The following is a 56081-nucleotide window of genomic DNA, read 5'->3' on the forward strand; positions in this document are numbered from 1 at the left end:
GACGACCACCACGGCCGTGAAGAAGCTCCACTGAAGGACGGGGCCGTCCTCCCGCTCGGGGGAGGGGAGGACGGCCCCGACAGTCATCAGCCGCATCAGCCATCAGCCGCATCAGCCGCATCAGCCATCAGCCATCACTGCAGAAAACGGGGAATCAGACATGAGCACCAAGACCCGCACCGTCCTCACCACCGGCGTGCTCGCCGTGGCCCTCGGGCTCGGCTTCACCGCCCAGGCCTCGGCCGGCGCGCCGCGCAGCGTCAGCGGCGACCCGTCGGTCAACCTCACCCGGGTCGCCGACTTCTACGGCGCCTACATCGACGCCGAGAGCGACCTGGACGGAAGCGGCGGCCTGCCCACCGCGCTGCGTGCCTACTACATCGACCCGACCTACCTGAAGAAGGTGAAGGCGTGGGAGAACCGGGAGCACGCCGACGGGGTGCTGCAGGCCCAGAACACCCCGCTCAAGTGGAAGGTCACCGACAACGGCACGGCGAAGAACCACACCGAGGCCGTCGTCACCCTGACCTGGAGCCGCAACACGACCACGAAGCTGTTCGTCGACGTGAGCCGCGGCTCCCACAAGATCATTCACATCGGCACCAAGGGCCTCGGGGTTAAGTAGGCGGAAGGGTAGGTTTCGGCCAGGTTCGCCGGTGCCGTGGACCGCGTGAAACAGCTCCGGGGGTTGTACGAGGGGCTGTTTCACGCCGGGTCCCCGGCACCGTTGGCGCGTACGGGACGATCCGGGAGGCGACGTACGGGCCGGGGCCGGTTCAGGACATGGCCGAACACCCGGCCGTCATCGGCGTGACATGACTGGCCCGTGCCCGAGCGGGCATGGATCCCCGTGAACGTGTTCGATCAGGAGGGGAACCGGCAACAGCGTGCGGGCGGGGGTCATGAACAGTCAGGCACGAGGGGGCGGTCCCGTGGCCATCGGGGCCTCCTCGGCGCAGGCGGCGGGGGAAGAGACCGACACGACGGAACGGGGACACCCGGCACAGCTCAGGTGCCGGCTGGGGCGGTCGGATCTGCGGGCGGTGCCCGAGGCGCGCCGGGAGCTGCGGCAACTGCTGCGCCACTGGGGGAAACCGGGCCGTTCGGAGATCGCGGAACTGCTCACCAGCGAACTCGTCACCAACGCTCTCGTCCACACCGACCACGAGGCCGTGCTGACGGCCGTCGTGGGGCCCAGCCAACTACGGGTGGAGGTCCGGGACTTCGTGGGCCGCCGGCCCCGCGTGTGCGCCCCGGACACCGGGGACGGCACCCACGGCCGGGGCATGGTGCTGGTCGACTCCCTCGCGGACGCCTGGGGCGTCCAGCCGCACGAGGTGGGCAAGTCGGTGTGGTTCGAACTGGACGCGGAGGCCGCCTGAGGCCGCCTTCCCACAACGGGACGGGGGCGTGACCCTGAAGGTCACGCCCCCGTCCCGAGGTGCCGTCCGGCAGCAGACGATCAACCGAACTGCTGCTCAAGGTCCTTGAGCTTGCGCTCGAGGGAGTCGAGGCGCGGCAACGCCATTGTGTCGTCCTCCGCGGTCAGGTCGACCGTGATCGGGTCAGACCCTTTGCGGACTGGCTGGAGGGAGGGCCGCTGGCGTACGGGCAGCTGCTCCGGCGCCGATATGGCAGGCTCCGCGGTGGGCTGGGAGGGACCGCGCTCGACCTGGTGCACCTCGTCCTGCCGGCCGCGTCCGACGAAGCCCCGGTGGCCCCGGCTGATGGCCTTGAGCTGGGCCCGCTCCAGACGGTCCTGCTCGCGGCGGCGCATGCGGTTCGTCTCCTTCTGCCGCTTGTCCTCGCGCACCTCGTCGACCGCCTCGTCCAGGCTGCGCACGCCCTCCAGGAGCATCAGCGACCAGGCCTTGTAGGTCTCACGGGGAGCCCGCAGCCAGCGCACGATCCGGATCTGCGGCAGCGGACGCGGCACCAGGCCCTGCTCCCGCAGGGCGGCCTTGCGGGTCTGCTTCAGCGCGCGGTCGAAGAGGACGGCCGCGGACAGCGACATGCCGGCGAAGAACTGGGGAGCGCCCGCGTGGTCGACGCCCCGGGGCGCGTGTACCCAGTTGAACCAGGCCGCGGCGCCCGCGAACGTCCACACGAGTATCCGGGAACCGAGGGCCGCGTCACCGTGGCTCGCCTCGCGCACCGCGAGGACGGAGGAGAACATCGCCGCGCCGTCCAGACCGAACGGCACCAGGTACTCCCAGCCGTCGGAGAGGCCGAGGTTCTGCTGGCCGAAGCCGACCAGACCGCGGAACGAGAGCGCCGCGGCGACCGCCGCGGAGCAGAACAGGAGCGCGTAGGAGACGGTGCCGTATATGGCCTCCTTGCGCCTGCGGCGCTCCTCGCTACGCTCCCACGAGTCGTCCTTCGCGTGCTCCCCGCCGGACCGCTTGGAGCGCGCGAGCACCGCCACCGCGACCAGCATGCCCAGGAGCAGTACGGCGCCGGGAAGCAGCCAGTTCAGCGATATGTCGGTCAGTCTCATCTAGGGGTCCCTTGCATTGGGATAGGGCGTATCGCCCGCCATAGTGGCCCAATCCCGCCGGCCCTCAGGGGGTTTCGGGGCAAGAGGCCGCCAAGGAAGTGCAAGGGGTTGCCCCAGGGCGGCATTCTGCTCGAACTGCCGCGTGAGGGGCGGGAGTTGAGTTCGAGTAAGAGTACCCATACGGGTGGTTCCTCGGAAAGTTCCTGCGGCAAGTGAGGAAGTTGTGAATTCCCTGTCGGCGCAAGGGTGATCCCGCCCTGGGTGATCTTAGTGGATCCCGTGGGGTGCTCCGTCCCCCGGCAGGTCTGAGGGCGCCTCAGGCCGCCGCGGCCGCCGCGAGTTTGGCGATCCGCTCGTCGTCGCAGGTGCGCGGGCAGGTGGCGCAGGTGTCCTCGGGGCGCAGCGTGTAGTACATGCAGCAGCTCGCCCGGTCCCGGGTCGGCAGCGGCTCGCCCGCCGGCCCGGCCAGTACCCGGAAGGCGGCCGAGCCGACGTACGGCTTGGTGGCGCCCGGCAGCAGCCGTTCGAGTTCGGGTACGGCCCGTTCCGCGTCGCCGAGCAGTCCGGCGACGTACCAGAGCCCCTCGACGATCTCGTCGGTGGCCATGCCCCACAGCGCGCGCCCGCGCCGCCGCATCCGCGGCCCGAAGGCGCCGAGGACCGGTTCCAGGTGCTCGGCGACGGCCGCCCGCACCTCGGCCCGCAGCGCCTCCTCGTCCGCGACGACCACCGCGCCTGGCAGTGCCGCCGCCGGGTCGCCCGGCAGGCAGGCGAAGGAGGCGACGCGCACCGCCATGCGGCCGGCCACCCGGTCGTACGAGACATGCGTCACGGGCAGCCGCGGGACCCGGCGGTCCAGGAACCAGGGGAGGGTGATCAGGAGGCAGGCGGCCCAGCCGTAGCGGTGCAGGCCGAAGGTGGCCACCACGTCCGGGCGGCCCGGCTGTCCGTAGTCCCGCAGAATCTGGTCCTCGTCCCAGGCCAGGAAGGCGTCCAGACCGGCCTCGCCCGCCGCGAGCTCGGCGGCGCCGACCCAGTCGCCGCCCCGGGGTGCCGGCTCGCCCGAGCCCAGCTCCGTGACCACCAGGTCCGGGCAGACCCCGGCCAGGCGGGCGTAGGCGGCGGAGACGGGGGAGGGCATGGGCTACCACCGATCGGGTGCGGGCCGAATGCTGGATAAGTAAGCCTTACCTTACCCATTCATTCGGAAATTTGAACTATCGCCCGGGGCGCCTAAGGTGCTTGACGGACAAGTGACAACCCACCGTTAATGGCCCAAGTCCCGACGAGTCGGAGGAGGACCCGTGAACCATCGCGCGCACCCGGCTCCGGCCGAGACGGCCAGGGTGCCGGCGCAGACGCGGTCCGGGGAGTCGGCCCGGGAGACGGGCGGACACCCGGCCGGCGCGCCGGCCGCGCGCGGCGAGCACACGCACTGCGAACCGCCGATCCCGCAGCCCAGGCCCGCCGTGCAGCGGGCGTCCGTGCGCGGGCAGATCCTGGACGCGTTGCGCACCGCGCTGGCGAGCGGGGAGCTGGCGCCCGGTGAGGTGTACTCGGCGCCGGCGCTGGGGGAGCGGTTCGGGGTCTCCGCGACGCCCGTGCGCGAGGCGATGCAGCAGCTGGCCCTGGAAGGCGCGGTCGAGGTCGTGCCCAACCGCGGGTTCCGGGTCGTGCAGCGGGGCGCCCGGGAACTCGCCGAACTGGCCGAGGTGCGGGCGCTGATCGAGGTGCCGGTGATGATGCGGCTGGCGCGCAGCGTGCCGGCCGAGCGGTGGGCCGCGTTGCGGCCGCTGGCCGAGGAGTCGGTGCGGGCGGCGGCGAAGGGGTGCAGGGCGACCTACGCGGAGGCCGACCGGGCGTTCCACCGGGCGGTGCTGGCCCTTGCGGGCAACCAGCAGCTGGTGCAGATCGCGGAGGACCTGCACCGGCGGGCGGTTCCGCTCAGCGGGGGCCGGGCCGACCTGATGGCGGACGCGGGTGAGCACGCGGCGTTGCTGGAGGCGTTGATCGCGGGGGAGCTGAATGCGGTGCGCCGGTTGGTGACCGGGCATTTCGCCACCGCGGGCTGAGCGGCGGAGGGTGTTCGCGCGGCGGCCCGCCGCAGGGGTGGCGGCCGTCGCCCGGGTGCGGGTACGTCGTGGCCGGTCGCGCCCGCGCGGCGGTAGCCGCATATCGATACAGCCCCGCGCCCCTGAAAGACAGCCCCGCGCCCCTGAAAGACGCTGCGGTCAGCGGCCCTTCAGGGGCGCCGCAGCTGAGGGTGACACCGGTGGATGAAACCCCCAGCACTCGGCGTAGGCGGCTCAGTTGCCCTGTGCCGTCTTGTCGTACGCGTCGTGCCACGCGGCCTTCGCGCCGGAGTCGCCTATGCGGTAGACGTCGACGACCGCGCCGGCCGCCACGACCACCGACAGCACGCCCACCGCGACCCGCACCGGAAGGGCCGACAGGCGTGCGTCCCCGCTGCGGTCCGACTCCTGCCCGCCGCGCCGGGTCGCCCACCACACGACCGTGGCCAGGACGAACAGCCCCAGCGCCCACGGCAGCAGTCCGTCGCCCAGCTCGGTGTGCCGGCGGACCAGGGCATCGTCGGTCACATGCCGCTCCAGCCACTCGCCGGCCTGCGTCGCCAGCGGCACGCTGACCAGGGCGACCAGGGCGAGCGCGGGCAGCAGCACGCCCAGCCGCCGCGCGGCACGGGGCCACAGGGCGGCCGCCACCAGGGCCAGGGCGGTCAGCGGAACCAGTATGACGACGATGTGGACCAGCAGGACATGGGCCGGCAGGCCGTTGACGGTGCTCATGGCAAAGCGCTCCTGAGGGGGTCGGGGCGCGCCAGCCTGGCACAGCAAACTCTCAGTTTTCTCTGAGGCGCGTCTCAGGCGGTCGCCGCTCCCGGGGTCGGCGGGGTCAGCTGGGCCGCCAGCCAGGTCGGGACGCCGCCCAGGAGGCGGAACAGGCGGCCCGCCTCCTCGCGCAGCCGCGACGCCTCCGGCTCCGGCTCCGTGTCGGCCAGGGACGCGAGCGCCGGTGCCGTGCCCACCAGGTAGCCCAGCTCCTCCCTGATCCGCAGCGACTCCGCGAAACCGTGCCGGGCCTCCGCCAACTCCCCTTCACGCAGGGCAAGTCCGGCCAGATGGCGCCAGGTTGAGGACAGCAGCAGCGGGTCGGCGTGGGCCGTGGCGGCCGCGTGGGCCCGGCGGTAGGCCGCCCGCGCCGCCTGCGGGGAGCGGGTCAGGTTCTCCGCCAGCAGGCCCCGGCGGAAGTCGAGAAGGGCCCGCCCCGGCGCCCCCGGAGGGATCAGTGCCGCCGCCCTGCCGAGCGCGGCCCGTGCCTCGTCGGCCCGGTCCCGCACCCCGTGCAGCGTGGCCGCGTAGGCGAGTTGGCCGCGCTCGCAGGCGGCGGCGCCCCGTTCCTCGTCGGTGCGGGCCACCGCCTCCGCCGTCCGCAGCGCGTCCTCCGCCTCTCCCCAGCCGCCCTCGGTGTAGAGACACCGTTCGACCATCAGTCCCGCCCGCTGCAGGGAGGCCGGCGGCGTGTCCGTCGGCAGCAGTGCCGCCGCGTCGGCCCAGCAGGCCCGCGAGCGCAACCGCCATACCGCGGTCTGGAGCGGATCGTCACCGGCGTTCGTTCCGTTCCCAGACATGGCGGGATACGCCACGTTGCCCTCCCCAGGGTCCTGCCCTTCGGCTCAGCCCGGGGTCGCGGGGCGTGGCACGTGCAGCTGCGGCGTCGTCGTCGGTCACCGACGCTCCGCGTCGGTTCCCTCCTCCGCCTTGCAGCTGCACGCACCACGCCCCGCTCATCGGTGTCGCGAGGCGGGGTGCCTCGACACCGACCTGATCCGAAGGGCAGGCCCAGCGCGCCGTCGAGCTGTGAAGTGGTGGCCGCATTCCAGCACCGATCGCCACGCGGGGCCAAGAGGGTGGGTGAATAATTTCACAAAGTCGTGGGACAGCGAGGGCACTTGGCGCGAGCCGGTCGCACGCCCGCGTGACCTCAGCTCATCCGCAATGCCAAGAAGAAATCGAGCTTGTCCTCCAGCCGGGAGAGGTCCCGGCCCGTCAACTGCTCGATCCTGCCCACGCGATAGCGCAGCGTGTTGACGTGCAGGTGGAGCCGGGTGGCGCAGCGGGTCCAGGAGCCGTCGCAGTCGAGGAACGCCTCGAGGGTCGGGATCAGCTCGGCACGGTGCCGGCGGTCGTAGTCGGTGAGCGGGTCCAGCAGGCGGGCGGTGAAGGCGCGACGGACGTCGTCGGGGACGAAGGGCAGCAGCAGGACGTGCGAGGCCAGCTCCTGGTGGCCGGCCGCGCAGACCCGGCCGGGGCGGGCCGCGGCCACCCGGCGGGCGTGCCGGGCCTCCTCCAGGGCCCCGCGCAGCCCCTCCGCCGAGTGCACGGCCGCACTGACGCCGAGGGTGACCCGGCCGTCGTCGTCCAGGCCCGCGGACAGGGGGCCGCGCACCGTCTTCAGGAGGGCGTCGGCGTGCACACCGGACTCCGAGCCGTCGTGCTCGGTGGAGACCGCGGGGAGCGGGACCAGGGCGACCGCCTCGTCGCCGGTGTGGGCGACCGCTATCCGGTCGGACGGCTCCGGGCCGGTGGCCAGTGGGTCGACCAGGATCTCCTCCAGGAGCGACTGCGCGACCGGACCGCCCTCGACCTCCCCGCCGTCCCATTCGGCGCGGGCCACGACCACCTGCCAGTGGGGGGCCGCGCCGAGGCCCGGCAGCAGGACGGGCGCGGCCACCCGCAGACGCGCGGCGATCTCGGCCGGGGCCGCGCCCGTCTGGACCAGCTCCAGCACCTCCTGGGCGAGCCGGCGCCGTACCGTACGGGCCGCGTCGCGGCGGTCGCGCTCGACGGCGATCAGCTGGGTGACGCCCTGGAGCAGGTCGAGGCGCTCGTCCTGCCAGTCGCTCGCGTCCGCCTCGACGGCCAGCAGCCAGTCCGAGAGCACGGTCTCGCGCACGTCCCGGGAGCCCTGCGGGGAGCGCCCTCCCCCGGCCACCGCCGGGCGGTGGCCCCAGGAGCGGATCGGGAAGAGCGAGTACGTGGCGCCGTCCAGGAGGACCCGGTGCGGGCCCCGGCGGCCGGTGCGGGTCGCGGCCAGGTGCTCGGCGGCCAGCCGGGCGCAGGCGTCGGCCGGCAGCGCGGGCCCGGACACCTTGGAGCCCGCGATCAGACGGCCGGTCGGGGAGAGCACCCAGGCCCGCAGGTCGAGGTCCGAGCCGAGCAGGTCCAGGACCACGTCCGGGCCGCCGCCCGCCGGGCCCGAGGTCATCATCCGGCGGTGCCGGTCCACGACGGCCGCCAGGTCCCCGGCCCGCTCGCCGCTGACCTGCCGTACGACATGCTCGGTGATCGTCGCGAACGCCACCGACTCGTGCACCGCGAAGAGCGGGAGGCGGTGCTGGGCGCAGGCCACCACCAGGTCGTCCGGGATGTCCCCGAGCTCGGCCTCACCGGCGGCCAGGGCGGCCACTCCGGCCTGCGCCAGGAGTCGTACGAACGGCTCGGAGTCCGCGGCGTTCCGGCGCCAGGCCAGGCCCGTCAGCACCAGCTCACCGCCCGAGAGGTAGCGGCTGGGGTCCCGCAGGTCCGTGGTCATCACCCCGCGCACGGTGCGGTCCAGCTCGTCCTCGCCGCCGAGCAGCCGCAGGCCCAGCGCATCGGTGTCCAGCAGTGCGCGCAGCCGCATCTCGTCGCCGCCGTTCTGTGTCTCGAAATCTACGATGGATCTTGCAGTGTCATGGATGGGGCGCCCGGCGTGCGAGGTCACGGGCCGCGATCACGAGGTGCCTGGGCGTTTCCCGCGTTTCCTCAGGAAAACCAGGAGGTTACTGATGACCTCCGTTCATACGAATCTACAAGATGCCCGTGCTGGCCAGCCAACTCCTTCATGGTTTCGGTGACTGACCCCACTGGAGTACGGGGCGGTGTACTGACCTCATTCCGCGTTAACAGGACATGAACGAGCCGGGCCCGCCGCACACGGATTGGCTCAATCCGCACGACTCACGAGACTCACGAGACGGAGAAGAGAGCCGGTCATGGACTTCCTTCGCCCCGCCAGCTGGGAGGAGGCGCTCGCCGCGAAGGCCGAGCACCCCACCGCAGTGCCGATCGCGGGTGGCACCGATGTGATGGTCGAGATCAACTTCGACCACCGCCGGCCCGAACACCTCCTCGATCTCAACCGCATCGGCGATCTCTACGAATGGGAGGTCGGCGAGGAGAGCGTACGGCTCGGCGCCTCCGTGCCGTACACCCGGATCATGGAGAACCTGCGCGCCGAGCTGCCGGGCCTGGCCCTCGCCTCGCACACCGTCGCCTCCCCGCAGATCCGCAACCGCGGCGGCGTCGGCGGCAACCTCGGCACCGCCTCCCCGGCCGGTGACGCCCACCCCGCGCTGCTCGCGGCCGGCGCCGAGGTCGAGGCCGAGTCGGTGCGCGGCACCCGGCTCATCCCCATCGACGACTTCTACACCGGAGTCAAGCGCAACGCCCTGGCGCCGGACGAGCTGATCCGCGCGGTGCACGTGAAGAAGGCCGACGGACCCCAGCAGTACTCCAAGGTCGGCACCCGCAACGCCATGGTCATCGCCGTGTGCGCCTTCGGGCTCGCCCTGCACCCGCGGACGCGGACCGTGCGCACCGGGATCGGTTCGGCCGCTCCCACGCCGGTGCGCGCGAAGACCGCCGAGGACTTCCTGAACGCGGCGCTCGACGAGGGCGGCTTCTGGGACAACGGAAAGATCATCACACCGTCGGTCGCCAAGCAGTTCGCGGACCTGTGCGCCGCCGCCTGCAACCCGATCGACGACGTCCGGGGCACCGCGAGCTACCGCCGTCACGCGGTCGGTGTGATGGCCCGCCGGACCCTCACCTGGACCTGGGAGTCGTACCGCGGCACCACCTATCAGAAGGGGAGTGTCGCCTGATGCGCGTCAACTTCACCGTCAACGGACGTCCCCAGGAAGCCGACGACGTCTGGGAGGGCGAGAGCCTGCTCTACGTGCTGCGCGAGCGGCTCGGTCTCCCCGGTTCCAAGAACGCCTGCGAGCAGGGCGAGTGCGGATCCTGCACCGTCCGGCTGGACGGCGTGCCCGTGTGTTCCTGCCTGGTCGCGGCCGGTCAGGCCGAGGGCCGCGAGGTCGTCACCGTCGAGGGGCTCGCGGACCACGCCCGGCAGCGCTCCTGCGGCGACGCCCACGGGACCTCGCTGGACGCGGCCCGGGGCTGGCAGGCCAAGGGCACCGACTCCCACACCGGCGAAGGCACCCCGCTCTCCCCGATCCAGCAGGCGTTCATCGACGCCGGCGCGGTGCAGTGCGGCTTCTGCACCCCGGGTCTGCTGGTCGCCGCCGACGAGATGCTGGAGCACAACCCGAACCCGACCGACGCGGACATCCGCGAGGCGCTCTCGGGCAACCTGTGCCGCTGCACCGGCTACGAGAAGATCATGGACGCGGTCCGCCTGGCGGCCGCCCGGCAGGGAGAGGCGGTCTGAGCGACATGCCCACCATCGGCACTCCCACCAAGATCACCCAGGGCTCCCAGACCAAGGGCGGCATCGGCGAGTCCACGCTCCGCCCGGACGGCACCCTCAAGGTCACCGGAGAGTTCGCGTACTCGTCCGACCTGTGGCACGAGGACATGCTCTGGGGCCAGATCCTGCGCTCCACGGTCGCGCACGCCGAGATCGTGTCGATCGACACCAGCGAGGCCCTCGCCCAGCCCGGCGTCTACGCGGTCATGACCTACGACGACCTGCCGACCGAGGTGAAGAACTACGGCCTGGAGATCCAGGACACCCCGGTCCTCGCGCACGGCAAGGTACGCCACCACGGCGAGCCGGTCGCGATCGTCGCCGCCGACCACCCGGAGACCGCCCGCCGCGCCGCCGCCAAGATCAAGGTCGAGTACCGCGAGCTGCCCGTCATCACCGACGAGGCCTCCGCGACCGCCCCGGGCGCCGTCCACATCCACGAGAACCGCGACGACCACCACAGCGGCCACGTCCCGCACCCGAACATCGTGCACCGCCAGCCGATCGTCCGCGGCGACGCCGACGAGGCCGCCCGGCGGGCCGATGTCATCGTCAAGGGCGAGTACTACTTCGGCATGCAGGACCAGGCCTTCCTCGGCCCCGAGTCCGGTCTCGCGGTGCCCGAGGAGGACGGCGGCGTCCACCTCTACATCGCCACCCAGTGGCTCCACTCCGACCTGCGCCAGATCGCCCCGGTCCTCGGCCTGCCCGAGGACAAGGTGCGGATGACACTGGCCGGCGTCGGCGGCGCGTTCGGCGGCCGCGAGGACCTGTCGATGCAGATCCACGCCTGTCTGCTGGCCCTGCGCACCGGCAAGCCGGTCAAGATCGTCTACAACCGCTTCGAGTCCTTCTTCGGCCATGTCCACCGCCACCCGGCCCGCCTCTACTACGAGCACGGCGCCACCCGTGAGGGCAGGCTGACGCACGTCAAGTGCCGGATCGTGCTCGACGGCGGCGCCTACGCCTCCGCCTCCCCGGCCGTCGTCGGCAACGCCTCCTCGCTCGGCATCGGCCCCTACGTCGTCGACGACGTCGAGGTCGAGGCCATCGCCCTCTACACCAACAACCCGCCCTGCGGTGCGATGCGCGGCTTCGGCGCGGTCCAGGCGTGCTTCGCCTACGAGGCGCAGATGGACAAGGTCGCGGCGCAACTCGGCATGGACCCGGTGGAGTTCAGGAAGCTGAACGCCATGGAGCAGGGCTCCCTGCTGCCCACCGGCCAGCCGGTCGACTCCCCGGCCCCGGTCGCCGAACTCCTGCGCCGGGTCAAGGCGATGCCCATGCCGCCCGAGCAGCAGTGGCTCTCGGCCGGCGAGCAGGCCGACGTACGGCAGCTGCCCGGCGGCCTGTCCAACACCACGCACGGCGAAGGCGTCGTCCGCGGTGTCGGCTACGCGGTCGGCATCAAGAACGTCGGCTTCTCCGAGGGCTTCGACGACTACTCGACCGCCAAGGTCCGTATGGAGGTGGTCGGCGGGCAGCCGGTCGCCACCGTGCACACCGCGATGGCGGAGGTCGGCCAGGGCGGGGTCACCGTCCACGCGCAGATCGCCCGTACCGAACTCGGCGTCACCCAGGTCACCATCCATCCCGCCAACACCCAGGTGGGCAGCGCCGGTTCGACCTCGGCCTCGCGCCAGACGTACGTCACCGGCGGCGCCGTCAAGAACGCCTGCGAGCTCGTCCGCGAGAAGGTGCTGGAGCTCGGGCGCCGCAGGTTCGGTACGTACCACCCGGCCTGGGCCACGGCCGAACTGCTCCTCGAGGGCGGCAAGGTCGTCACCGACGGCGGCGAGGTGCTCAGCGACCTGGCCGACGTGCTCGGGGACGACGCGGTCGAGATCGAGGCGGAGTGGCGGCACCGGCCGACCGAGCCCTTCGACCTGCACAGCGGCCAGGGCAACGGCCATGTCCAGTACAGCTTCGCCGCCCACCGCGCGGTCGTCGAGGTCGACACCGAACTGGGCCTGGTCAAGGTGATCGAACTGGCCTGCGCCCAGGACGTCGGCAAGGCGCTCAACCCGCTCTCCGTCGTCGGCCAGATCCAGGGCGGTACGACCCAGGGCCTGGGCGTCGCGGTGATGGAGGAGATCATCGTCGACCCGAAGACCGCGAAGGTCAGGAACCCGTCCTTCACCGACTACCTGATCCCGACCATCCTCGACACGCCGACCATCCCGGTCGACGTCCTCGAACTCGCCGACGACCACGCCCCGTACGGGCTCCGTGGCATCGGCGAAGCCCCGACCCTGTCGTCGACCCCGGCCGTCCTCGCGGCGATCCGGAACGCGACGGGCCTGGAGCTGAACCGCACGCCGGTCCGCCCGGAACACCTCACCGGCACCGGACCCTCCGGGGTCTGATCCGGTGAGTTCTCCTGGGGGACTCCGTCCCCCAGGACCCCTGAATGTTCGCCTCGGGCCGTCCCCCGGGTCGGGCACCTCCCCAAATCCCGCAATCGCCGAAGGCACGTCGCGGGTGCCCCTTTGAACCTTGGGAGTAGGCCCATATGACCCAGCAGTCACTTGAGCCGGAGACCGTCGCCGACGACGCGGGTGAGGGAACCCGCGTCCCGGCCGGACGATCCTGGCTCGACCGGTACTTTCACATCTCCCGGAGAGGCTCCACCGTCGCGCGTGAGGTCCGCGGCGGCGTCACCACCTTCATGGCGATGGCGTACATCCTCCTGCTCAACCCCCTGATCCTGTCCGGCAAGGACGTGGCCGGGGACGCCCTCGGCCAGAAGGCCCTGATCACCGCGACCGCGTTCGCCGCGGCCTTCACCACGCTGCTGATGGGCTCCGTCGGCAAGGTGCCGCTCGCGCTCGCCGCCGGCCTGTCCGTCTCGGGCGTGCTGTCGTCGCAGGTCGCCCCACAGATGACCTGGCCGCAGGCGATGGGCATGTGCGTGCTGTACGGCGTGGTCATCATGCTCCTGGTCGTCACCGGCCTCCGCGAGATGATCATGAACGCGATCCCGCTCGCGCTCAAGCACGGCATCACCATGGGCATCGGCCTGTTCATCGCCCTCATCGGTCTCTACAAGTCCGGCTTCGTGCACCAGGGCAAGGCCACCCCGCTCAGCCTCGGCCCGGCGGGCGAACTCACCGGCTGGCCGGTGCTGCTCTTCGCCGGCACCCTGCTGCTGATCTTCATGCTCCAGGCCCGGAACGTCCCCGGTGCCATCCTGATCGGCATCGTCAGCGGCACCGTCGTGGCCGCGGTACTCAACGGCCTGGGTGTCATCGACCCCAGGCAGTGGGCCAACGGCGCGCCCGAACTGCACGGCTCCGCCGTCTCCATGCCGGACTTCTCGCTCTTCGGGCACGTCGAGTTCGGCGGCTGGGGCAAGGTCGGCGCGATGACGGTCGCGATGATCGTCTTCACGCTGGTGCTCGCCGGTTTCTTCGACGCGATGGCCACCATCATCGGCGTCGGCACCGAGGCCGGGCTCGCCGACGACAAGGGCCGGATGCCGGGCCTGTCCAAGGCGCTGTTCATCGACGGAGCGGGCGGCGCGATCGGAGGGGTGGCCGGCGGCTCCGGGCAGACCGTGTTCATCGAGTCGGCGACCGGCGTCGGCGAGGGCGCCCGCACCGGACTCGCCTCGGTGGTCACCGGCCTGTTCTTCGCGGCCTGTCTCTTCTTCACCCCGCTCACCGCGATCGTCCCGCAGGAGGTCGCCTCGGCCGCCCTGGTGGTCATCGGCGCGATGATGCTGATGAACGCCCGGCACGTGGACTGGGCCGACCGGGCCACCGCGATCCCGGTGTTCCTGACGGTCGTGCTGATGCCCTTCACCTACACCATCACCACCGGTGTGGCCGCCGGCGTCATCTCCTACACCGCCATCAAGGCAGCTCAGGGGAAGGCCCGCGAAATCGGAGCATTCATGTGGGGCCTGACAGTGATCTTCCTGGTCTATTTCGCCCTCCATCCCATAGAGAGCTGGCTCGGCGTCCATTAGCCCGGCTGCTCACCCAGACCCTCTGCACCATCGCCGTCGTGTAAGGAGACCGAGAGATGCTGGACATCGCCGAGGAGCTGAACCGGTGGGTCGCGGACGGCCGTGACTTCGCCGTGGCCACGGTGGTGGCGGTCGGCGGCAGCGCCCCGCGCCAGCCCGGCGCCGCCCTCGCGGTGGACGCCGACGGCACCGCCGTGGGCTCGGTCTCCGGCGGGTGTGTGGAGGGTGCCGTGTACGAGCTGTGCCGGCAGGCGCTGGAGGACGGCGACACCGTCCTGGAGCGCTTCGGCTACAGCGACGAGGACGCCTTCGCCGTCGGCCTGACCTGTGGCGGCGTCATCGACATCCTCGTCACCCCGGTACGGGCGGACGACCCCGCCCGGCCGGTGGTCGAGGCCGCGCTGGCCGCCGCCGTGCGGGGGGAGGCGGCGGCCGTCGCCCGGATCGTCACCGGGCCGGCCGAACTCCTCGGCCGCGCCCTGCTCGTGGACGCCGACGGCGGCTGCCGGGGCGGCTTCGGCGCCCACCCCGAACTGGACCGCACGGTGGCCGCCGAGGCCGGAGCCTTCCTGGACGCGGGCCGCACCGGCACCCTGGAGATCGGAGAGCAGGGCTCCCGCTGCGGAGCGCCGCTCACCGTGCTGGTCGAGTCCTCGGTCCCGGCTCCCCGGATGATCGTCTTCGGGGCGATCGACTTCGCGTCGGCGCTGGTCCGCGTCGGCAAGTTCCTCGGCTACCACGTGACGGTGTGCGACGCGCGGCCCGTCTTCGCCACCAAGGCCCGCTTCCCGGAGGCCGACGAGATCGTCGTCGAGTGGCCGCACACGTACCTGGAGCGCACGCGGGTGGACGGCCGTACCGTTCTGTGCGTCCTCACCCACGACGCCAAGTTCGACATCCCGCTGCTCCGGCTCGCCCTGCGCCTGCCGGTGGCGTACGTCGGCGCGATGGGCTCGCGCCGCACCCACCTGGACCGCAACCAGCGGCTGCGCGAGGTCGGCGTCACCGAGCTGGAGCTGGCCCGCCTCAGGTCCCCGATCGGCCTGGACCTCGGCGCCCGTACGCCCGAGGAGACCGCCCTGTCGATCGCGGCCGAGATCGTCGCCAACCGCCGCGGCGGCAGCGGCATCTCCCTGACCGGCGCCCACACCCCGATCCACCACGACACGGCGTCGACACCGACGCGGCGGATCGGGTCGGTGGCCTGACTCCCCCCGGGCCAGGCCACCCCGCAGGGAGCGGAGCGCCCGGTCCGTTCCCCCGATCGCCGTACCGGTCCGGGCGCCAGGGGTCGATGGAAGCGCCTTCGGGGGCGTCGGACAGCGTCAAATGACGCGTTCGGCGGGGGGAGTTCCGTTCCGATGCGTTCGCGGTGCACGTCTTCCGGCTTCGTGGCGCGAGCCGAGCGGGTCATTCCTCGGCCCAGCGCCGGAACCCCGCCAGATCGAGTACGACGGTGCGGGCCCGCCGGGTGGCCACCAGGCCCTCCTGCTGCATGGCCCGCAGACAGCGCACCACCGACTCCCTGGACGCCCCGGTGGCGGCGGCCAGTTCACGCTGGGTGACCTGGACGGAGACGGCACCCGGCAGGGTCTCCGGCGCGGCCGAGCCGTACTGCACGGCGAGCTTCACCAGCAGCCCGGCGACCCGGGCCCGGGTGGTGCGGGCGCCCTGTTCGGCGCGCAGCCCGTCGGAGTCCCGTAACCGGCCCACGCCACTGCGCAGGACGGACAGACACAGTCCCGGGTCCCGTTCCAGAAGCCGCACGAAGGCGTCCGCGGCGATCACCACGCCGTCACGGTGACCGTTCGGCACCGGAGAGCCGCTGTCCATCGTGCGGCCGGGAACTGCCAAGGGGCGGCGCCTACGCCTTCCTGAGCAGCGCGTTGACCGCCCGCCCGAACACCGCCCGGGAGGCCCCGCGCACCAGTGGGTCGAAGGCCGACGGCAGCCCCCGCACCCGTAGCTCCTCGTGCCAGACCACCCGGGTACGGCCGCCCGGCCCCGGGTGCACTTCCAGTTCGGCCCAGCCGCGCACCACCCGGCCGTGCTTGACCAGGCGGCAGCGGCCGGAGCCGCCGTCCTCGGGGGGCTCCCAGACGGTCACCTCCATGGGGTCCTCGAAGGACAGCGGTCCGAGCCCGGACCGCGCCACGAAGACCGTGCCCTCGTGCGTCGGCGGATCGGTGAGCACGGTGATGCGGGTCAGAGGGACCGCATCGGCGTGCGCGGACCACTCCGTGAGCCGGCGCCACGCCTCGTCGATCGGCAGCGGAGCCGTGCGGTGGAGAAGGAAGGTGACCACGGAACGATCGTAGGGAATCGGCCAGGCTCCGCGGGGTGCACACCGTCTGTTCACAGGACCGACAGAAACAGGATGCGCGTCCTGCCGGCCGACCGCTGCGGTCGCGACGAAGGCCTCCAGGGCCGGTACACCTCTCCGGGTGAGGCCTCGCCGGGTGCCGGCGGCTGGGGGGGGGACGGTCGCGAAGGCGTGCCCGCGCTCCTCGAGGGCGGGACTGTACGCACGGTGAATAGAGGGCCTGTGCGCATTCTCCGGGCGGACTCGGTCTTCGGCGCCTTCGGGTGTGACCATGGAAGGAGGGGGCCGAGCCCGACCGGAGAGGACGAGCCGTGCGCTACCGGGACCGCGCCCAGGCCGGTCGTGAACTCGCCGCCGTGCTGCGGAAGTTGAGCGACGAGGGCGATCTGCCGGACCCGATCGTGCTGGCGCTGCCGCGGGGCGGCGCGGCTGTCGCCGCGGAGGTCGCGCGCGAGCTGTCGGCCCCGCTCGACGTGCTCGTCGTACGCAAGATCGGAGCCCCGCACCACGAGGAGTTCGGCGTCGGCGCGATCACCGGGTACGACCCGCCGCTCCTCGACCGGGCGACCCTGGCACACCTGGGCATGAGCGAGGACACCCTGGCCCCCGTGGTGGAACGGGAGCGGCGGGAACTGCGCCGCCGCGAGCGCCGCTACCGGCAGGGTCGGCCGGCGCCCGAGCTGCGCGGCCGCACCGTGATCGTCGTCGACGACGGCCTGGCCACCGGCTCGACCGCCCGTGCCGCGCTGCGCCACGTACGGGGCCGGGGTCCCGCCCGGACCGTGCTCGCCGTCCCGGTCGGCGCGCCCGACTCCCTGGACGCGCTCGCCGCCGAGGCCGACCTCGTCGTCTGCCCGTACCGGCCGGAGCTGTTCAACGCGGTCGGCCAGTGGTACGACGACTTCGCGCAACTGACCGACGCCGACGTGCTGGACGCGCTGAGCGGTGCCTGACGGGGAGGGACGCCGTGCCGGAACTGGCCGAGGGCGAGGCGCGGCGGCGGTTCGCCGGGGCGCGCGTGGCACGGCTCGCCACCGTCGACGAGAGCGGCCGCCCGCATCTGGTGCCGGTCGTCTTCGCGCGGTACGGGGCCGAGGGGATCGTCACCGCCGTGGACCACAAACCCAAGACCACGCCCCGCCTCAAGCGGCTGCGCAACATCGCCGCACGGCCGGCCGTGAGCCTGCTCGTGGACGAGTACGACGAGAACTGGGACCACCTGTGGTGGGTCAGGGCAGACGGTACGGCGCGGGTGATTCCCGCCGGCGCGGGGGTCATCGAGCCGCTTCGGGAGAAATACCCGCAGTACCGGGAACGCCCGCCGGGCGGTCCGGTCGTTCTCGTGACCGTGTCGCACTGGACCGGCTGGCAGGCGGCCGCTCCCTAGGGACCGGAGGGACCGGGGTCTCCCCACGTCAAGTCCCGAACCGTCGGAACGTGCCCCTGCCGCGCACCACGGCTCCACTGGAAGTGGCGGGCGGAGGTCTTCTCGGTCATCGCCCACCGTCCCTGTGTGCGAGCACCGCCGCCCAGGCGGGACGCCGCACCGCTGGTTTACGATGTGGACAGGTTTGACACGCTACGGGGTGGACATGCCATGGCGACGCGCATCGCGGGATACGAGGTCGAGGGCGAGATCGGGCGGGGCGGGATGGCCGTCGTCTACCGTGCCACGGACCTGCGCCTGGACCGCACCGTCGCCCTGAAGCTGCTCGCCCCGGAGATGGCCCGCAACGACACCTTCCGCCGCCGCTTCACCTACGAGTCGCGGGTGGCGGCCGCCCTGGACCACCCCCACATCGTGCCGATCTTCGAGGCCGGCGAGACGGACGGCGTGCTGTACATCGCGATGCGCTACGTGTCGGGCCCGGATCTGCGCGCGCTGCTGGACAGGGAGGGCGTGCTGCCGGTGGCCGCGGCCCTGCGGATCGCCGCGCAGGTCGCCTCGGCGCTCGACGCGGCCCACGAGCACGATCTGGTGCACCGGGATGTGAAGCCCGGCAACGTGCTGGTGGCGCGGGGCACCGACAGCGACCACCCGGAGCACGTCTACCTCACGGATTTCGGGCTCACCAAGAAGTCGCTTTCGCTGACGGGGTTCACGACGGTCGGCGAGTTCGTCGGGACGCTGGACTACGTGGCGCCGGAGCAGATCTCGGGCCGCCCGGTGGACGGCCGGTGCGATCTCTACAGCCTGGCCTGCGTGGTCTTCGAGATGCTCGCCGGCGGTCCGCCGTTCGTCCGGGACGAGGACATCGCCCTGCTCTGGGCGCACCAGTACGACCGGCCGCCCGCGCTGAGCGAGGTGCGGACCGGGCTGCCGCCGGGGCTGGACGAGGTGTTCGCCAAGGCGCTGGCCAAGGTCCCCGAGGACCGTTACGGCTCCTGCCTGGAGTTCGTGGGCGCGCTGCGGCTCGCCGCGTACGGCGTCGTACCGGCGGAGCCGGCCTCGCCGGAGCGCCCCGTCGACCGGACCCCCACGGTCCGCCGGGGCACCGCCCCCACCCCCCGCCCGCCCGCCTGGGCCCGCCCGGTGTTCGGCCCCTGGCCCCGCCCCTCCGAGTCCGCCGGAACGTTCAGTCCTCCGTGAGGAACTGTTCCGCCCAGACGGTCTTGCCGGTGGTGGCGTGGCGGGTGCCCCAGCGCTGGGTGAGCTGGCCGACGAGGAGCAGGCCGCGGCCACCCTCGTCGTAGGTGTGGGCCCGCCGCATGTGCGGGGCCGTGTTGCTGGAGTCGAAGACCTCGCAGGTGAGGGTGTGGTCGTCGTGGATGAGCCGGAGCCGGACGGGCGGCCGGCCGTACCGGAACGCGTTGGTGACCATCTCGCTGACGATCAGCTCGGTGATGAACGCGGCCTCCTCCAGGTGCCAGGTGACCAGCTGGTCGGTGGCGTGTTTGCGGGCGTCGGCGACGGCGGCCAGGTCGAAGGGCAGCTCCCAGGTGGCGACCCGGTCGGCGTGCAGGGCCCGGGTGCGGGCGACCAGCAGGGCGATGTCGTCGTCGGGGCGGTGGGTGAGCATGGTCGTCAGGACCCGGTCGCAGACGGTGTCCAGGTTCTGCGCGGGGCGGCCGAGCGCGCCGAACATCTTGTCGAGGGCCTCGTCGATGTCGTGGTCGCGGGGTTCCAGCAGGCCGTTGGTGTAGAGGGCGATCAGGCTGCCCTCGGGCAGTTCCGTCTCGAAGGACTCGAAGGGCAGCCCGCCCAGGCCCAGCGGGGGTCCGGCCGGCACGTCGAGGAAGTGGACCGCGCCCGAGGTGACCACGGCGGGCGGCGGGTGTCCGGCCCGGGCCACGGTGAACCGGCGGGTGACCGGGTCGTACACGCCGTACAGGCAGGTGGTGCCGACGCCGCCGGCGGTCTCCTCGGCGTTGTCGGCGCCGGCCTCCTCGGCGGAGAGGTGGACGACCAGGTCGTCGAGGTGACTGAGGAGTTCGTCGGGCGGCAGGTCCACGTCGGCCAGGGTGCGGACGGCGGTGCGGACCCGGCCCATGGTGGCGGCGGCCCGCATGCCGTGGCCGACCACGTCGCCCACGACGAGCGCGACCCGGGTCCCGGACAGCGGGATCACGTCGAACCAGTCGCCGCCCACCCCGGCCTGGCTGACCGAGGGCAGATAGCGGGTGGCGATGTCCAGCGCCGCCTGTTCGGGGAGCGTCTGCGGGAGCAGGCTGCGCTGCAGGGTCATCGTGGTGGTGTGCTGGCGCTGGGCGCGTTCGGCGCCGTGGATGCTGGTGGCGGTGCGGACCGCCAGCTGCTCGGCCACCCACAGATCCTCCGGGTCGAACGGCTCGCTGCGCAGGCTCCGCCCGAACAGGGCCACCCCGAACGTGGTGCCGGACGCCCGGAGCGGCACCGCCATCAGCGAGTGCGCCCCGCTCTCCCGTATCCACGCGGCCGCCAGCGGATCCTCCCGCGCCCAGCGGGTCACGATCTCGTCGTCGCTCGCGTACACCGTGCCCCGTCCCTCCGCCAGGCACCGGCCCGACGGCGACCAGGGCGGGCAGCGCAGCACCTCGCCGGAGGGATGCGGGAGCGGTGGGCTCTGGGGCGCCGCCCGTACGGCCGCCCGTCGCAGCGCACGGCCGTCGGCGCCCGGCGCACCGGGCCTGGCCGCGTCCAGCAGGTCCACGGCGCAGGCGTCGGCGAAGGTGGGGACGACCACGTCGGCCAGCTCCCGTGCGGTGCGCTGCACGTCGGAGCTGGTGCCGATCCGCACCCCGGCGTCGCTGAGCAGCAGCATCCGCCGCCACACCAGCTGCTCGGACGGGTCGGCGTGGGCCGTCAGGGTCACCGCCCGCACCTGCCCCTCCGTGTCCGTCAGCGGGGCGAGCCGTCCGTGCCAGTCGTGGTCGGGGTCGGCCGGGTCCGGACGCAGGTGCACGTCCTCGGGGCCGCCGCCGGCCAGGATCCGCCGCATACCGGACTCGGCCTCGGCGCCGCCCTCGTACGGGGCGATGTCGGTCAGCCGCAGCCCGCGCATCGTGCCCTCGGCGAGGGACAGGCCGCGCTGCATCCCGACACTGGCCAGCACCAGACGCAGGCCCTCGTCGAAGACGGCGGCGACGCACGGGGACTGGCCGAAGGCCCATTCGCCGAGCGTCTGGTCGGCGGCGGCCACCGGCGGTCCGGTGACGGCGGACACCACCCGCCACTCCGTGCCGCCCGGCCGGTCGCCGGAGGGCCGGCGGTGCACGAGTACGTCCCGGTCCAGCCGGTGCCCGTCCCGGTGGCGCAGGGCCGCGGTCCCGCTCCACCGCGCGCCGGCGGCCGCCTCGCGCCAGGTGGCCCCGTCCGGCTCGGCCAGCAGCCGGGCGGCCTCCTGTCCCAGGATCTCGGCGGGCGGGTAGCCCAGCAGCAGCCTGGCCCCGTCGCTCCAGCCGGTCACGGCACCCCGTTCGTCGACCGTGACCGCGGCGGTGTAGGTCCCCTGCGGTACGGCGTGGGTCTGCGCCCGGTTGCTGGGAGGGGTGGGACGTCGTTCCATCGCCGCTCATCCTTCGCGGAACCTGCACGGCCGGCTCTTCTCCCAGGATGATCCCGGCCGACACGGAGCACCAGTCCGCGCCCCTACCACCCGGCCGCCGCCGGCATGCGCACCGGAGGTTCCTGTGACACGCCTGTGACGGACGGCGGACAGCGTCATGACGTCGGCTTGTCAGGATTTTATAAACGGACAAATCGCCACTATCGGTCAATCCGGCAAGGGAATCCTCATGAGCTTCGCCGTTGTCACCCAGCGCACCGAGACCACCGCCGTCGCGCTGGCCCCGCGTGAGCGCGAGACGCTGAAGCACATCGCGGCGGGCTGCACCTACCTGCAGGCCGCGCGCCTGATGGGGCTCTCCCGGCACACCGTCGACGCCTACCTCCGCCGGATCCGCGCCAAGCTCGACATCAACACCACCGCCGAGCTCACCCGGCTGGCCATCTCTCTTGGCCTGTGAGATCCGCCGGACCGTGACAGCGTGGGGACAACGGCTGGGCACGGTGTCCTGGAGGCGGAGATGACGGTGAACAGGCTCGGACTGGTGGTGCACGGGGGCCGGGCGGAGGCGGTGGACGCCGCCCGGACCGTACGGGCGTGGGCGGCGGAGCACGACGTGCGGTGCACGGACATCGACGTCTGGCACGACGGCGGACGGCACAGCTCCGGGGAGGAGGTCGCGGCCGCGGGCGATCCCGACCTGATCGTCACCCTCGGCGGCGACGGCACCTTCCTGCGCGGTGCCCGGCTCGCCGCCCACCACGACGCCCTGGTCCTCGGCGTCGACCTGGGCCGGGTCGGCTTCCTGACCGAGGTGGCGGCCTGCTCGGTGCGGGAGGCGCTGGACGCGATCTGCGAGGACCGGTTCGCCGTCGACAGCCGGATGCTGCTCACCATGCGCGCCTCCCGCCGGCTGGAGGTGCCCTCCGACATGGAGGAGCTGATGCGCTACGGCCGCGGGCCGCTGCTGCCGGCGCCCGAGGTGCGCACCGACTGCCAGGAGGACGTCGACTGGGGTGTGCCCCTGCACGTCACCGCGGTCAACGACGTCGTACTGGAGAAGCTGTCCCGGGACCGCCAGGTGTCCGTCGGCGTGTACGTCTCCGGGCGGCTGCTCGCCTCCTACTCCGCCGACGCGCTGCTGGTGGCGACCCCGACCGGCTCGACCGCCTACAGCTTCGCGGCCGGCGGTCCCGTCGTCTCACCCAACGCGGACGCGCTCGTCTTCACGCCGGTCGCTCCGCACATGACGTTCAACCGGTCGGTCGTCACCGCCCCGGACGAGGCCGTCGGCCTGCGTGTCCTGGAACGCTCGGGGCAGGCCGCGGTCAGCGTCGACGGACAGGTGCGGGGCGTCCTGGGGCCGGGGGACTGGATCGGTGTGTACGCCGCCCCGGCCCGGCTGCGGGTGGTCCGGCTCGCGCCGATGGACTTCTACGGCCGGCTGCGCGAGCGCATGAACCTCACCGACGCCCCGGCCGCGGTCGCCGACGGCACCCCCGCGCCCCTGTGGTCGACGCGGACGCCCCCGCCCGGCGACATGGCCCACCTCTCCCTGCTGCCCGCCAGTCTGTCGGGCGCCGAGCCGGAAGAGCCGTGCGTGGAGGTGGAGGAGAAGGACGCCGCCCAGGCCTCCGGGCGCGGCTGACCGCCTCCTCCTTCGCGCCGCCGTGGCTGTGACCGGGGGACGGTCCGCGTCGACCGCCGGGCCGTCCGGCGTGCCGCCGCCGGGGCGGCGGCACGCATCGTCTAGAGGGATCGGGTCTCCTGGCGGGCGCCCGTCACGAAGCCCGTCACCGCCCGGGCGAAGACCTCCGGCTCCTCGATGTGGCCGAAGTGCCCGCTGTTCTCCAGGATCAGCAGGTCCGAGCCGGGGATCAGCCCGTGCAGTTCCTCCGCCCACCGCACTCCGCAGATGAAGTCGTGGCGGCCGGCCAGCACGAGGGCGGGCACGGAGAGCCGGCCGAGGTCGGCGCGGTCGTCGACGACGACCGGGGAGAGGTCCTCGTCCAGACCGGAGAGGTAGGTGGACGTCACGGCCGCCCTGAGGGGGGCGAACTCCGCCTCCCGGCCCCAGTAGTCCGCGAAGTACGCGGGGAACAGCCCCCGGGCGACCGCGGTGTGCGCGGTGTCGCTGTCGACGGACGCGATGCCCTGGAACGCCGCCAGCACCTCGGGGAGCCCGGGGTGGCCGGCGTTCCGGGCGGCGAAGGCCTCCAACCGGCTCACGGTCTCGGCGATGTGCTCGGGGCCGGTCACCGGCAGACTGTCGTAGAGGATCACCCCGGCGATGCGCTCGGGGTGGTGCAGGGCGTGATACTGGACGACGAAGCCGCCGTGCGAGTGGCCCAGCAGATGCACCCCGGTGACGCCGAGGTGCTCGATCAGCGCGCCGAGGAACCGGCTGTAGCGGGCCCGGCTGTAGCCGTGCGGGTGGGAGGGCAGGCGGTCGGAGCCGCCGCTGCCGACCGGCTCCGGGTAGACGACCGTGAGATGCCGCTCCAGTTCGGGCATCCGCAGGTACTCCCAGGCGATCCCCGGCCCGCCGGAGTGGGCGACACACACCGGCCCGGTGCCGTGGACGTGGTAGCGCTGCACGAGACCGTCGATCTCGACGGTGTGCGTTCCGGTGGTGAGGGGACCGGGCAGGGGCTTGGTCATGGCTTCTCCTCCGTGTCCGGCGGTTCGTGGTGACAACGGCAGGACGCCGGGGACCAGAAGAAGTTCGAACCGGGCGGCATGACGGCGGTCACAGGCCGCCTCGGGGGGCGAGGGTGTGCGGGGGTGCGGGTGTGCGGGTGCGCCGCCCGTGCCGCCTCGGCCGGCTGTGCACCCCGCCCGGCCCTGACCGGCGCCCGCGCACCGGTCGGGGTGATTCCGCGCCGGTCGGGGTGATTCCGCGCCGGTCGGGGGTGGCTTCGTGCCGGTCGGGGGTGGCGTCGTGCCGGTCGGGGGAGTTCGCGCCGGTCGGAGGTGGCGTCGCGCCGGTCAGGGGAGTTCGTGCCGGTCGGAAGTGGCCTCGCACCGGCTGGGGGCGACTTCGCGCCGGTCGGGGGTGGCTTCGTGCCGGTCGGGGGAGTTCGCGCCGGTCAGGGGAGTTCGTGCCGGTCAGGGGAGTTCGTGCCGGTCGGGGGTGGCTTCGTGCCGGTCGGGGGTGGCTTCGCGCCGGTCGGGGGAGTCCGCGTAGGGGCTCAGTAGCGGCCGCCCACCGTCTGTGCGGCCAGCCCGTCCAGCGTGGCGACCTCCTCGGCGGTCAGCTCGATCTCCGCGGCGGCCACGTTCTGCTCCAGCCACTTCACGCGCTTCGTCCCCGGGATCGGCACCACGGGCACGCCGAGCCGCGCACCGCGCGCGTGCACCCAGGCCAGCGCCAGCTGCGCCGGGGTGACGTCCCGCGCCCGGGCCAGCGCGCGGATGGCGTCCGCGATCGCCTGGTTGGCCACTGTCTGGAAGCGCGGCAGCCGCCGGCGCGCGTCACCCGCCGGCAGGGCGGTGACGTCGACCGTGCCGGTCAGAAAGCCCCGGCCGAGCGGCGAGTACGCCACCAGCGCCACGCCCAGCTCCCGCAGGGCGTCCCCGACGGTGGTCTCCAGGTCGCGGGACCAGATCGAGTACTCGCTCTGCACGGCCGCGACGGGGTGGACGGCACTCGCGCGCCGCAGCAGTTCGCCGTTCACCTCGGAGAGGCCGATGTGCCCGATCTTGCCCTCCTTCACCAGCTCCGCCATGGCGCCGACGGACTCCTCGATCTCGGCGGTCTGCGGTGGCCGGTGCAGGTAGTAGAGGTCGATGTGGTCGACGCCCAGCCGCAGCAGGGACGCCTCGCAGGCGCGCTTGATGTAGTTCGCCTCGCCGCGCAGCACCCAGGTGTCGCCGCCCATGCGGTCGATGCCGGTCTTCGTGGCGAGCTGGACCTGGTCGCGCCGGCCGGCGATGGCCCGGCCCACCAGCACCTCGTTGTGTCCGAAGGCGTAGGCGTCGGCGGTGTCGATGAGGGTGACGCCCAGGTCGAGGGCCCGGTGGAGGGTGGCGGTCGCGTCGTCCCAGCTGGTCGGGCCGTATCCCTCGCTCATGCCCATGCAGCCGAGCCCTTGGGCGGAGGTGGTGAGGCCACCGAGAGAAACCGTGTCCACGGCATGTCTCCGTTCGATGTTCGCGGTACGTACGAGGAGAGAAACCGGAGGATCCTCCGGTAGTAGGGGACGCTAACGGAGGATCCTCCGGTAAGCAAGTGGGAAGAATGCCGGGTACGGTGACCGGCCTGGAGGGGAGAACCGCATGAACGGACAGGGACCCGCACGCCCCGTGCGCGCCCACGCCCGCCGCAACCGGGAGAAGCTCGTGGCGGCGGCCCTGGAGGAGTTCACGCGCACCGGCAAGGACGCGCCGCTCGACAGCATCGCCCGGGCGGCCGGGGTCGGCATCGGCACCCTCTACCGGCACTTCCCGACCCGGGAGTCCCTCGTCCTCGCCGCCTACGAGCACGAGGTGGACCAGCTGTGCGCCGGGGGGGACGAGCTGCTCGCGGCGCTGCCGCCGGACCGGGCGCTGCGCGAGTTCATGGTCCGGCTGGCGAGCCTGCTGGTGACGAAGCAGCACATGTCCGAGGCGCTGCGCAGCGCCGGACCCGGCGGCGGGGAGTCGTACGCGAAGGTCTACGACACGATCGGCACCCTGTTCACGGCGGGCGTGGCCGCGGGGACGCTCCGGTCCGACATGGACACCGGTGACGTGGTGCGGGCCATGGGCGGCCTGCTGCGCCTGGACGTGGACGGGGACTGGAAGGGGCAGGCCGAGCGCCAGATCCGGCTCCTCATGGACGGCCTGCACACCGGCGCCCCGGCCCGCGCCGAAGGGCACGGGCCGGAGCGGTGAGGAGTGGTGGGGCCGGTCAGTCCGCGGAGCGTACCGACGGCATGGCGAGCGCGACCGGCCCGCTCTTGCAGGAGTCGTGGCAGTCCTTCTCCAGGCTGCAGCACAGCGAGCAGATCGCCCCGGCGTGGAACGGGCAGTTGGCCACGTCCGGCCGCTCGAACTCGGTCGTGCACACCGTGCAGGTCAGCACGGCCGCCGACGGCAACCCGTCCGCGTCCAGCAGCGGCTGTGCCAGGTCGTCGACGCGGGCGATGTAGTACTTCCCCTTGGTCAGCACCGCGAACAGCGGCGAGAGCACCATCGCCACGAACAGCGCGATGAACGGCGAGTACGCCTTGCCGTACTCCCCGAAGGCGTTGAAGTAGGCGGCGATCGAGACCGCCGACGCGATCAGCATCGAACCGAAGCCGACCGGGTTGAAGTTGTGCAGATGGGCGCGCTTGAACTCGATGTACGACGGGCTCAGCTTCAGCGGCTTGTTGATGACCAGGTCGGCGACGACCGCGCCGATCCAGGCGATCGCCACGTTGGAGTAGAAGCCGAGCACGGTGTTCAGGAAGCCGAACACCCCGCCCTCCATCAGGGCCAGTGCGATGCCGACGTTGAGGAAGATGTAGACGACCCGGCCCGGGTGACGGTGGGTCAGCCGGGAGAAGAAGTTCGACCAGGACAGCGAACCGGAGTACGCGTTCGTCGAGTTGATCTTTATCTGGGAGAGGATCACGAAGAACGTGGCCAGGCCGAGCGCGACGGGCGCGGCGAAGGTCTTGAAGCCGGACACGTACTGCTGGATCGGCTCGTTGGCCTTGGCCAGGCCCACGCTGCCGGCGATGTAGAAGGCGAGGAAGGCGCCGCCGATCTGCTTCGCCGCGCCGAGCACCACCCAGCCCGGACCGGCGGAGAGCACGGCGGCCCACCACTTCCTGCCGTTCTCCGGCGTCTTGTCCGGCATGAACCGGAGATAGTCCACCTGCTCACCGATCTGCGCGATCAGTGACAGCGCGACGCCCGCACCCGCGCCGACCCCGAGCATGCTGATGCCTGACCCCGTCGGCGAGTTGCCCGCGAAGTGCGTGAACTCCGAGAACTTGCCCGGCTCCTGGATCGCGATCGACACGAACGGCGCGACCATCAGCACCAGCCACACCGGCTGCGTCCACACCTGCATCTTCGACAGCGCGGTCATGCCGTAGACGACCAGCGGCAGGATGATGACCGAGCAGATCAGATAGCCGACGGCGAGCGGGATGTGCAGGCCCAACTCCAGGGCCTGCGCCATGATCGAGCCTTCGAGGGCGAAGAAGATGAAGGTGAAGCTGGCGTAGATGACCGAGGTGAGCGTCGAGCCGAGGTAGCCGAAGCCGGCGCCCCGGGTCAACAGGTCCATGTCGATGGAGTACTTGGCCGAGTAGTACGAGATCGGGATGCCGGTGAGGAAGATGACCACCGCCGCGGTCAGGATCGCCACCATCGCGCTGGAGAAGCCGTTGGAGACGGCGATCGAGCCGCCGATGGCGAAGTCCGCGAGATAGGCGATACCGCCGAGCGCCGTGGTGGCCACCACATAGGGGGTCCAGCGGCGGAAGGACTTCGGCGCGTAGCGCAGGGAGTAGTCCTCCAGGGTGTCGTTCTTCGCCCAGTCGTTGTAGGTCCGTTTGCCGTCCGTGCCGCCGTCCACCACGGCTGGTGGCGCCTCTTTGCCGACGATTTCCGTCACGACTCTGCCCTCTCTCGTCCCCGGTCGTTTGCACGGAAGAGTCGCGGCGCGCTGTTTCCCGAACGTTTCACCTGCTTTAAAAGACAAGGCTTGATACTTCCCGTGGGAAGTATCGGACGTGATGGGGGAGTTGGGCTCAGAGCTGGGCGACGATGTGGAAGTCGAAGGCGTCCGCCCGCGCCAGATACAGCCGTTGCGCGAGATGGTTGCCGTGCAGCCGTACGACACCGCGCGGGCCCTCGTACGACACCGAGTCCCGTACCGCGCACATCGTCCGCACGTCCAGCGACCGGGCCCGCTCGGCCAGCGCCGCCAGCAGCCGTACCCCTTCGAAGCACGACTCGCCCGGGCTGCCCACCACGGGTGCGTGGGCACCGAACCTGGCCGCGTGGCGGGCGCTGAAGTCGAGGCTCTCGGCGGTGGCGAGGGTCTCGAAGAATCCGGCCGTCGCCCACAGCCCGTCGGTGGCCTCCGCACCCGTGGCCAGCAGGATGTTCTCGTCCATGTGGGTGCTCAGCCTGAGACACCGCTGGTGCAGCCCGTAGCCGGCGAACGCCCGGTTGAAGCGGGCCGCGTCCGCCCCGACCAGCAGCATCAGCACCGCGTCCGCCTCGCACCGCTCCACCCGGCGCAGCACCGGCCCGAACCCGTCCGTTCCGAGCGGCACGAACACCTCGTCCCGCACCCGGCCCCCGCACTCCCGCGCATACGCCCGTACCGTACGGGCGGTCACCCGGGGCCAGACGTAGTCGTTGCCCACCGTGCACCAGCGCCGCACCCCGACCGCCCCCGCCAGCAGCCGCATCGCGGGCAGCAGTTGGGCGGCATCGGTCTCACCGGTCAGGAAGACGCCCGGAGTCCGCTCGCCGCCCTCGTACTGGGCGGTGTAGACGTACGGCACCCGGCCCGCGATCCGGGGCAGCAGCGCCTGCCGTACCGCCGAGGTGTGCCAGCCCACCACCCCGTCCACGGCGCCCGGCGCGACCAGGGACCCGACCTCGGCCGCCACCCGCCGCGGCGGCGCCCCGCCGTCCACTGTGACCAGCCGGACCTCCCGGCCCAACACGCCGCCCGTGGCGTTGAGTTCCTCCACGGCGAGGCGCGCGGCCGACTCGCACGACGGCCCGAAGACCCCCGCCGGTCCCTGTAACGGCACCACCAGGGCGACGACCAGGGGTGTACCCGAGGGGTCGCTCGGGGGCGCCCTGTGCATCAGGCCACCTCCGTGCCGGCATGGGGAGCGGGGATTTTGGTCCCGGGCCCCGGCGCCCTCGCGGAGGCTCGTATTCTGCGCGCAGAGTAGACCTACCGGAAGGACACCGGCAATGTCGTCCGTACCCTCCTCGCCGGACCTGGCCCACCTCCTCAGCCACGCCGAGCGACGCATCGTGCAACGGCTGGCCGCGGTGCTGGCCGAGGAGGACTGCACGGTCGAGGAATGGCGTGTCCTGTCGATCGTCGGGGACGGCCAGGGGCATCCGATGTCCGAGATCGCCGAGTACGCGCTGATGCCGGCGCCCAGCCTGACCAAGCTCGTGGACCGCATGGTCGCCGGCACCCTGGTGTACCGCCGTCCCGATCCGCACGACCGCCGCCGCGTCCTGCTCCACCTCACCCCGCGCGGCGACGACCTGTACCGGCGCGCCGCCCGCCGGGTCCGCGCCGACCAGGCCCGGCTGCTCGCCGAGACGGCCGACGGGGGAGCGCTCGCCCGACTGCTGCCCCGGCTCACGGCAGCGGCCGACGCCCTGACGGCCGACGCGCGGACGGCCGATGCCCTGAGGGTCGACGCGCGGACGGCAGGCGCCCCGGCGGCCGACGCCCCGAGAGCCGACGCGCGGACGGCAGGCGCCGCGGCGCCCGACGCCCCGAGAGCCGACGCGCGGACGGCAGGCGCCGCGGCGCCCGACGCCCCGACAGCCGACGCGCGGACGGCCGACGTCCTGATGGTCGACGTCCGGACGGCAGGCGACCCGGCGCCCGACGCGCGGACGGCAAACGCCCCGACAGCCGACGTGCGGACGACCGAAGCCCTGTTGGTCGACGCGCGGACGGCCGACGCCCTGACGGCAGGCGTACCGAGCGTGGCCCGGCCCGTCTGACGCCCGCGTGCGGGCGGTCAGTCCTCGCGGACGGGTCTCGCCCCGGCGGGGCGGATCGCCGCCGTCTCCCGGACGGCCGTGCGCGGAACGGCGGCATCCGGACGACGGCGTTCGCGGGGGACCGCCGGATTCACCGGCGGCCAGTCACCACCCGGTGTACAGCAGATGGTTGATCAGGAGCGCGAGCAGCGCCTGTGCGGCCAGCCAGGCGCGCGGCCGGGGCAGAAACGCACACGCCGGGAGCAGCCACATCGCGAACGGCAGCCAGATACGCTCCGTCTCCGCCTTGCTCATCCCGGACACGTCGGCGACCAGCAGCGCGAGCAGCGCGACCGCCACCAGGAAGGCGAGGCGGACCGGTGCGGAGCCCGTCGTACGGCGGCGGACCAGGACGGCACCCGCCCGCCGCAGCCCCGCCACCGTCGCCAGGCCGGTGATGACCACCGTGCAGGCCAGGTTGGCCCACACCCAGTAGCCGTACGGGCGGGTGCCGCCGACGCCCTGGTAGTAGCGGGTGACCAGCAGCCGGTACCCCTCCCACCAGTCGAACCCGGCGAGCGTGAACACCACCGGGACGACCGCGGCCCCGGCCACCAGCAGGGCGAGGACCACCGGCCGCGCCCGGACCCGGCGCCGGCCGAGCACCAGCACCGCCGCCCCGACCAGTGCGAAGAGCGTCAGGCCGTACGACAGGTAGACGGTCAGCCCGTAGAGCAGGCCCGCGCCCACCGCCCACGCCACGGACCGTCCGGTCACCGCCAGCGCCAGCAGGGCCACCGCCCAGGCGGCGACCGCCGCGAAGTACCCGTCGGCCGACGCGCCCACCCACACCGCGGCCGGGGCCATGACCAGGAAGGGCGCGGCCCGCCGGGCGAGCCGCTCGTCGGCCAGTGCCCGCACCGCGACCAGCACGGCGACACACGCCGTGGAGCCGACGGTGATGCACCAGGCGCCCGCCCAGCCGCCGCCGTGCAGGCCGACCCGGTCGAGGAGGACGAAGGTGAGGGTGGCCGCCGGCGGGTGCCCGGCGATATGGGCGGGCCAGGGGGACGGGACGCCGCTCACGATGTGGTGGGTGAAGTCGCGCAGGGTCGCCGGGATGTCGTGGAAACGGCCGATGACCGTGAGGTACTCGTTCGGGCTGGTGAGCCGGCCGGCCACGCCCCGCTGCCAGCCGTCGACCAGCGCCAGCGACCACGTCCAGGCCAGGCAGGTCCCCCAGGCCGTGGCGAGCAGCCCGCGCCAGGGCAGCCGCACGGCCAGGCCCGGCCCGTACGCCACCACGGCGGCCGCGACCAGTACGGCGGCCGGGGTGCCCGGACCCACGTGCGGGTCCCAGTCGGCGAACAGCGGCGGCCAGTGCACGAACAGGACGCGGTAGGCGTCCTGGAGGTGCCGGCCGACCAGGACGGCGACGAGCACCAGCAGGGCGGCGGCGAGGACGGCGTACAGATCGGCGGGGCGATCACGGCGGGGAGCGCGGGTCACACCGGAACGCTAGGTCGGCGACCGGGCGAAAGAGTGGATCAGGCGGCTGACGTCAGACTTTCGTCATGGGTCGCGCACCCGTTCCGGGGGTTTCCCCGGCCTACGGTCGGACCATGCGACCCGACGACCCACGGCTTCCCACCTCACCCGGCTTCTGGCGCAGCCCGCTGCGCGGCACCTGGTTCACCTCCGTGCTCGGCCTGGTGCTGCTGGTCGGGATCACCTTGCTGTTCGTGACCGGTCTGGTGTCGTACGCCGCCTACAACCCGGACCTGGCCCGGGTGAACGACCAGACCCCGGACAAGGGCATCCTCGGCTTCTACCTCTTCCCGTGGCCGACGAACCCCTCCTGGCTCTACCGGTTCACCCAGGGCCTGCACGTCACCCTCGGCGTCACCCTGATCCCGGTGCTGCTCGCCAAGCTGTGGTCGGTGGTGCCGAAGCTGTTCACACTGCCCCCGGCCCGCTCGCTCACGCACGCCCTGGAGCGGATCTCACTGGTGCTGCTGGTCGGCGGCGGTCTCTTCGAGTTCACCACCGGCGTCCTCAACGTCCAGCTCGACTACGTTTTCCCCGGCTCCTTCTACCCCCTGCACTTCTACGGCGCCTGGGTGTTCTTCGCCGCCTTCCTGGCCCACGCGGCGCTCAAGATGCCGACCGCGCTCCGGGCGGTCCGGCAACGGCGCCGGGACGAAGGCGAGTTGGCGGCCGTCCGGCCGGACGCGCCGACCGTGTCCCGGCGCGGGGCGCTCTGGTTCGTCGGGGGCGCGTCCCTGCTGCTGCTCGTCACGACGGCCGGACAGAGCATCGGGGGCGCGCTGCGGCGCACCGCCCTGCTCGCGCCGCACGGCGGAGCCGACCCCGGCAGCGGGCCGAACGGCTTCCAGATCAACAAGACGGCCGCGTACGCCGGGATCGACGCCAAGGCGACCGGCGGCGAGGCCTGGCGGCTGGTCGTCACCGGACGCGAGGGCCGGACGGCCCGTCTCAGCCGCACCGAACTGCTCCGGCTGCCCCAGCACAGCGCCGCGTTGCCCATCGCCTGTGTCGAGGGCTGGTCCACCGCCGACCAGTGGTGGCGCGGGGTGCGACTGCGCGACCTCGCGGCACTCGTCGGCTACGACGGCGACCCGCCGGACGTGCTCGTGGAGTCGATCCAGTTGCACGGCGCCTTCCGCCGTGCGGCCCTGCGCGCCAACCAGGTCGCCGACCCGCGCTCCCTGCTCGCCCTCCAGGTGAACGGCGAGGACCTGTCCCCCGACCACGGCTACCCGGCGCGCGTGATCGTGCCCGCCGCGCCCGGTGTGCTCAACACCAAGTGGGTGGCCCGGATGACCTTCGGAGACCTGTGATGCGCTCGCCCCTGCCCGTCCGCGCCCGGCTGCGGCGGCTGCGCCTCCCGCTCGGCAGCCCTCTGCAACTCCTGCTGCTGGCCTGCTCGTTCGCACTCGCCGCCTATGCCGGTGTACGGCTGCTGTCCGGCGACTGGCTCGGTGTGGTGCTGTGGGTGGTGGGCGCGGCCCTGCTGCACGACCTCGTGCTGCTGCCGCTGTACTCGCTGGCGGACCGGGCGGCGGTCCGCGGGCTGGGCGGCGCCGGGCGCCGGGAGTGGGCGATGTACGTCCGGGTCCCGGCCGCGCTCTCCGCGCTGCTCCTGCTGGTGTGGTTCCCGCTGATCAGCGGGACGGTGGCCGGGCACTACCGGTCGGCCACCGGCCGGTCCTCGGACGGCTACCCGACCCGCTGGCTGCTGATCACCGCCGTGCTCTTCGGCTGCTCGGCGCTGCTGCTGGCGCGCCGGCTGCGCAGGGCGACGAAGCAGCGCCCGCCGGCCGCCCACTGACCGGAGCGCTCCCAGCCCCACGCGTACCGCAGCAGGGCCGCGGTGCCGAGCCGCGCCCAGAGGAAGGGGGCGCCGACCGCCTCCTGGGCGTCGGTGAGGTGGACGCGGGCGCGTTCGTCGACGTCCACCGGGGCGGTCTCGGCGATCAACAGACCGCCGGGGGCGAGGAGTCGGGCCGCCCGGTCGAGCAGCTCGCGCGGGTCGCCGCCGATCCCGACGTTGCCGTCCATGAGCAGGACGGTGCCCCAGCGGCCCTCGCCGGGCAGCGGCTCGAAGACCGAGCGGCGCAGCGCCTGGCCGCCGAGGCGCACGGTGTGCTCGACGGCGGCGGTACTGACGTCGATACCGAGGACGGTACGGCCCCGGGCGGCGAGCTCGGCGACGAGCCGTCCGGGCCCGCAGCCGACATCGAGGACGGCGCCTTCACAGCGGTCCAGGACCTCCCGGTCGACCGGGTCGGCCCGCGCGCACCAGCGCTCGACGTCCAGGGGCAGCAGCCAGCCGTCGGTGCGGCGCAGGAACAGCGGGCCGCGGCCGGTGCGCAGGGCGGTGGCGTAGGGGTCGGCGCCGGTCCAGGCGAGGGGCGGCGAGGTGGTCATCGGCGGCCCGTCCCGCTGTGCGCCGCGTACCGGGCCAGCCGGGCGGCGAAGCGGCCGTGCGGGGCCAGCGCGGCGACGGCGACGGCGTCCGCGGCGGTGTCCACGTCCCGCAGTCGTGGCAGGTCCTGGACCCGCAGCCCGGCCGCGACGAGCCGCCGCCGCTGTACCGCGCCGGTCTCCGCCGTGGACATCGGCACCCCGCGCAGCAGCGCGGGGTCCGGGTCGGCCAGCCCCAGCGCCCAGAACCCGCCGTCCTCGGCAGGGCCGAAGTACGCGTCGCAGTCCGCGAAGTCCACGGTGAGCAGGGCCGGGGTGACCTGCGGGGTGTCCATGCCGACGAGGAGGGCCGGGCCGGAGCAGCGGGCGAACGCGTCGGCGAGCCGCGCGTCGAGGCCGCCCGCGCACTGCGGTACGACGTCGAAGCCGGGCGGCAGCCAGGGTCCGGGGTTTCCGTCGAGTACCAGGACGCGGCGGGTGGCGGGGGTCCGGGCCACGGCGTGCAGGGTGTCGGTGAGGGAGGCCTCGGCGAGCGCGGCGGCCTGTTCGGGCGTGAACGGCGGGGTGAGCCGCGTCTTGACCCTGCCGGGGCGGGGTTCTTTCGCGATCACGAGGAGGGTGGTCATGTGGGGGTTCCTTGGCTGGTGCGGGTGGGTGGGGGCGGGGGTGTCACTTACCGGCGCCGGCCGGGTGCCGCCGACTACGCCCCGTGAGGGGCGCGAGGAACTGCGCGCTCAGCCCCCACCGGCCCGCACTCGCGGCGGCTCCTTCAGCACCCGGCTCATGTCCCGCACCGCCTGCGCCGTGCCGCGCCAGGTTCCGGTGACCTTCGAGACGCCGGTACGCGGCAGGTACGCCACATCGCGTTCGGTGATCCGCCAGCCGGCGTCGGCCGCCCGCACCACCATCTGCAGCGGATAGCCACTGCGCCGGTCGTCGAGCGACAGCGCCAGCAGCGGTTCGCGCCGCGCCGCCCGCAGCGGACCGAGGTCGTGCAGCCGCAGCCCGGTACGGCGCCGCAGCATCCGCGCCAGCGCCAGGTTCCCGGCCCGGGCATGCGCCGGCCAGGCCCCCCGGCCCTGCGGCCGCCGTCGGCCGAGCACCAAGTCCGCCTCGCCGTCGCGGACTTCCCGTACGAACGGCACGAGGAGCCCCGGATCCAGCGAGGCGTCACAGTCGCAAAAACAGACGATGCCGGCGGTCGCGGCGGTCAGCCCCGCATGGCACGCCGCGCCGAAGCCGCGCCGCGCCTCGTGGACGACGGTCGCACCGAGCGCCCGGGCGATGTCCGCCGAGCCGTCCGTGGAGCCGTTGTCCACGACGAGGGCCCGCCAGCCCGCCGGGATCCGGCCGAGCACCCAGGGCAGGGCCTCGGCCTCGTTCAGGCAGGGGAGGACGACGTCCACGTCCGTCGTCGAGGAGGTTGGTGAGGTGGTCACGGTGTCACCCTACGAACGCGAACCAGACATAACGGGCGTCGCCTCCTTACGAAACGCGGACGTCGGAACCGGCGGCCCAGCTCCCCGGTTTCTTACGAAACACGGACGTCGAGCCCCGTCCCCGCCCTCGGGTGCGACAGCCGCGACGGCCCGGTGCGAGGGTGGAGGCATGCAGCAGCCGTACGAGATCACCGAGGGCCGGGCCGCCCCCGCCGCCACCCGGGTCCTGGTCGTCGACGACGATCCGACCGTCGCCGAGGTCGTCACCGGGTATCTCGACCGTGCCGGGTACCTGGTCGACCACGCCGAGGACGGCCCCACCGCCCTGACCCGGGCCACCGCCCACTGGCCGGACCTGGTGGTGCTCGACCTGATGCTGCCCGGCATGGACGGCCTGGAGGTCTGCCGGCGGTTGCGCGGCCACGCCCCCGTCCCGGTCATCATGCTCACCGCGCGCGGCGACGAGGACGACCGGATCCTGGGCCTGGAGGTCGGTGCCGACGACTACGTCACCAAGCCCTTCAGCCCCCGCGAACTGGTCCTGCGGGTCGAGTCGGTGCTGCGCCGCGCCCGCCCCCCGGCCGCCGCGCAGTCCTTCTCCACCGCCGGAGTCACCCTCGATCCGGGCGCCCGCCGCGCCACCCGGAACGGCGTCGAACTCGCCCTCACACTGCGCGAGTTCGACCTCCTCGCGTTCTTCCTGCGGCACCCGGGACGGGCGTTCGGCAGGGAGGACCTGATGCGCGAGGTGTGGGGCTGGGACTTCGGCGACCTGTCCACCGTGACCGTCCATGTCCGCAGGCTGCGCGCCAAGGTCGAGGACGACCCGGCCCGCCCGCGCCTGATCCAGACGGTGTGGGGCGTCGGCTACCGCTTCGACCCCGAGGCCGCCGAGCAGGAGGTGGGCTGACATGCGCGACACCCTGCTGATCGCCCTGTACGCCCTGGCCGGCGCCGCCCTCACCGGGCTCGCCGGAGCGGCCGCGCTGCGCCTGCTCCGGCGCCGTTCGCTCACCGCGTCCATCGCCGTGGTCGCCGCCGTCGGCGTGGTCGCGATGCTCGCCGGCACCCTGGCCGTCGCCTGGGCGATGTTCCTCTCCTCGCACGACCTGTCGGTGGTGACGACGGTGGTCGCGATGGCGGCCGTGGTCTCGCTCGTCAGCGCACTGATACTGGGCCGCTGGGTCGGCGCCCGCAGCCGTGAACTCGCCCTCGCCGCCCGCTCGTTCGGCGAGGACGGCGACTTCGCCGCGCCCGCGGTCCCGGCCACCGCGGAACTGGCCGAGGTGAGCCGCGAATTGGCGGCCACCAGCGCCAGGCTCGCCGAGTCCCGGGAGCGGGAACGCGCGTTGGAGACCTCGCGCCGGGAGCTGGTCGCCTGGATCTCGCACGACCTGCGCACCCCGCTGGCCGGGCTGCGCGCCATGTCGGAGGCGCTGGAGGACGGGGTCGCCACCGACCCGGACCGCTATCTGAAGCAGATCCGCACCGAGGTGGAGCGCCTCAACGACATGGTCGGCGACCTCTTCGAACTCTCCCGCATCCACGCCGGGACACTCGCGCTGAGCCCGAGCCGGATGTCGCTGTACGACCTCGTCGGCGACGCCCTCGCGGGCGCCGACCCGCTGGCGCGCGAGCAGGGCGTACGGCTGGTCGGCGACCGGGTGGAGCCGGTGCCCGTCGAGGTGGACGGCAGGGAGATGAGCCGGGTGCTGGGCAATCTGCTGGTGAACGCCATCCGCCGGACGCCGCCCGACGGCACGGTCGCGGTCGCCGCCGAGCGCGGTCCCGAGGGAGTCGTGCTGTCCGTCACGGACGGCTGCGGCGGCATCCCCGAGGAGGACCTGCCGCGCGTCTTCGACACCGGCTGGCGCGGCAGCCACGCTCGCACGCCCCCTGCCGGAGCGGGACTCGGTCTCGCCATCGTGCGCGGGATCGTCGAGGCCCACCAGGGGCGGGCCACCGTGCGCAACATCCCCGGCGGCTGCTGCTTCGAGGTGGTGCTGCCCACCGCCGCTTCCTGATCGTGGGCAGCACCACCGGTCCATCGGGGGCTATGCGCCCCTCGCGAACTCCCGCATCCCCTCCGCGAACCCGACCTCGGCCTTCCAGCCCAGGTCGGCCCGCAGCCGCGAGGAGTCGGCGGTGATGTGCCGTACGTCCCCGAGCCGGAACTCCCCGGTGACCACCGGCATGGGCCCGCCGTGGGCCTCGGCCAGCGCGCGGGCCATCTCGCCGACGGTGTGCGGCTCGCCGCTGCCGGTGTTGTACGCGGTCAGCGCACCCGGCTCCGGCCGCGCCTCCAGAGCCACCGCGTTGGCGGCGGCCACGTCCCGGACGTGCACGAAGTCCCGGCGCTGCCGCCCGTCCTCGAACACCCGCGGTGCCTCCCCCCGGGCGAGCGCGGAACGGAAGAAGGAGGCCACACCGGCGTAGGGGGTGTCCCGGGGCATCCGGGGCCCGTACACGTTGTGGTAGCGCAGCGACACCGCCGTCCCGCCCGTCGACCGGGCCCAGGCGGCGGCCAGGTGCTCCTGGGCCAGCTTGGTCGTGGCGTACACGTTGCGCGGATCGGCCGGCGCGTCCTCGGCGACCAGCCCCGGAGCCAGGTCGGCCCCGCACACCGGGCACGTCGGCTCGAACCGCCCGGCCTCCAGGTCGGCGACCGCGCGCGGTCCGGGCCGTACCACGCCGTGGCGCGGACACTCGTACCGGCCTTCCCCGTACACGACCATCGACCCGGCCAGTACGAGGTGCCGTACCCCCGCCTCGGCCATCGCGGCCAGCAGCACGGCCGTACCGAGATCATTGCGGGAGACGTACTCCGCCGCGTCCCCGAACCCCACGCCCAGCCCGACCATGGCGGCCTGGTGGCAGACCGCGTCCACGCCCGTGAGCGCCCGCCCGACCGCCGCCGGGTTACGTACGTCGGCGCCCGGATCGTCGCGCACGTCGAACACGACCGCCTCGTGCCCGTGCGCCGTCAGCGCCTCGACGACATGGGACCCGATGAACCCGGCACCGCCGGTGACCAGTACACGCATGCGGCCACGCTAGGCCCGCGCGGGCACCGGACCACGCGTCCGCGCCCGCACGTCACGACTCCGTAAGAACGGCCGTGGTCACCCTGCTCCGCTCACCCGGGGTCCGGCGCCGTGCGCGGGCCCGCGTTCCCCGACCGGATGCCGCCGCTACGCCTTGGGGGGCTTGACGGCGATGTCGAGGTAGAAGGCGTCGATGCTGCGCACCGCCGTCTCGAACTCCGCCAGGTTGACGGGCTTGGTGACATAGGCGTTCGCGTGGTGCTGGTACGCGCCGTTGACGTCGTCCGGTGCGACGGACGTGGTCAGTACGACGACCGGGATGGTCCGCAGATCCGGGTCCTCCTTCACCACGGCGAGGAACTCGCGCCCGTTCATCCGGGGCATGTTGAGGTCGAGCACGATGAGGTCGGGGCGCTCGTTGTCCGGGTCGCGCAGGTAGTCGAGGGCCTCGATGCCGTCGGAGACCTTGGTGAGATTGCGCGTACCGCGCTCGGTGAGGGCGTCCTGGATGAGCATCGCGTCGGCGACGTCGTCCTCGACCAGCAGCACGTCGTACGGGCGGATTGCGGCGGCAGCCATGATTCAGGAGCTCCGGGGTGTGGGGCGGGTCGAGTGGTCGGTGTTGTTGGTGATCAGCCCGGGCCAGCGGCGCCGAGCTCCTTGGCGGCTCATGCTCACGGCCCGGCCGATCTCCGGGTAGCCGGCGCCGCTCTCGGCGGCGGAGTGGGCGGCCTGGTCCTCCAGGTGTCTGACGGTCTGCTTGACACGGGCGAGTACCCGCAACCGCAGCAGAGCATGCCAGCGGGCCTCGCCCGCGGTGTCGACGGGGTCCGCCGGGGGGCCGGCGGTCGCCTGCGTGAGCAGCCGGGTGAGTTCGTCCACCACCTGGGTCACCAGCACGTCCGTATCCCCACTCGGGAGACCGGGAGGGGGAGAGGGAGCGGGCATGGCATCACCCTAGGGCGTTGATCCAGGTAGGGACAACATGCGTTGTCGGGCCCCGGGTACAGTGTGCTTGCCGCGCGCCCAGGCGCGGCCAGGACGGCCGGCCGAGGGAGCAGCCCACCGCTATGACAAGCAAGCCGTCAGGCGCCGTGGGCGCGTTCGCGGGCTGGACGACCCGGCGCTGGCTGCGGGTGGGCGTGGCCGGCACCCTGGTCGTCCTGGCGGTACTGGGGTCGCTGGGTGGCTGGGCCATGTGGCGGACCTCGCAGATCACGGCCGGGCTGGTGGACCGTCGGTCCCCCGCCCTGATCGAGTCGATACGGGTCGAGGAGGCGCTGGTCAACCAGGAGACCGGCATCCGCGGCTACGGTCTGTCCGGCCGACGGGACTTCCTGCAGCCCTATGCGCAGGGCGTGGCCGCCGAGCAGGCCGCGTTCAGGCGGCTGCGGCCGCTGCTCAGCGACGACGGCCGGGCGCGCGCCGACCTGGCCGAGGTCGAGCAGCTCGCCGGGACCTGGCAGGAGCGCATCGCCCGGCCCGTCTCGGCGGCCTCCCCCGCACAGGCCGCGAAGATCAGCACGGCACGGGCCGACGAGGGCAAGACGGCGTTCGACTCCCTGCGGCGCGCGATGACACGGCAGCAGGCCCACCTGGAACAGGAACGGGCGGCGGCCACCCGTCAGCTGCGGCAGGCCGAATCCCTGCGGAACTGGATGTTCGCCGTCATCGCGGGTGTCATCGCCCTGGTGGCCGGACTCGTCTTCGAAGGCCTGCGACGCGGTGTCACCGGCCCGCTCAGCAGGCTCGGCTCCGCCGCCCGTGACGTGGCGCAGGGCCGGTTCGACCGCTCTCTCGACGGCACCGGCCCCGCGGACCTGCGACGGCTCGCCTCCGACGTGGAGTCGATGCGCCTGCGCCTGGTGGCGGAGCTGCGGTTCAGCGAGGAGGCCCGCGGGCTGCTGGACGACCAGGCGGAGGACCTGAAGCGGTCCAACACGGAACTGGAGCAGTTCGCCTACGTCGCCTCGCACGACCTCCAGGAACCGCTGCGCAAGGTGTCCAGCTTCACCCAGCTCCTGCAACGGCGCTACGGCGGGCAGCTGGACGAGAAGGCCGACCAGTACATCGCCTTCGCCGTCGACGGCGCCAACCGCATGCAGAACCTCATCAGCGACCTGCTGGTCTTCTCCCGGGTCGGCCGCGTCCACAACGAGCAGCGGACCGTGGACCTGGAGGAGGTGCTGAGCACGACGATGGACGATCTCAGCGTGCGCATCGAGGAGACCGGCGCCGAGATCACCCACGACCCGCTGCCCACCGTGCTCGGGGACGCGACCCAGCTGGGCATGCTGCTGCAGAACCTGCTGTCCAACGCGATCAAGTTCCGCCACCCCGACCGGACGCCGCGGATCCACATCGGCGCGACGGCGGCCGAGGGGAGCTGGGAGTTCGAGGTCCTGGACAACGGCATAGGGATCGCGCCGGAGTTCCAGGAGAAGGTCTTCGTCATCTTCCAGCGGCTGCACACCCGGGAGGCCTACCCGGGCACCGGCATCGGCCTGGCGATGTGCAAGAAGGTCGTGGAGTTCCACGGCGGCACCATCTCGATCGACCCCGACAACCGGCCCGGCACCCGCGTCCTGTTCACCCTCCCCGCCCTACCCGCCCCCACGGCCGCGGCGGCCGTCCCGGACAGAGAGACACAGTCGTGACCGGTCCATCCGCAGGCCGCGGCGAGCAGTACGCCGAGCAGTACGACGTCCTGCTGGTGGAGGACGACGACGGGGACGCCCTCCTGGTCGAGGAGCTGCTCCACGACACCGGCCTGCCGCACACCCTGACGCGGTGCCACACCGCAGCCGAGGCGCACCGGGCACTCGCGGCCGGCCCCGTCGACTGCGTCCTGCTCGACCTGCACCTGCCCGACGCCTCCGGGGTGGAGACGATCCAGACCATCCAGGCCGACACCCACGCCGCGATCATCGTCCTGACCGGCCTGGACGAACCCCGCGCCGGAGTCGACTCCCTCGCCGTCGGCGCCCAGGACTATCTCGTCAAGGGCAAGGTCGAACCCGACCTGATGCAGCGCGCCGTCCGCTACGCCGTCCAGCGCAAGCAGGCCGAACTCGCCAACGCCGCCCTCCAGATCGGGCGGCTGCGCGCCGAGGAGAACGCCCGCCTGGAACGCGGGCTGCTGCCCGAGCCCCTGCTCTCCTCGACGGCCGTCACCGCCTCCAGCCGCTACTACCCCGGGCGGACCCAGGCCCTGCTGGGCGGTGACTTCCTCGACGTCGTCCAGACCGACGACGGCCAGGTCCACGCGATCATCGGAGACGTCAGCGGGCACGGCCCGGACGCCGCCGCGCTCGGGGTCTGCCTGCGCATCGCCTGGCGCGCGCTCACCCTCGGCGGACACCGCGCCCAGCACCTGCTGCACCTGCTGGAACAGATACACATCGCCGAACGCGCGGGCAGCGACCTGTTCACGACCTGCTCCCTCATCACCCTGGACCCGCGGGCCGCCACCCTCACCCTGCACCTGGCCGGCCACCACGAACCCCTGATCGTCACTTCCGACGGCACCCGGCAGGTCACCGCCGCCCACGGAATCGCGCTGGGCATCGCCCCCGGAGTGGGCGACTGGCCGGCCACCACGCTGGCGCTGCCCGCCGACGGAGCGCTCATCGCCTACACCGACGGACTCATCGAGGGCTTCGCGGACGGGTCCGGCGCCCGGCTCGGAGTCGACGGCCTGCTGCGCATCATCGACACGCTGCGCACGCCCGACCCCGGCACCCACCTGGACCGGCTCATCGCCCGCACCCGCGCCCTCAACGCGGACCGCCACACCGACGACCTCGCCGTGCTGCGCCTGGACTGGAACACCAGCGGGTCCGCGGGCCCGGCTCACTCCTCCTGAGCGCTCTTCGCCAGCTCCGCGTTGAACTGGGCGCCGATCAGCAGGGCCAGGTTGGACAGCCACAGCCAGATCAGGAAGATCACGACGCCGCCCAGCGAACCGTACAGCCGGTGGTAGCTGCCGACATGGGAGGTGTAGACGGTGCAGCCCAGCGAGACCACCAGCAGGAGAACCACGGCCAGCACACCGCCCGGCGCCATCTTCCCGACGGGGCGCGAGGACTCGGGGCCCGAGTGGTACAGGACGAGCACCGTGACGACGGCGACCGCGACCACCAGCGGCCAGCGGAGCGCGTGCCAGGCGGCCAGTGGTCCGGTGCCGAGATCCAGCGCCCGGCTCAGGAAGCCGATCAGGCTGCCGCTGAGGAACAACGCCAGCACGGAGGTGAGAAGCAGCAGGATCAGGACCAGGGCCGTGGTGACGATGCGCGGCGCGGTCCGCCACAGCGGCCGCTGCGAGCTGATCCGGTTCATGGCGTGCAACGCCCGTCGGAAGACGCCCAGATAGCTGGATCCCGACCACAGCGCTCCCGCCCCGCCCAGGAAGATCAGCGTCCAGGCCGCCGACGACTGTCCGGCCATCTGCCGCAGGGTGCTCCGCAGGAGGGCACGGGACGCGAGCGGGGCGGCCTGCGCGATCCGGTCGATGACCTCCGGTCTGGCCGTGGGGATGGTCAGCCCCAGGACCGAGAGGATCACCAGCAGTACCGGGAACAGGGCCAGGACCGCGTAGTAGGTCAGCGCGGCGGCCCAGTCCGTGACGTCGTCGTTCCAGACGGACACCGGGGTCCGGCGCAGCGCCGCCCACCACCGAGCCGTACGGCCGCCCGCATCATCCATGAGACGGATGCTCTCACTCCCTCGTGCCCGGGTCGGGCAGCAGTCGGCTCAGTGTCGTCGGGCGGCCCGGACATGGAGATGGTTCAGGGCGTCCACCACCACGGTGCTCTGGTGCCAGAGCAGCCAGCGGCCCACCTCGCCGCCGAGCTGCTCCAGAGCGGCCAGCTGGGCCGGCGCGAGTTCGTGCAGCGGGTGCTCGTGGTGCGCGGAGATCATGCCGATCACGGCGCCCTTCGGGCTGACCAGGGGGACACTGTGGCAGGCGCGGCTGCCGGCCTGCAGGATCGTCCGCCGGGAGTCCTCGTCGAAGGTGTCGCAGGAGCGGACGTCCTTCACGGTGACCTGCCGGGCCTCCTCGGCCGCCTGCGCGCACGACGTGGTCCCGCTGTCGACGAAGGTGAAGTAGTCGGTGAAGCGCCGGTTCAGCCCGGTGTGCCGCACCATGCGCAGCAGCCGGTTCTCCACCAGCTGCACGTTGCCCATCCGGGTACCCGTGATGCGCAGGGTGCGCCGCAGCGCGGCATCGAGGACCGCCCCCTGGCTCTCCGGGCGGGTTCCGTCCGGGCACAGGGCGGGCAGCGGGGGCGGGCCCGCCTGCGGCCGGCCCGTCACCCATCGGGGGGCCGTCGCCTCGGGGACCGGGAGCCGGACGACGGCGGCGGCGAGGGTGTGCAACTTGAGGTTGAACCGCTGGGAGGTGTCGCGCAGCAGCTCGAACGTCTCCTCGCGCGACGAGAGTCGGTAGTACGTCAGCAACAGCTCCTCGGCGCGGGCCACACCGGCACGCGCCAGCCGCCTGTTGCGCTCGTCCATGATCCGCTGCTCCTCGGCTTCGGCCGCGTCGGTCGGCGGCGGAGCAGGGGTGTTCGGGTACTCGGCCACAGGCAGACCTCCTCGTCCGGCAACGGGATCACGGCGCCGTGCGGCCGCTCGCGCCGGAACACCGTGCCAGGATGTCCGCAGCCCGAAGCGCCCGATCGGCCCTCACCGTACGCATGCCCGCTGAACGCTCCGGCAGGCCACCCGCTCCCGCCGTTCCCCTCCACGGTGTGCCGGAGTCTCCCGCGGCGATGAGTTCCGGCCGGGGCGGGAGTCTGTTCCGGTGACCGTCGCAGGCCGTCGGCCGTACGACGGTGCCGCCCGGTACCCGACACCACGGAGGACACCATGACCGCCACGCCCGACGAACCGACCACCGCGCCGCCCGGGCGCCCGCCCGTGGTCGACCTGGCCGCCTGGCAGGCCGCCCGGGACGAGCTGCTGGTCCGCGAGAAGGCCCACACCCGTGAGGGCGACGCGATCGCCGCGGCCCGCCGCCGGCTGCCGATGGTGGAGTTCGACGGCACGGTCGAGGTCGTCGGAGCCGACGGCCCGGTCCCCTTCCTCGACCTGTTCCAGGGCCGCGACGAGCTCGTGGTCTACAAGCACATGTGGCACGACGGCGCGCCGCACCAGGGGCAGTGCGAGGGCTGCACCACCACGGCCTGGCACCTGAAGGACGCCGACTACCTCCATGCCCGCGGTGTCTCGTACGCCGTCCTGACCACGGGCCGGTGGGACGAGGTGGCCCCCTACGTCGAGTTCATGGGCTACACCCAGCCCTGGTACTCGGTGCGCGACGTGGACGGCCCGGCCGGCGGCGACATGGGTCACCTCACCAGCTACCTGCGGGACGGCGACCGCGTCTTCCTCACCTACTCCACCACGGGCCGTGGCAACGAGCGGGTCAACGGCTCCCTCGGCCTGCTCGACATGACGCCCTACGGCCGCGGCGAGACATGGGAGGACAACCCCGAGGGCTGGCCGAAGGGGGACAGCCCGTGCTGGTCCTGGCGTTCGGACGCGGACGGCAACGCCACCTGGGGCCCGACCAGCCGCCCGGTGCCGCAGTGGTCCCGCCCCGGCGCGACCCCCGTGCAGACCCTGGGCCGGCACGGCCACCATCACTGACATTGGCCGGGTCCGCGTCACGGGGCCGGCACGGTCAGGCGGGCTGCCACAGTTCGATGCGGTTGCCCTCGGGGTCGGTGACCCAGCCGAACCGGCCGATCCCGTCCATGTCCTGCGTCTCCCCGGCCACGTCCGCGCCCGCGGCACGGAGCTGGGCGAGCATGGCGTCCAGGTCGCGGACCCGGAAGTTCAGCATGGTCTGCTGGGTGAGGGAGCCGAAGTAGTCGGTCCCGGACTCGAAGGCCGCGAAGACCGTGGGGCCGGCCTGCTGCTGCCACAGCCCGTGGTCGTCGATGTCCAGACCCAGACAGTCGCGGTACCACGCGGTCAGGGCCGCCGGGTCCGCCGCCCGCAGGAAATGTCCGCCGATTCCAAGCACTCGTTCCATGCCGTCATCCTGCCAGCACGGCGATGCGCGGGCATCGGCAGCGGTCCGTCGTGCGCGCCGCCGTTCCGTACGGCCGGGACGAGGAGGTCCGCCGGCTCCGGTCCGCGACATGCCCCAACGGGCATGATCATCGTGCTCCGGAGCAGGTCGGCGGCCAAAATCTGACCAGCGGCCGGGATCCGGGGCAGGAGTAGCCTGCCACGCCGTCCCCAAGGAGAGCCGCCACGTGCGTTCCATCCTCCCTCTCGCGCTCGACTGTGTCGTCGGAGCACTGGAGAAGACCCCCGGACCGGCCGGGATCACCCTGCACCGGGCCCCCGGCCCCGGACGCGCCCAACTGGCGGGCACCGGCTACGAGATCGTCAGCACCATGCCCTCCGGGGTACGGCTGGAGATGCTCACGGACGCCACCGAGATCGAAGTGGACGCCCGCCTCACGCAGGTCGTGATGGCGGGATCCGAGCCCTCCGACGCCGTCTTCGACCTGGTCGTCGACGGCGAGCTGCGGGCCCCGGTCACCACCTCCGACCAGACCCTCGTCCACGTCGACCCGGCCACCATGGCCCTGGACGACGAGCCGGCCCCACCGGCCACCGTACGGTTCACGGCCGGCGCCGAACCCCGGGAGCGCCGGGTCGAGATCTGGCTGTCCAACGCCCGGGCGACCCAGCTCGTCGACGTACGGGTCCCGGAGGGCGCGTCGGTGCGCCCGGCCCCGGCGAGCGGCCCGGTGTGGGTGCACCACGGCAGCTCGATCAGCCAGTGCTCGGAGGCGGACCGCCCGACCGGCACCTGGCCGGCGATCGTCGCCCGGCGCGCGGGCCGCTCCCTCGTCAACCTCGGCCTCGGCGGCGAGTGCCACCTCGACCCCTTCATGGCCCGGGCCATCCGCGACCTGCCCGCCGACGCGATCAGCCTCGAACTGGGCATCAACATCGTGAACGGCGACACCCTGCGGGAGCGCACCTTCGTGCCGGCCTTCCACGGCTTCCTCGACACCGTCCGCGACGGCCACCCGGACACGCCGGTCCTCGTCGTCAGCCCCATCGTCTGCCCGGCCGTCGAGACCACGCCCGGCCCCACGGTGCCGGGCGCCGACGGCAAGGTCCACACCCGCGACCGCCCCGCCGAACTGGCTGTGGGCGCACTGACGTTGACGCGCGTCCGCGAGCTGCTGACCGAGCACGTGGAGCGCCGCCGGAAGGCCGGTGACCACCGCCTCCACGTCATCGACGGCACCACCCTCTTCGGCCGCGAGGACATCGCCGACCTCCCCGACGGCCTGCACCCGAACCCGGCCGGCTACGCCCGGATGGCCGAACGCTTCCTGCCCCGGGCGTTCGGCGAGGCGGGGCTGCTGCGGTAGGACGGGGGCCGCACGGCCCGGTCCCGTGACCGGCGTTCACGGCCCGAGTGGACCCGCAGATTTAACCGCATACCCCTTGATGCCTCTTTTCTACGCGCGTAACCTCAGCCGGTCGCATGGATCCCACCGGTCGACAGCACGTCATGTGCCCTCTCCCCGGCGGACGTTGAAGGAGTCATCCTCGTGCAGATTCACAGACCCAGCGCATCGCGGGTAGCCGGCGCCGCGTTCGTGGCCGCGGCGGCCACGGCGGCCGTCATCGTGGCACCGCTGCCCGCCGCGTTCGCCACCCCGTCGGCGAGCGCGGTCGTCTCGGAGGCGTACGGCGGCGGAGGGAACTCCGGGGCGACCCTCACCAACGACTTCGTGGAGCTGGCCAACCGCTCCACGGCGGCCTACCCGCTGGACGGCTACAGCGTCCAGTACCTCCCGGCCTCCGCCTCCGCGAGCTCGCCGTGGCAGGTCACCCCGCTCACCGGCGCGCTCCCCGCCGGCGGCACCTACCTGGTCGGCGAGGGCGCGGGCGCCGGCGGCACGACCGCGCTGCCGACCGCCGACGCGACCGGCGGCATCGCGATGTCCGCCACCGCCGGCACCGTGGCTTTGGTCAAGGGCACCACCGCGCTGACCTGCAAGACGGCCGCCGACTGCACCGGCGACGCCCGGGTCGTGGACCTCCTCGGCTACGGCACCGCAGTCGTCCGCGAGGGCGGCGACGCACCGGCGACCAGCAACACCACCTCGCTGTCCCGGGCCGCCTCGCTCGCCGACACCGACGACAACTCGGCCGACTTCACGGCCGGTACGCCCACCCCGACCAACAGCGCGGGCGACACCGCGAGCGGCGGCAGCGGCGGCGGCCCCGGCGGCCCGACCGCGCCCGGCGCCTTCCGCATCCACGACATCCAGGGCACCACCCGGATCTCGCCCCTCAAGGGCCAGAGCGTGGTGGGCGTCCCCGGCATCGTCACCGCCGTCCGCACCACCGGCAGCAAGGGCTACTGGATCCAGGACCCCACCCCGGACGCCGACCCCGCCACCAGCGAGGGCCTGTTCGTCTACACCGGCTCCGCCACGCCCACCGTCTCGGTCGGCGACTCGGTCCTGGTCAGCGGCAAGGTCTCGGAGTACTACCCGGCCTCCGCCGCCCAGTCGGTCACCGAGCTGGGCAGCCCGGTCTCCACCACCCTCTCCACCGGCAACGCCCTCCCGGACGCGGTCGTGCTCGACGCCGCCACCATCCCGGGCGCGTACACGCCGACCGCCGACGGCGGCAGCATCGAGGGCCTGACCCTCCAGCCGACCGTCTACTCCCAGGACTTCTACGAGTCCTTGGAGGGCATGCGCGCCTCGGTCTCGGACGCCCGCGTGGTCGGCGCGACGAACACCTACGGCGAGATGTTCGTGACGGCCAAGCCGCACGAGAACCCCACCCGGCGCGGCGGCACCCTCTACGGCGGCTACGACCAGCAGAACACCGGCCGTATCGAGATCGTCTCGGCGGACGGTACGACTCCCGTCCTCAACGTCGGCGACAAGCTGGCCGGCACCACCACAGGACCGGTCGACTACTCCGACTTCGGCGGCTACCTGCTCGCCCCCTCCGCCGCGACCACCGGCACGGCCGTCGACAACGGTCTCCAGCAGGAGGTGACGCGCAAGCAGAAGCACGACGAGCTGGCGCTCGCCACCTACAACGTGGAGAACCTCGACCCGACCGACAGCGACGACAAGTTCGCCCGGCTCGCCAAGGGCGTCGTCAAGAACCTCTCCTCGCCCGACATCGTCACCCTGGAGGAGATCCAGGACGACAACGGCGCCACCGACGACGGCACCGTCTCCGCCGAGGCGACCCTGAAGAAGTTCACCACCGCGATCGTGGCGGCCGGCGGCCCGAAGTACGCCTGGCGGTACGTCAACCCGGTCAACGACAAGGACGGCGGCGAGCCCGGCGGCAACATCCGCCAGGTCTTCCTCTTCAACACCAAGCGGGTCTCCTTCGTGGACCGCGCGGGCTCCGGCGACGCCTCCACGACCGCCGTGTCCGTGGTCGAGGACCGCAGGGGCCAGGCCCACCTGTCCGCCTCCCCGGGCCGGATCGACCCGGCCAGTGCCGCCTGGACGGACAGCCGCAAGCCGTTGGCCGGCGAGTTCGTGTTCCAGGGCCGGACGGTCTTCGTCATCGCCAACCACTTCATCTCCAAGGGCGGCGACGACCCGGTCCACGGCCGCTACCAGGAGCCCACCCGTTCCTCGGAGACGCAGCGGCGGCTCCAGGCCGAGGAGGAGAACGCCTTCGTCGAGTCGCTGCTCGCCGCCGACCCGAGGGCCGAGATCGTGGCCGCCGGTGACCTGAACGACTTCGAGTTCTCCGACGCCGTCAAGACCCTCACCGACGACGGCAACGACCTCACCGACCTCATCAACACCCTGCCGGTGTCCCAGCGTTACAGCTACGTCTACGACGGCAACAGCCAGACCCTGGACCACATCCTGACCAGCCCCGCCATCACCCGCTACGACTACGACGTGGTCCACATCAACTCCGAGTTCGCCGACCAGGCGAGCGACCACGACCCCCAGGTCGTCCGGATCGACGTGAAGCACTGCGGGTGGAAGGCCCACCGGCCGAAGCCGCACAAGGGGTAACGGCAACGGGTGCCACCCGCGCATCCCGCGGTCGCCGTTGCAGAATCCGCCGGGTCGGGAGCCGTTTGCGGGGTCCCGACCCGGCGGGTTCTCTGCCGTCAGGAGGCGGGCAGTTCCGCACGGACCGTGCGGGCCGCGCTGACCAGGTTCTCCAGGGCGGCCCGGGTCTCGGGCCAGGCGCGGGTCTTCAGGCCGCAGTCTGGGTTGACCCACAGCCGTTCGGCGGGGATCGCCTCCAGGCCGGTGCGGAGCAGCCCGGCGGCCTCCTCCGCGCTCGGCACGCGCGGCGAGTGGATGTCGTAGACACCGGGTCCGGCCTCGCGCGGGTAGCCGTGCGCGGCGAGTTCGCGGGCGACCTGCATGTGCGAGCGGGCCGCCTCCAGGCTGATGACGTCCGCGTCGAGGTCGTCGATGGCCTGGACGACGTCGCCGAACTCGGCGTAGCACATGTGCGTGTGGATCTGGGTCCGAGGACGCGCCCCCGCGGTGCTCAGCCGGAACGACTCGGTCGCCCACGCCAGGTAGTCCGGGCGGCCGGCGGCGCGCAGCGGCAGGGTCTCGCGCAGCGCCGGCTCGTCCACCTGGATCACCGAGGTCCCGGCCGCCTCCAGGTCGTCGACCTCGTCGCGCAGGGCGAGGGCGACCTGCCGGGCGGTGTCGCCGAGCGGCTGGTCGTCCCGGACGAACGACCAGGCGAGCATGGTGACCGGACCGGTCAGCATGCCCTTGACCGGGCGGCCCGTGAGCGACTGGGCGTACGTCGTCCAGCGCACGGTCATCGGCTCGGGACGGGAGATGTCACCGGCCAGGATCGGCGGCCGCACGTACCGGGTGCCGTACGACTGGACCCAGCCGTGCTGGGTGGCCAGGTACCCCGTCAGCCGCTCGGCGAAGTACTGGACCATGTCGTTGCGCTCGGGCTCGCCGTGCACCAGGACGTCGATCCCGGACTTCTCCTGGAAGGCGATGACCTCCCGGATCTCGGCCCGGATCCGCTCCTCGTACCCGGCCGTGTCGATCCGGCCCGTGCGCAGGTCGGCGCGGGCGGTGCGCAGTTCGCCGGTCTGCGGGAAGGAGCCGATGGTCGTGGTCGGCAGCAGCGGCAGCCCGAGGTGGGCGCGCTGGGCGACGGCCCGCTCGGGGTACGGCCGGGAACGGCGGCCGTCGGCGTCGGTGATGGCGGCGGTACGAGCGCGCACCGCCGGGTCCCGGGTGATGGGCGAGTTCTCGCGGGAGGCGAGGTCGGCCCGGTTCGCCGAGAGTTCGGCGGCGATGGTGTCGGTGCCCTGGGCCAGGCCCTTGGCGAGGGTGACGATCTCGGCGGTCTTCTGCTTCGCGAAGGCGAGCCAGCGCAGGATCTGCGGCTCGATGTCCCGCTCGGCCGCCGCGTCGAGCGGCACATGGAGGAGAGAGCAGGAGGCGGCGACGTCGACCCGGTCGGCGAGCCCGAGGAGGGTGCCGAGGGTGGACAGGGACCTCGCCAGGTCGTTGACCCAGATGTTGCGGCCGTTGACGACACCCGCGACCAGCCGCTTGCCGGGCAGTCCGCCGACGGCGGCCAGCGCGTCCAGGTTGGCGGCGGCGGCCTCGGTGAAGTCCAGGGCCAGGCCCTCGACGGGGGCCTTGGCCAGCACCGGGAGTGCCTCGCCGAGGCGGTCGAAGTAGGAGGCGACCAGCAGCTTCGGGCGGTCGGGCAGGGCCCCCAGGTCGCGGTAGACCCGCGCGGCGGCGTTCAGCTCGGCCGGGGTGCGGTCCTGGACCAGGGCGGGCTCGTCCAGTTGCACCCACTCGGCGCCGGCCGCGCGCAGGTCGGCGAGGACCTCGGCGTACACGGGGAGCAGCCGGTCGAGCAGGGTGAGCGGGTCGAAGCCGGCGGCCACGCCCGGGGCCGGCTTGGCGAGCAGCAGATAGGTGACCGGGCCGACGAGCACGGGCCGGGCGGTGAGGCCGAGCGCGAGGGCCTCCTGCAGCTCGCCGACCTGCTTGCCGGAGTCGGCGGTGAAGACGGTGTCGGGGCCCAACTCCGGTACCAGGTAGTGGTAGTTGGTGTCGAACCACTTGGTCATCTCCAGCGGCGCCAGGTCCTGGGTGCCGCGGGCCATGGCGAAGTAGCCGTCCAGCGCGTCGGCGTCGACGGCGGCCCGGTGACGGGCGGGGATCGCGCCGACCATGACGGTGGTGTCCAGGACGTGGTCGTAGTACGAGAAGTCGCCGGTGGGCACCTCGTGGACGCCGGCGCCGGCGAGCTGCCGCCAGTTGCTCCGGCGCAGGCCGGCCGCGGTGGCGCGGAGGGCGTCGGCGTCGGTCCGGCCCTTCCAGTAGCCCTCGATCGCCTTCTTCAGTTCCCGGTTCGGCCCCTGGCGGGGGTAGCCGTACATGGTGGCCCGTGCCGCGGCCGCGGACTTCGCTGTCACGGAGATCTCCTTCGCGAGATGAATCCCTGAGATCCCGGAGACGGGACGAGGGCGCGAAGGGGTGACGAACCGGACGGAAACGACCCTGCACGGCACGGTCATCCGCCTGGTGTGTACGCCGACCCGCCCTCGAGGTCACCGGGATGTCCGCGCACGAGTGGTTCGCGCGCGGGCAGTTGGCAGGTCTTCGGACTCGCGGGCACGCCCTCCTGACGGAGGACACCTACCGGCCGTCGCTTCCCAGGTCCGTACGTCGGGCCCAGTGCGTATGACGGCGTTCGTTCCCACTCACCGCTGCGGGGCAGTCCCGGATTCCCACCGGGTTCCCTCTTGCGACACCCCGCCTGGCGGACGGGGCGAACCAGCTGCACGCGCCAGCCTACGGGGTACCACCGCGGACGGCGGCGACCCGTCCGGCATCCGGTGGTGTGAGCCGGCCCACCGGCTCCTCCGCGGTCTCACACCAGTGGATGCGCCGATGCGAAGGATCCGTTGTGGTGGACGAGGGCCGTGGCCTCCTCGACCACCGCGCCCGAGTCGACCTCGCCGACCACCAGCAGGTGGTCACCGATGGTCTGGCGCAGGGTGATGCGGGCCGACAGCCAGCCGGTGACGTCGTCGAGGACGGGCAGCCCGTCCGGCTGCGCCCGCCAGCGCACCCCCGCGAACCGGTCGACGCCGCTGCGCGCGAACTGCCTCGCCAGACCGGCGTTCGCGGTGCCGAGTACATGGACGGCGAACCGGTCCGCGAGGCGCGCGGCGGGGGTGCTGGACGCTTCGAGGCCGATGCAGAACGAGACCAGGGCCGGCCGCAGGGAGACGGAGGTGAAGGAAGTGGCGGTGAAGCCGACCGGGCCCGGGAAGGTGATCACCGTGACTCCGGCGGCGTGCCGGCGCAGGGTGTCGCGCAGGAGGTCCGCGCCGTCGGGGGCGGTGACCGTGGACGACGGGCTTCGATGGAGCGGGGCGCTCATGCCCTTTCCTTTCGGTACGCAGGGGGAGGGGTGGGAGAGGGACCTGCGACGGCGGCCGTCACCAGGCGCTGGACTCCACCGCGATCGCGGGCACCAGCCCGGTGCGCAGTGCCTCCAGGAAGGTCACGACCTCGGCCGCGACCGAGCGGTGCTGAAGGTCGTTGAGGACGTCGTGGTGGGCGTCGCGGACCACCGCCAGCCGGGAGCGGGACAGCGTCTTCGCGGTACGGGCCAGGGCGTCGCGGTCCGCGAGCGGGTCCGCGTCGCCGACGAGGAGCAGGGCGGGGACGGCGAGATCCGCGTGGTAGGCCGCGTCGAGCAGCGCGCCGGGCAACGGGGCGTCGAGCGTGCCCCGTTGCGCGCCCGGGTCGTTGCTGAGCACCCCTCGGTGGGTCGGGCAGGACGTGCGGACGTCGAGTTCGTCGTCCCAGCTGCCGCCGGTCGCGGCGGTACGGCCCGGGAGGCCTGCCAGCACGACGGCCCCCGGCCGCACGGCGGCCGGGGAGCCGCCGAGACCGAGCAGCGCCGCGACGGCCGCGGCACCTGAGTCGGCGGCCACCAGCACGACCGGCCCGGTCACTTCGCCTCCGGCGGCCGCCGTACCCGCCACGGCGGCGGCCAGCCCGTCGCCGAACCGGGCCAGCGAACCGTTCAGGTCGCCGGCGTCGATCTCGGGGCCGTCCACGACCCGGACGCGGTAGGCGTCGGCCGCGAGCCGCCTGCCGAGCCGGCCGTAGGTGGCACGGCTCTCCCCCCGGCCGGGCACCACGACGACGGTGCCGCGGGTGAGGAGGCCCTCGGGGGCGTGGTGGTCGCTGTACTCGGTCATCTCAGGCTCCTGCGGGTGCGGGTGCGGGTGCGGGTGCGGGTGCGGGTCGTGGTGTGGGCGCGGTCGGGCCCGGACCGCGTCTTCGGGTGAGTGCTGCGCACGGGGCCCGGTCAGCCGTTCACGAGCCGGCGCTCGTCGGTGTGCCGGTTGACCGGGATCGGCAGGCCGAGGTTGCCGCGCAGGGTGTCGGCCTCGTACTCGGTGCGGAACAGCCCGCGCTTCTGGAGGATCGGGACGACGCCGTCCACGAAGAGCTCCAGGTCGTCGTTGGTGCGGAAGGCGAGGTTGATGCCGTCGAAGGTGCCGGCGTCGAACCACTGCTCGATGGTGTCGGCCACGGTCTTCGGCGCCCCGACGAACGGCGACTGCCGGAACTCGCTGACCAGATCGGCGACTTGGCGAAGCGTCAGACTCTCCGTCCTGGCTCGTTCGATGAGCTTGGCCGCTCCGGTGCGGCCGCCCTTCTCGGCGAGGTGTGCGACGTCCGGGAACGGGCCGTCCAGGTCGTGCACGCTGAAGTCGTACGCGCCGAAGGAACGGCCGAGCAGCGCGAGGTTGCGCTCGAAGTCGTTGTCCTCCTCGAAGATCTCCCGCTCCCGGAGCCGGGCCGCCTCGTCGGTGAGGCCGACGACCGGGCCGCCGTGGATGAAGATCTTGATGTGCTCGGGGTCGCGGCCGTAGGACGCGGTGCGCTTCTTGATGTCGGCGTAGTACTCCTGCGCCTGCTGGAGCGAGCCGCCCGGCGCGTAGATGCCTTCGGCGACCCGCGCGGCGAGGTCACGGCCCTCCTCGGAGACGCCGGCCTGGAAGATCACCGGCTGGCCCTGCGGCGAGCGGGAGAGGTTGAGCGGACCCGCGATCCTGAAGTGCTCGCCCTCGTGGTTGAGTTCGTGCAGCTTCGCGGCGTCCAGGAAGACGCCCCGTGCCACGTCCGCCGGGAACGCGTCGTCCTCGTAGGAGTCCCACAGGCCGCGGGCGACCTGGACGAACTCCAGCGCGCGGCCGTAACGGGTGGTGTAGTCGAGGTGTTCGTCGAGCCCGAAGTTCCTGGAGGTGCCGGTGTCGAAGCTGGTCACCACGTTCCACCCGGCGCGGCCGCCGCTGATGTGGTCGAGGGAGGCGAACCGGCGGGCCAGGTTGAACGGCGAGTTGTAGGTCGAGCTCGCCGTGCCCACCAGGCCGATGTGCCGGGTGTGGGTGGCGACCGCCGACAACAGGGTGAGCGGTTCGAGACGGTTGAGATAGTGGGCCGGGTAGGTGGCGTTGATGAACTGGCTGTCGACGATGAACAGGGCGTCGAACAGGGCGTGTTCGGCCGCCTGGGCCTGCGCTATGTAGTAGTTGATGTCGATGCTGGCGTTCTTCGCGACCCGCGGGTCCTTCCAGAGACCGTGCTGGCCGGGGCCGCCGACGCCGTAGGGGTGCAGGGCGAGGTGGATCTTGCGAGACATCGGTGAGTCCGTTCTGTAGGACGGGAGCGGAGAGGAGTCGAGGGGGTTCAGGCGTGCAGCAGGCTGCGCAGGGCCTCGCGTTCGGCCCGGTCGGCCGAGGCCGTCCGCAGGGTGGGCGCGGAGCTGACGAGCAGGCGGGTGTAGACGTGCCGGGGATCGGTGATCACGTCCCGGGCGGCGCCGGTCTCGACCAGCTCGCCCTGGTACAGGACCGCGATCCGGTCGGCGATCCCGGCGACCGAGCCGAGGTCGTGCGAGATGAAGACCAGGGCCGTGCCGGAGTCGCGGAGTTCCTTGAGGATCTGCAGGATCTGGACCCGGTTGGCGGAGTCCAGGGCGCTCACCGGCTCGTCGAGGATGACCAGCTTCGGCTCGGTGACCAGCGCCCGGGCCACCGCGACCCGCTGCCGCTGACCGCCCGACAGCTCCCCTGGCAGCCGGTCGAGCAGCTCCTCGGAGAGCCGGACGCGGGCGAGGAACGTACGGGCCCGGCCGGCCGCCTCCTTGCGCGGCACCCCCTGCACGAGCAGCGGCTCGATCAGCGACTCCTCGATGGTGAGGTCCGGGTCGAGGCTGCGCAGCGGGTCCTGGAAGACGTACTGGAGCACACCGCGCCGGCGCAGACTCCGCCACTGGCGCCCGCCGTACGAGCCGACGTCCTCGCCGCCGATGACGATCCGGCCCGCCGAGGCGTCCACCAGGCCGAGCACGGCGCGGGCGAAGGTGGACTTGCCCGAGCCGGTCTCGCCGATGATCCCCACGGTCTCGCCGGGCGCCACGCTCAGCGAGACGTCGTGCAGGGCGCGGCGGCGCCGCCGGCGCGCGCCGTAGTGCACCTCCAGGCCGGTGACTTCGAGTACGGCGGGCGGGGTGGTCACGATGCCTCCTGGGGTGCGCGGAACTTCTCCAGGCCGTACTCCTCG

Annotated in this window: 53 protein-coding genes and 1 riboswitch (2 of these 54 cut by a window edge); of the genes, 25 read left to right on the forward strand and 28 right to left on the reverse strand. The window is 72.8% G+C overall.

Annotated features, from left to right (window positions below):
- The 3 genes from ACWDGI_RS32540 to ACWDGI_RS32550 form a co-directional block, all read left to right on the forward strand.
- Positions 1 to 34 carry the final stretch of a hypothetical protein gene (locus ACWDGI_RS32540; RefSeq protein WP_450765187.1) on the forward strand. Its footprint begins 587 nt before the window's first position, so only the last 34 of its 621 coding nucleotides appear in the window; its start codon lies off the left edge, out of view; the stop codon is at positions 32 to 34.
- Positions 35 to 160: 126 nt separating this feature from the next.
- Positions 161 to 625 (forward strand): hypothetical protein, encoded by a 465-nt coding sequence (locus ACWDGI_RS32545; protein ID WP_450765189.1) that lies wholly within the window; start codon positions 161 to 163, stop codon positions 623 to 625.
- A gap of 307 nt (positions 626 to 932) precedes the next feature.
- The gene (locus tag ACWDGI_RS32550) at positions 933 to 1382 is read left to right on the forward strand and encodes an ATP-binding protein (protein ID WP_450765191.1); all 450 of its coding nucleotides are present in this window, start codon (positions 933 to 935) and stop codon (positions 1380 to 1382) included.
- Positions 1383 to 1462: 80 nt separating this feature from the next.
- Here ACWDGI_RS32550 and ACWDGI_RS32555 read toward each other — a convergent pair whose 3' ends face one another.
- Complete coding sequence (locus tag ACWDGI_RS32555) at positions 1463 to 2497, reverse strand: DUF2637 domain-containing protein (RefSeq protein WP_450765193.1); 1035 nt, start codon at positions 2495 to 2497, stop codon at positions 1463 to 1465.
- 316 nt (positions 2498 to 2813) lie between these two features.
- On the reverse strand, positions 2814 to 3638 hold the full coding sequence (locus tag ACWDGI_RS32560; RefSeq protein ID WP_450765195.1) for a (2Fe-2S)-binding protein: 825 nt from the start codon (positions 3636 to 3638) through the stop codon (positions 2814 to 2816).
- A 163-nt stretch (positions 3639 to 3801) separates the two neighbouring features.
- On the opposite strand from ACWDGI_RS32560, the gene ACWDGI_RS32565 reads away from it, so the two are divergent.
- Positions 3802 to 4569 (forward strand): GntR family transcriptional regulator, encoded by a 768-nt coding sequence (locus ACWDGI_RS32565; RefSeq protein ID WP_450765197.1) that lies wholly within the window; start codon positions 3802 to 3804, stop codon positions 4567 to 4569.
- Positions 4570 to 4803: 234 nt separating this feature from the next.
- On the opposite strand, the gene ACWDGI_RS32570 is transcribed toward ACWDGI_RS32565, so the two are convergent.
- From ACWDGI_RS32570 to ACWDGI_RS32580, 3 genes are all read right to left on the reverse strand, one after another.
- Positions 4804 to 5304 carry a DUF2231 domain-containing protein gene (locus tag ACWDGI_RS32570; protein WP_450765199.1) on the reverse strand — a complete coding sequence of 167 codons (501 nt, stop codon included), beginning with the start codon at positions 5302 to 5304 and terminating at the stop codon, positions 4804 to 4806.
- Between the two features lie 74 nt (positions 5305 to 5378).
- The gene (locus tag ACWDGI_RS32575) at positions 5379 to 6146 is read right to left on the reverse strand and encodes a hypothetical protein (RefSeq protein WP_450765201.1); all 768 of its coding nucleotides are present in this window, start codon (positions 6144 to 6146) and stop codon (positions 5379 to 5381) included.
- Positions 6147 to 6499: 353 nt separating this feature from the next.
- Positions 6500 to 8200, reverse strand: coding sequence for a PucR family transcriptional regulator (locus ACWDGI_RS32580; protein WP_450765203.1), 1701 nt, complete (start codon positions 8198 to 8200; stop codon positions 6500 to 6502).
- Between the two features lie 352 nt (positions 8201 to 8552).
- Between ACWDGI_RS32580 and ACWDGI_RS32585 the strand changes: the two genes are divergently transcribed.
- The 5 genes from ACWDGI_RS32585 (at position 8553) to ACWDGI_RS32605 (ending at position 15229) form a co-directional block, all read left to right on the forward strand.
- The gene (locus tag ACWDGI_RS32585) at positions 8553 to 9443 is read left to right on the forward strand and encodes an FAD binding domain-containing protein (protein ID WP_450765205.1); all 891 of its coding nucleotides are present in this window, start codon (positions 8553 to 8555) and stop codon (positions 9441 to 9443) included.
- A complete protein-coding gene (locus tag ACWDGI_RS32590; protein WP_450765207.1) occupies positions 9443 to 10012 on the forward strand; it encodes a (2Fe-2S)-binding protein in 570 nt (189 codons plus the stop codon). The genes ACWDGI_RS32585 and ACWDGI_RS32590 overlap by 1 nt, the downstream gene beginning before the upstream one ends.
- 5 nt (positions 10013 to 10017) lie before the next feature.
- The gene (locus tag ACWDGI_RS32595; protein ID WP_450765209.1) at positions 10018 to 12417 is read left to right on the forward strand and encodes a xanthine dehydrogenase family protein molybdopterin-binding subunit; all 2400 of its coding nucleotides are present in this window, start codon (positions 10018 to 10020) and stop codon (positions 12415 to 12417) included.
- A gap of 146 nt (positions 12418 to 12563) precedes the next feature.
- Positions 12564 to 14021, forward strand: a complete 1458-nt coding sequence (locus tag ACWDGI_RS32600) for an NCS2 family permease (protein WP_450765211.1) — start codon at positions 12564 to 12566, stop codon at positions 14019 to 14021.
- Positions 14022 to 14077: 56 nt separating this feature from the next.
- Positions 14078 to 15229, forward strand: coding sequence for an XdhC family protein (locus ACWDGI_RS32605; protein ID WP_450765213.1), 1152 nt, complete (start codon positions 14078 to 14080; stop codon positions 15227 to 15229).
- A 202-nt stretch (positions 15230 to 15431) separates the two neighbouring features.
- Here ACWDGI_RS32605 and ACWDGI_RS32610 read toward each other — a convergent pair whose 3' ends face one another.
- Together ACWDGI_RS32610 and ACWDGI_RS32615 are read right to left on the reverse strand one after the other, a co-directional pair.
- A complete protein-coding gene (locus ACWDGI_RS32610) occupies positions 15432 to 15812 on the reverse strand; it encodes a Crp/Fnr family transcriptional regulator (protein ID WP_450765215.1) in 381 nt (126 codons plus the stop codon).
- A 73-nt stretch (positions 15813 to 15885) separates the two neighbouring features.
- Complete coding sequence (locus ACWDGI_RS32615; protein ID WP_450765217.1) at positions 15886 to 16326, reverse strand: SRPBCC family protein; 441 nt, start codon at positions 16324 to 16326, stop codon at positions 15886 to 15888.
- A 329-nt stretch (positions 16327 to 16655) separates the two neighbouring features.
- Here ACWDGI_RS32615 and ACWDGI_RS32620 point away from each other — a divergent pair, with 329 nt between their 5' ends.
- The 3 genes from ACWDGI_RS32620 (at position 16656) to ACWDGI_RS32630 (ending at position 18934) form a co-directional block, all read left to right on the forward strand.
- Positions 16656 to 17297 (forward strand): phosphoribosyltransferase, encoded by a 642-nt coding sequence (locus ACWDGI_RS32620; protein WP_450765219.1) that lies wholly within the window; start codon positions 16656 to 16658, stop codon positions 17295 to 17297.
- A gap of 14 nt (positions 17298 to 17311) precedes the next feature.
- Positions 17312 to 17731: a TIGR03668 family PPOX class F420-dependent oxidoreductase gene (locus ACWDGI_RS32625; protein WP_450765221.1), complete on the forward strand. Its 420-nt coding sequence runs from the start codon at positions 17312 to 17314 to the stop codon at positions 17729 to 17731.
- Between the two features lie 210 nt (positions 17732 to 17941).
- The gene (locus ACWDGI_RS32630; RefSeq protein ID WP_450765223.1) at positions 17942 to 18934 is read left to right on the forward strand and encodes a protein kinase domain-containing protein; all 993 of its coding nucleotides are present in this window, start codon (positions 17942 to 17944) and stop codon (positions 18932 to 18934) included.
- On the opposite strand, the gene ACWDGI_RS32635 is transcribed toward ACWDGI_RS32630, so the two are convergent.
- Complete coding sequence (locus tag ACWDGI_RS32635) at positions 18921 to 21329, reverse strand: SpoIIE family protein phosphatase (RefSeq protein WP_450765225.1); 2409 nt, start codon at positions 21327 to 21329, stop codon at positions 18921 to 18923. The two genes, ACWDGI_RS32630 and ACWDGI_RS32635, sit on opposite strands and share 14 nt — an antisense overlap.
- 229 nt (positions 21330 to 21558) lie before the next feature.
- Here ACWDGI_RS32635 and ACWDGI_RS32640 point away from each other — a divergent pair, with 229 nt between their 5' ends.
- Complete coding sequence (locus tag ACWDGI_RS32640) at positions 21559 to 21789, forward strand: response regulator transcription factor (RefSeq protein WP_450765227.1); 231 nt, start codon at positions 21559 to 21561, stop codon at positions 21787 to 21789.
- 60 nt (positions 21790 to 21849) lie between these two features.
- Entirely contained in the window at positions 21850 to 22977 is a 1128-nt protein-coding gene (locus ACWDGI_RS32645; RefSeq protein WP_450765345.1) for an NAD(+)/NADH kinase, read from the forward strand.
- A 101-nt stretch (positions 22978 to 23078) separates the two neighbouring features.
- On the opposite strand, the gene ACWDGI_RS32650 is transcribed toward ACWDGI_RS32645, so the two are convergent.
- Positions 23079 to 23990 carry an alpha/beta fold hydrolase gene (locus ACWDGI_RS32650; RefSeq protein WP_450765229.1) on the reverse strand — a complete coding sequence of 304 codons (912 nt, stop codon included), beginning with the start codon at positions 23988 to 23990 and terminating at the stop codon, positions 23079 to 23081.
- Between the two features lie 530 nt (positions 23991 to 24520).
- A complete protein-coding gene (locus ACWDGI_RS32655) occupies positions 24521 to 25408 on the reverse strand; it encodes an aldo/keto reductase (RefSeq protein ID WP_450765347.1) in 888 nt (295 codons plus the stop codon).
- 199 nt (positions 25409 to 25607) lie between these two features.
- Between ACWDGI_RS32655 and ACWDGI_RS32660 the strand changes: the two genes are divergently transcribed.
- Positions 25608 to 26204 carry a TetR/AcrR family transcriptional regulator gene (locus tag ACWDGI_RS32660; protein ID WP_450765231.1) on the forward strand — a complete coding sequence of 199 codons (597 nt, stop codon included), beginning with the start codon at positions 25608 to 25610 and terminating at the stop codon, positions 26202 to 26204.
- A 16-nt stretch (positions 26205 to 26220) separates the two neighbouring features.
- Here ACWDGI_RS32660 and ACWDGI_RS32665 read toward each other — a convergent pair whose 3' ends face one another.
- Positions 26221 to 27921 carry a purine-cytosine permease family protein gene (locus tag ACWDGI_RS32665; protein WP_450765233.1) on the reverse strand — a complete coding sequence of 567 codons (1701 nt, stop codon included), beginning with the start codon at positions 27919 to 27921 and terminating at the stop codon, positions 26221 to 26223.
- Positions 27922 to 28057: 136 nt separating this feature from the next.
- A complete protein-coding gene (locus ACWDGI_RS32670; RefSeq protein WP_450765235.1) occupies positions 28058 to 29134 on the reverse strand; it encodes a substrate-binding domain-containing protein in 1077 nt (358 codons plus the stop codon).
- Positions 29135 to 29246: 112 nt separating this feature from the next.
- Here ACWDGI_RS32670 and ACWDGI_RS32675 point away from each other — a divergent pair, with 112 nt between their 5' ends.
- Positions 29247 to 30023 (forward strand): MarR family winged helix-turn-helix transcriptional regulator, encoded by a 777-nt coding sequence (locus tag ACWDGI_RS32675; protein WP_450765237.1) that lies wholly within the window; start codon positions 29247 to 29249, stop codon positions 30021 to 30023.
- A 144-nt stretch (positions 30024 to 30167) separates the two neighbouring features.
- Here ACWDGI_RS32675 and ACWDGI_RS32680 read toward each other — a convergent pair whose 3' ends face one another.
- Entirely contained in the window at positions 30168 to 31511 is a 1344-nt protein-coding gene (locus ACWDGI_RS32680; protein ID WP_450765239.1) for a hypothetical protein, read from the reverse strand.
- Positions 31512 to 31624: 113 nt separating this feature from the next.
- Between ACWDGI_RS32680 and ACWDGI_RS32685 the strand changes: the two genes are divergently transcribed.
- Both ACWDGI_RS32685 and ACWDGI_RS32690 read left to right on the forward strand, forming a co-directional pair.
- Entirely contained in the window at positions 31625 to 32863 is a 1239-nt protein-coding gene (locus ACWDGI_RS32685; RefSeq protein ID WP_450765241.1) for a molybdopterin-dependent oxidoreductase, read from the forward strand.
- Positions 32863 to 33354: a hypothetical protein gene (locus ACWDGI_RS32690; protein ID WP_450765243.1), complete on the forward strand. Its 492-nt coding sequence runs from the start codon at positions 32863 to 32865 to the stop codon at positions 33352 to 33354. Before ACWDGI_RS32685 ends, ACWDGI_RS32690 begins: the two co-directional genes overlap by 1 nt.
- Here ACWDGI_RS32690 and ACWDGI_RS32695 read toward each other — a convergent pair.
- From ACWDGI_RS32695 to ACWDGI_RS32705, 3 genes are all read right to left on the reverse strand, one after another.
- Positions 33243 to 33953, reverse strand: a complete 711-nt coding sequence (locus ACWDGI_RS32695; protein ID WP_450765245.1) for a class I SAM-dependent methyltransferase — start codon at positions 33951 to 33953, stop codon at positions 33243 to 33245. The two genes, ACWDGI_RS32690 and ACWDGI_RS32695, sit on opposite strands and share 112 nt — an antisense overlap.
- Positions 33950 to 34576, reverse strand: a complete 627-nt coding sequence (locus ACWDGI_RS32700; protein ID WP_450765247.1) for a TIGR04282 family arsenosugar biosynthesis glycosyltransferase — start codon at positions 34574 to 34576, stop codon at positions 33950 to 33952. Before ACWDGI_RS32700 ends, ACWDGI_RS32695 begins: the two co-directional genes overlap by 4 nt.
- Positions 34577 to 34684: 108 nt before the next feature.
- The gene (locus ACWDGI_RS32705; protein ID WP_450765249.1) at positions 34685 to 35389 is read right to left on the reverse strand and encodes a glycosyltransferase family 2 protein; all 705 of its coding nucleotides are present in this window, start codon (positions 35387 to 35389) and stop codon (positions 34685 to 34687) included.
- 169 nt (positions 35390 to 35558) lie between these two features.
- Here ACWDGI_RS32705 and ACWDGI_RS32710 point away from each other — a divergent pair, with 169 nt between their 5' ends.
- Positions 35559 to 36299, forward strand: a complete 741-nt coding sequence (locus tag ACWDGI_RS32710) for a response regulator transcription factor (RefSeq protein ID WP_450765251.1) — start codon at positions 35559 to 35561, stop codon at positions 36297 to 36299.
- 1 nt (position 36300) lies between these two features.
- The gene (locus ACWDGI_RS32715) at positions 36301 to 37413 is read left to right on the forward strand and encodes a sensor histidine kinase (protein ID WP_450765253.1); all 1113 of its coding nucleotides are present in this window, start codon (positions 36301 to 36303) and stop codon (positions 37411 to 37413) included.
- Positions 37414 to 37443: 30 nt separating this feature from the next.
- On the opposite strand, the gene ACWDGI_RS32720 is transcribed toward ACWDGI_RS32715, so the two are convergent.
- From ACWDGI_RS32720 to ACWDGI_RS32730, 3 genes are all read right to left on the reverse strand, one after another.
- The gene (locus ACWDGI_RS32720; protein ID WP_450765255.1) at positions 37444 to 38433 is read right to left on the reverse strand and encodes an NAD-dependent epimerase/dehydratase family protein; all 990 of its coding nucleotides are present in this window, start codon (positions 38431 to 38433) and stop codon (positions 37444 to 37446) included.
- Positions 38434 to 38580: 147 nt separating this feature from the next.
- Positions 38581 to 39012, reverse strand: coding sequence for a response regulator (locus ACWDGI_RS32725; protein ID WP_450765257.1), 432 nt, complete (start codon positions 39010 to 39012; stop codon positions 38581 to 38583).
- 3 nt (positions 39013 to 39015) lie between these two features.
- The gene (locus ACWDGI_RS32730; protein ID WP_450765259.1) at positions 39016 to 39333 is read right to left on the reverse strand and encodes a hypothetical protein; all 318 of its coding nucleotides are present in this window, start codon (positions 39331 to 39333) and stop codon (positions 39016 to 39018) included.
- A 170-nt stretch (positions 39334 to 39503) separates the two neighbouring features.
- Here ACWDGI_RS32730 and ACWDGI_RS32735 point away from each other — a divergent pair, with 170 nt between their 5' ends.
- Entirely contained in the window at positions 39504 to 41090 is a 1587-nt protein-coding gene (locus tag ACWDGI_RS32735) for a sensor histidine kinase (RefSeq protein WP_450765261.1), read from the forward strand.
- Positions 41087 to 42298, forward strand: a complete 1212-nt coding sequence (locus ACWDGI_RS32740; RefSeq protein ID WP_450765263.1) for a PP2C family protein-serine/threonine phosphatase — start codon at positions 41087 to 41089, stop codon at positions 42296 to 42298. The genes ACWDGI_RS32735 and ACWDGI_RS32740 overlap by 4 nt, the downstream gene beginning before the upstream one ends.
- Here the strand turns inward: ACWDGI_RS32740 and ACWDGI_RS32745 are convergent.
- Positions 42286 to 43137, reverse strand: a complete 852-nt coding sequence (locus ACWDGI_RS32745) for a YihY/virulence factor BrkB family protein (protein WP_450765265.1) — start codon at positions 43135 to 43137, stop codon at positions 42286 to 42288. The two genes, ACWDGI_RS32740 and ACWDGI_RS32745, sit on opposite strands and share 13 nt — an antisense overlap.
- Before the next feature lie 48 nt (positions 43138 to 43185).
- A complete protein-coding gene (locus tag ACWDGI_RS32750; protein ID WP_450765267.1) occupies positions 43186 to 44019 on the reverse strand; it encodes a GAF and ANTAR domain-containing protein in 834 nt (277 codons plus the stop codon).
- Between the two features lie 285 nt (positions 44020 to 44304).
- Here ACWDGI_RS32750 and ACWDGI_RS32755 point away from each other — a divergent pair, with 285 nt between their 5' ends.
- Positions 44305 to 45087, forward strand: coding sequence for a DUF899 family protein (locus ACWDGI_RS32755; protein ID WP_450765269.1), 783 nt, complete (start codon positions 44305 to 44307; stop codon positions 45085 to 45087).
- Between the two features lie 34 nt (positions 45088 to 45121).
- Here ACWDGI_RS32755 and ACWDGI_RS32760 read toward each other — a convergent pair whose 3' ends face one another.
- Positions 45122 to 45475: a VOC family protein gene (locus tag ACWDGI_RS32760; protein WP_450765271.1), complete on the reverse strand. Its 354-nt coding sequence runs from the start codon at positions 45473 to 45475 to the stop codon at positions 45122 to 45124.
- Positions 45476 to 45701: 226 nt separating this feature from the next.
- On the opposite strand from ACWDGI_RS32760, the gene ACWDGI_RS32765 reads away from it, so the two are divergent.
- Entirely contained in the window at positions 45702 to 46841 is a 1140-nt protein-coding gene (locus ACWDGI_RS32765) for an SGNH/GDSL hydrolase family protein (protein ID WP_450765273.1), read from the forward strand.
- Between the two features lie 183 nt (positions 46842 to 47024).
- Positions 47025 to 49490: an endonuclease/exonuclease/phosphatase family protein gene (locus ACWDGI_RS32770; RefSeq protein ID WP_450765275.1), complete on the forward strand. Its 2466-nt coding sequence runs from the start codon at positions 47025 to 47027 to the stop codon at positions 49488 to 49490.
- Between the two features lie 98 nt (positions 49491 to 49588).
- Here the strand turns inward: ACWDGI_RS32770 and metE are convergent, their stop codons facing one another.
- The 6 genes from metE to ACWDGI_RS32800 all read right to left on the reverse strand — a co-directional run.
- Positions 49589 to 51904 carry a 5-methyltetrahydropteroyltriglutamate--homocysteine S-methyltransferase gene (gene metE / locus ACWDGI_RS32775; RefSeq protein WP_450765277.1) on the reverse strand — a complete coding sequence of 772 codons (2316 nt, stop codon included), beginning with the start codon at positions 51902 to 51904 and terminating at the stop codon, positions 49589 to 49591.
- Positions 51905 to 52065: 161 nt separating this feature from the next.
- Positions 52066 to 52285, reverse strand: a riboswitch (cobalamin riboswitch).
- 77 nt (positions 52286 to 52362) lie between these two features.
- Positions 52363 to 52878 carry a flavin reductase family protein gene (locus tag ACWDGI_RS32780; RefSeq protein WP_450765279.1) on the reverse strand — a complete coding sequence of 172 codons (516 nt, stop codon included), beginning with the start codon at positions 52876 to 52878 and terminating at the stop codon, positions 52363 to 52365.
- A gap of 58 nt (positions 52879 to 52936) precedes the next feature.
- Complete coding sequence (locus ACWDGI_RS32785; RefSeq protein WP_450765281.1) at positions 52937 to 53707, reverse strand: alpha/beta hydrolase; 771 nt, start codon at positions 53705 to 53707, stop codon at positions 52937 to 52939.
- A 110-nt stretch (positions 53708 to 53817) separates the two neighbouring features.
- The gene (locus tag ACWDGI_RS32790; RefSeq protein ID WP_450765283.1) at positions 53818 to 55158 is read right to left on the reverse strand and encodes an LLM class flavin-dependent oxidoreductase; all 1341 of its coding nucleotides are present in this window, start codon (positions 55156 to 55158) and stop codon (positions 53818 to 53820) included.
- A 47-nt stretch (positions 55159 to 55205) separates the two neighbouring features.
- On the reverse strand, positions 55206 to 56036 hold the full coding sequence (locus tag ACWDGI_RS32795) for an ABC transporter ATP-binding protein (protein WP_450765285.1): 831 nt from the start codon (positions 56034 to 56036) through the stop codon (positions 55206 to 55208).
- Positions 56033 to 56081, reverse strand: partial view of an ABC transporter ATP-binding protein gene (locus tag ACWDGI_RS32800; RefSeq protein ID WP_450765287.1) — the 3' end only. Its footprint extends 821 nt past the window's final position; 49 of the gene's 870 nt are visible here — the last part of the coding sequence; its start codon lies off the right edge, out of view; the stop codon is at positions 56033 to 56035. Before ACWDGI_RS32800 ends, ACWDGI_RS32795 begins: the two co-directional genes overlap by 4 nt.

Source organism: Streptomyces sp. NPDC001220 (assembly GCF_053597895.1).

Bases quoted from the DNA above. Each gene is read 5' to 3' on its own strand.
- ACWDGI_RS32545 (WP_450765189.1), top strand. From the start codon at position 161: ATGAGCACCAAGACCCGCACCGTCCTCACCACCGGCGTGCTCGCCGTG.
- ACWDGI_RS32555 (WP_450765193.1), bottom strand. From the start codon at position 2,497: ATGAGACTGACCGACATATCGCTGAACTGGCTGCTTCCCGGCGCCGTA.
- ACWDGI_RS32560 (WP_450765195.1), bottom strand. From the start codon at position 3,638: ATGCCCTCCCCCGTCTCCGCCGCCTACGCCCGCCTGGCCGGGGTCTGC.
- ACWDGI_RS32570 (WP_450765199.1), bottom strand. From the start codon at position 5,304: ATGAGCACCGTCAACGGCCTGCCGGCCCATGTCCTGCTGGTCCACATC.
- ACWDGI_RS32575 (WP_450765201.1), bottom strand. From the start codon at position 6,146: ATGTCTGGGAACGGAACGAACGCCGGTGACGATCCGCTCCAGACCGCG.
- ACWDGI_RS32580 (WP_450765203.1), bottom strand. From the start codon at position 8,200: ATGCGGCTGCGCGCACTGCTGGACACCGATGCGCTGGGCCTGCGGCTG.
- ACWDGI_RS32585 (WP_450765205.1), top strand. From the start codon at position 8,553: ATGGACTTCCTTCGCCCCGCCAGCTGGGAGGAGGCGCTCGCCGCGAAG.
- ACWDGI_RS32590 (WP_450765207.1), top strand. From the start codon at position 9,443: ATGCGCGTCAACTTCACCGTCAACGGACGTCCCCAGGAAGCCGACGAC.
- ACWDGI_RS32595 (WP_450765209.1), top strand. From the start codon at position 10,018: ATGCCCACCATCGGCACTCCCACCAAGATCACCCAGGGCTCCCAGACC.
- ACWDGI_RS32600 (WP_450765211.1), top strand. From the start codon at position 12,564: ATGACCCAGCAGTCACTTGAGCCGGAGACCGTCGCCGACGACGCGGGT.
- ACWDGI_RS32605 (WP_450765213.1), top strand. From the start codon at position 14,078: ATGCTGGACATCGCCGAGGAGCTGAACCGGTGGGTCGCGGACGGCCGT.
- ACWDGI_RS32630 (WP_450765223.1), top strand. From the start codon at position 17,942: ATGGCGACGCGCATCGCGGGATACGAGGTCGAGGGCGAGATCGGGCGG.
- ACWDGI_RS32635 (WP_450765225.1), bottom strand. From the start codon at position 21,329: ATGGAACGACGTCCCACCCCTCCCAGCAACCGGGCGCAGACCCACGCC.
- ACWDGI_RS32640 (WP_450765227.1), top strand. From the start codon at position 21,559: ATGAGCTTCGCCGTTGTCACCCAGCGCACCGAGACCACCGCCGTCGCG.
- ACWDGI_RS32645 (WP_450765345.1), top strand. From the start codon at position 21,850: ATGACGGTGAACAGGCTCGGACTGGTGGTGCACGGGGGCCGGGCGGAG.
- ACWDGI_RS32650 (WP_450765229.1), bottom strand. From the start codon at position 23,990: ATGACCAAGCCCCTGCCCGGTCCCCTCACCACCGGAACGCACACCGTC.
- ACWDGI_RS32655 (WP_450765347.1), bottom strand. From the start codon at position 25,408: ATGGGCATGAGCGAGGGATACGGCCCGACCAGCTGGGACGACGCGACC.
- ACWDGI_RS32660 (WP_450765231.1), top strand. From the start codon at position 25,608: ATGAACGGACAGGGACCCGCACGCCCCGTGCGCGCCCACGCCCGCCGC.
- ACWDGI_RS32670 (WP_450765235.1), bottom strand. From the start codon at position 29,134: ATGCACAGGGCGCCCCCGAGCGACCCCTCGGGTACACCCCTGGTCGTC.
- ACWDGI_RS32675 (WP_450765237.1), top strand. From the start codon at position 29,247: ATGTCGTCCGTACCCTCCTCGCCGGACCTGGCCCACCTCCTCAGCCAC.
- ACWDGI_RS32685 (WP_450765241.1), top strand. From the start codon at position 31,625: ATGCGACCCGACGACCCACGGCTTCCCACCTCACCCGGCTTCTGGCGC.
- ACWDGI_RS32690 (WP_450765243.1), top strand. From the start codon at position 32,863: ATGCGCTCGCCCCTGCCCGTCCGCGCCCGGCTGCGGCGGCTGCGCCTC.
- ACWDGI_RS32695 (WP_450765245.1), bottom strand. From the start codon at position 33,953: ATGACCACCTCGCCGCCCCTCGCCTGGACCGGCGCCGACCCCTACGCC.
- ACWDGI_RS32700 (WP_450765247.1), bottom strand. From the start codon at position 34,576: ATGACCACCCTCCTCGTGATCGCGAAAGAACCCCGCCCCGGCAGGGTC.
- ACWDGI_RS32710 (WP_450765251.1), top strand. From the start codon at position 35,559: ATGCAGCAGCCGTACGAGATCACCGAGGGCCGGGCCGCCCCCGCCGCC.
- ACWDGI_RS32715 (WP_450765253.1), top strand. From the start codon at position 36,301: ATGCGCGACACCCTGCTGATCGCCCTGTACGCCCTGGCCGGCGCCGCC.
- ACWDGI_RS32720 (WP_450765255.1), bottom strand. From the start codon at position 38,433: ATGCGTGTACTGGTCACCGGCGGTGCCGGGTTCATCGGGTCCCATGTC.
- ACWDGI_RS32725 (WP_450765257.1), bottom strand. From the start codon at position 39,012: ATGGCTGCCGCCGCAATCCGCCCGTACGACGTGCTGCTGGTCGAGGAC.
- ACWDGI_RS32735 (WP_450765261.1), top strand. From the start codon at position 39,504: ATGACAAGCAAGCCGTCAGGCGCCGTGGGCGCGTTCGCGGGCTGGACG.
- ACWDGI_RS32745 (WP_450765265.1), bottom strand. From the start codon at position 43,137: ATGGATGATGCGGGCGGCCGTACGGCTCGGTGGTGGGCGGCGCTGCGC.
- ACWDGI_RS32755 (WP_450765269.1), top strand. From the start codon at position 44,305: ATGACCGCCACGCCCGACGAACCGACCACCGCGCCGCCCGGGCGCCCG.
- ACWDGI_RS32760 (WP_450765271.1), bottom strand. From the start codon at position 45,475: ATGGAACGAGTGCTTGGAATCGGCGGACATTTCCTGCGGGCGGCGGAC.
- ACWDGI_RS32780 (WP_450765279.1), bottom strand. From the start codon at position 52,878: ATGAGCGCCCCGCTCCATCGAAGCCCGTCGTCCACGGTCACCGCCCCC.
- ACWDGI_RS32785 (WP_450765281.1), bottom strand. From the start codon at position 53,707: ATGACCGAGTACAGCGACCACCACGCCCCCGAGGGCCTCCTCACCCGC.
- ACWDGI_RS32790 (WP_450765283.1), bottom strand. From the start codon at position 55,158: ATGTCTCGCAAGATCCACCTCGCCCTGCACCCCTACGGCGTCGGCGGC.